Source organism: Enterobacter sp. SM3 (assembly GCF_009811935.2).
GTDB classification, from domain to species: domain Bacteria; phylum Pseudomonadota; class Gammaproteobacteria; order Enterobacterales; family Enterobacteriaceae; genus Enterobacter; species Enterobacter asburiae_D.
The window spans coordinates 3,611,527-3,669,197 of record NZ_CP099971.1 but is presented as its reverse complement, the minus strand read 5'-3'; the positions used below and the strand labels follow the sequence as shown (position 1 = coordinate 3,669,197).

50 protein-coding genes, 1 tRNA gene, 3 rRNA genes, 1 other RNA gene, 1 pseudogene and 1 other annotated feature (2 of these 57 only partly in view) are annotated in these 57,671 nt (G+C 50.9%); of the genes and pseudogenes, 31 read left to right on the top strand and 25 right to left on the bottom strand.

Annotated elements, in window-relative coordinates; all coding sequences use genetic code 11:
• From GVO84_RS17130 to GVO84_RS17120, 3 genes are all read left to right on the top strand, one after another.
• Positions 1-1,152, top strand: the 3' portion of a protein-coding gene (locus GVO84_RS17130) for an arsenic transporter (protein WP_159514725.1). It extends 138 nt beyond the left edge of the window; 1,152 of the gene's 1,290 nt are visible here — the last part of the coding sequence; its start codon lies off the left edge, out of view; it ends in the stop codon at positions 1,150-1,152.
• A 12-nt stretch (positions 1,153-1,164) separates the two neighbouring features.
• Positions 1,165-1,590: a glutaredoxin-dependent arsenate reductase gene (gene arsC / locus GVO84_RS17125; protein WP_023479704.1), complete on the top strand. Its 426-nt coding sequence runs from the start codon at positions 1,165-1,167 to the stop codon at positions 1,588-1,590.
• 107 nt (positions 1,591-1,697) lie between these two features.
• On the top strand, positions 1,698-2,300 hold the full coding sequence (locus tag GVO84_RS17120; protein ID WP_159514724.1) for a site-specific integrase: 603 nt from the start codon (positions 1,698-1,700) through the stop codon (positions 2,298-2,300).
• 326 nt (positions 2,301-2,626) lie between these two features.
• Here GVO84_RS17120 and GVO84_RS17115 read toward each other — a convergent pair whose 3' ends face one another.
• Entirely contained in the window at positions 2,627-2,815 is a 189-nt protein-coding gene (locus GVO84_RS17115; RefSeq protein WP_159514723.1) for a hypothetical protein, read from the bottom strand.
• Positions 2,816-3,024: 209 nt separating this feature from the next.
• Here GVO84_RS17115 and GVO84_RS17110 point away from each other — a divergent pair, with 209 nt between their 5' ends.
• Positions 3,025-3,219 carry a hypothetical protein gene (locus GVO84_RS17110; protein WP_023479757.1) on the top strand — a complete coding sequence of 65 codons (195 nt, stop codon included), beginning with the start codon at positions 3,025-3,027 and terminating at the stop codon, positions 3,217-3,219.
• Positions 3,220-3,857: 638 nt separating this feature from the next.
• Here the strand turns inward: GVO84_RS17110 and GVO84_RS17105 are convergent.
• Positions 3,858-4,085 (bottom strand): annotated as a pseudogene (locus tag GVO84_RS17105) (hypothetical protein).
• Positions 4,086-4,385: 300 nt separating this feature from the next.
• Positions 4,386-4,604 (bottom strand): cold shock domain-containing protein, encoded by a 219-nt coding sequence (locus tag GVO84_RS17100; protein ID WP_016239707.1) that lies wholly within the window; start codon positions 4,602-4,604, stop codon positions 4,386-4,388.
• 266 nt (positions 4,605-4,870) lie between these two features.
• Here GVO84_RS17100 and cspF point away from each other — a divergent pair, with 266 nt between their 5' ends.
• The 3 genes from cspF to GVO84_RS17085 all read left to right on the top strand — a co-directional run bounded on the left by cspF (position 4,871) and on the right by GVO84_RS17085 (position 14,067).
• Positions 4,871-5,083 (top strand): cold shock-like protein CspF, encoded by a 213-nt coding sequence (gene cspF, locus GVO84_RS17095; RefSeq protein WP_001446195.1) that lies wholly within the window; start codon positions 4,871-4,873, stop codon positions 5,081-5,083.
• Between the two features lie 75 nt (positions 5,084-5,158).
• Positions 5,159-5,329, top strand: coding sequence for a YnfU family zinc-binding protein (locus GVO84_RS17090; protein WP_305955329.1), 171 nt, complete (start codon positions 5,159-5,161; stop codon positions 5,327-5,329).
• A gap of 155 nt (positions 5,330-5,484) precedes the next feature.
• On the top strand, positions 5,485-14,067 hold the full coding sequence (locus GVO84_RS17085) for a GH36-type glycosyl hydrolase domain-containing protein (protein ID WP_023479820.1): 8,583 nt from the start codon (positions 5,485-5,487) through the stop codon (positions 14,065-14,067).
• 19 nt (positions 14,068-14,086) lie between these two features.
• Here the strand turns inward: GVO84_RS17085 and GVO84_RS17080 are convergent, their stop codons facing one another.
• Positions 14,087-14,320 (bottom strand): hypothetical protein, encoded by a 234-nt coding sequence (locus GVO84_RS17080; RefSeq protein WP_004132711.1) that lies wholly within the window; start codon positions 14,318-14,320, stop codon positions 14,087-14,089.
• Positions 14,321-14,413: 93 nt separating this feature from the next.
• Here GVO84_RS17080 and GVO84_RS17075 point away from each other — a divergent pair, with 93 nt between their 5' ends.
• The 3 genes from GVO84_RS17075 (at position 14,414) to lpxP (ending at position 16,113) form a co-directional block, all read left to right on the top strand.
• Complete coding sequence (locus GVO84_RS17075; protein ID WP_369122564.1) at positions 14,414-14,650, top strand: YnfU family zinc-binding protein; 237 nt, start codon at positions 14,414-14,416, stop codon at positions 14,648-14,650.
• A gap of 79 nt (positions 14,651-14,729) precedes the next feature.
• Entirely contained in the window at positions 14,730-15,002 is a 273-nt protein-coding gene (locus GVO84_RS17070) for a hypothetical protein (protein ID WP_176691153.1), read from the top strand.
• Positions 15,003-15,204: 202 nt separating this feature from the next.
• A complete protein-coding gene (gene lpxP, locus GVO84_RS17065; RefSeq protein WP_023479857.1) occupies positions 15,205-16,113 on the top strand; it encodes a kdo(2)-lipid IV(A) palmitoleoyltransferase in 909 nt (302 codons plus the stop codon).
• Positions 16,114-17,188: 1,075 nt separating this feature from the next.
• Here lpxP and GVO84_RS17060 read toward each other — a convergent pair.
• The 6 genes from GVO84_RS17060 to smpB form a co-directional block, all read right to left on the bottom strand.
• Positions 17,189-18,085 carry a ParB/RepB/Spo0J family partition protein gene (locus GVO84_RS17060; RefSeq protein ID WP_159514722.1) on the bottom strand — a complete coding sequence of 299 codons (897 nt, stop codon included), beginning with the start codon at positions 18,083-18,085 and terminating at the stop codon, positions 17,189-17,191.
• Positions 18,082-18,978, bottom strand: a complete 897-nt coding sequence (locus tag GVO84_RS17055) for a ParB/RepB/Spo0J family partition protein (RefSeq protein ID WP_159514721.1) — start codon at positions 18,976-18,978, stop codon at positions 18,082-18,084. Before GVO84_RS17055 ends, GVO84_RS17060 begins: the two co-directional genes overlap by 4 nt.
• Complete coding sequence (locus tag GVO84_RS17050) at positions 18,968-20,524, bottom strand: recombinase family protein (RefSeq protein WP_159514720.1); 1,557 nt, start codon at positions 20,522-20,524, stop codon at positions 18,968-18,970. Before GVO84_RS17050 ends, GVO84_RS17055 begins: the two co-directional genes overlap by 11 nt.
• A gap of 282 nt (positions 20,525-20,806) precedes the next feature.
• Entirely contained in the window at positions 20,807-22,036 is a 1,230-nt protein-coding gene (locus GVO84_RS17045) for an integrase domain-containing protein (protein WP_159514719.1), read from the bottom strand.
• 166 nt (positions 22,037-22,202) lie between these two features.
• Positions 22,203-22,566, bottom strand: a transfer-messenger RNA (tmRNA) gene (gene ssrA / locus GVO84_RS17040).
• 89 nt (positions 22,567-22,655) lie between these two features.
• The gene (gene smpB / locus GVO84_RS17035) at positions 22,656-23,138 is read right to left on the bottom strand and encodes an SsrA-binding protein SmpB (protein ID WP_008502505.1); all 483 of its coding nucleotides are present in this window, start codon (positions 23,136-23,138) and stop codon (positions 22,656-22,658) included.
• A gap of 156 nt (positions 23,139-23,294) precedes the next feature.
• Between smpB and GVO84_RS17030 the strand changes: the two genes are divergently transcribed.
• Complete coding sequence (locus GVO84_RS17030; RefSeq protein ID WP_024908332.1) at positions 23,295-23,732, top strand: type II toxin-antitoxin system RatA family toxin; 438 nt, start codon at positions 23,295-23,297, stop codon at positions 23,730-23,732.
• Positions 23,722-24,009: an RnfH family protein gene (locus GVO84_RS17025; RefSeq protein WP_023333124.1), complete on the top strand. Its 288-nt coding sequence runs from the start codon at positions 23,722-23,724 to the stop codon at positions 24,007-24,009. The genes GVO84_RS17030 and GVO84_RS17025 overlap by 11 nt, the downstream gene beginning before the upstream one ends.
• Before the next feature lie 109 nt (positions 24,010-24,118).
• On the opposite strand, the gene bamE is transcribed toward GVO84_RS17025, so the two are convergent.
• From bamE to nadK, 3 genes are all read right to left on the bottom strand, one after another.
• Entirely contained in the window at positions 24,119-24,457 is a 339-nt protein-coding gene (bamE, locus tag GVO84_RS17020; protein WP_008502502.1) for an outer membrane protein assembly factor BamE, read from the bottom strand.
• A gap of 138 nt (positions 24,458-24,595) precedes the next feature.
• Positions 24,596-26,257 carry a DNA repair protein RecN gene (gene recN, locus GVO84_RS17015; RefSeq protein ID WP_032660461.1) on the bottom strand — a complete coding sequence of 554 codons (1,662 nt, stop codon included), beginning with the start codon at positions 26,255-26,257 and terminating at the stop codon, positions 24,596-24,598.
• Between the two features lie 85 nt (positions 26,258-26,342).
• Positions 26,343-27,221: an NAD(+) kinase gene (gene nadK / locus GVO84_RS17010; RefSeq protein WP_008502500.1), complete on the bottom strand. Its 879-nt coding sequence runs from the start codon at positions 27,219-27,221 to the stop codon at positions 26,343-26,345.
• Positions 27,222-27,343: 122 nt separating this feature from the next.
• Here nadK and grpE point away from each other — a divergent pair, with 122 nt between their 5' ends.
• Complete coding sequence (gene grpE, locus GVO84_RS17005; RefSeq protein WP_023308880.1) at positions 27,344-27,937, top strand: nucleotide exchange factor GrpE; 594 nt, start codon at positions 27,344-27,346, stop codon at positions 27,935-27,937.
• Positions 27,938-27,988: 51 nt separating this feature from the next.
• Here grpE and GVO84_RS17000 read toward each other — a convergent pair whose 3' ends face one another.
• Both GVO84_RS17000 and GVO84_RS16995 read right to left on the bottom strand, forming a co-directional pair.
• Complete coding sequence (locus tag GVO84_RS17000; protein ID WP_032640969.1) at positions 27,989-29,275, bottom strand: HlyC/CorC family transporter; 1,287 nt, start codon at positions 29,273-29,275, stop codon at positions 27,989-27,991.
• 18 nt (positions 29,276-29,293) lie between these two features.
• Positions 29,294-30,085, bottom strand: a complete 792-nt coding sequence (locus GVO84_RS16995; RefSeq protein WP_014884879.1) for a cytochrome C assembly family protein — start codon at positions 30,083-30,085, stop codon at positions 29,294-29,296.
• A 166-nt stretch (positions 30,086-30,251) separates the two neighbouring features.
• On the opposite strand from GVO84_RS16995, the gene ffh reads away from it, so the two are divergent.
• The 7 genes from ffh to GVO84_RS16960 all read left to right on the top strand — a co-directional run bounded on the left by ffh (position 30,252) and on the right by GVO84_RS16960 (position 35,670).
• Complete coding sequence (gene ffh, locus GVO84_RS16990; protein WP_014884878.1) at positions 30,252-31,613, top strand: signal recognition particle protein; 1,362 nt, start codon at positions 30,252-30,254, stop codon at positions 31,611-31,613.
• Between the two features lie 116 nt (positions 31,614-31,729).
• Entirely contained in the window at positions 31,730-31,978 is a 249-nt protein-coding gene (gene rpsP / locus GVO84_RS16985) for a 30S ribosomal protein S16 (RefSeq protein ID WP_003863133.1), read from the top strand.
• A 15-nt stretch (positions 31,979-31,993) separates the two neighbouring features.
• Positions 31,994-32,533 carry a ribosome maturation factor RimM gene (gene rimM / locus GVO84_RS16980; RefSeq protein ID WP_029741020.1) on the top strand — a complete coding sequence of 180 codons (540 nt, stop codon included), beginning with the start codon at positions 31,994-31,996 and terminating at the stop codon, positions 32,531-32,533.
• Between the two features lie 31 nt (positions 32,534-32,564).
• Positions 32,565-33,332, top strand: a complete 768-nt coding sequence (trmD, locus tag GVO84_RS16975; RefSeq protein ID WP_014832949.1) for a tRNA (guanosine(37)-N1)-methyltransferase TrmD — start codon at positions 32,565-32,567, stop codon at positions 33,330-33,332.
• A gap of 43 nt (positions 33,333-33,375) precedes the next feature.
• Entirely contained in the window at positions 33,376-33,723 is a 348-nt protein-coding gene (gene rplS, locus GVO84_RS16970) for a 50S ribosomal protein L19 (RefSeq protein WP_002914145.1), read from the top strand.
• A gap of 132 nt (positions 33,724-33,855) precedes the next feature.
• On the top strand, positions 33,856-34,260 hold the full coding sequence (locus GVO84_RS16965) for a DUF2946 domain-containing protein (RefSeq protein ID WP_047646190.1): 405 nt from the start codon (positions 33,856-33,858) through the stop codon (positions 34,258-34,260).
• Between the two features lie 39 nt (positions 34,261-34,299).
• Positions 34,300-35,670: a PepSY-associated TM helix domain-containing protein gene (locus GVO84_RS16960; RefSeq protein WP_159514718.1), complete on the top strand. Its 1,371-nt coding sequence runs from the start codon at positions 34,300-34,302 to the stop codon at positions 35,668-35,670.
• Between the two features lie 2 nt (positions 35,671-35,672).
• Here the strand turns inward: GVO84_RS16960 and GVO84_RS16955 are convergent, their stop codons facing one another.
• The 4 genes from GVO84_RS16955 to GVO84_RS16940 all read right to left on the bottom strand — a co-directional run bounded on the left by GVO84_RS16955 (position 35,673) and on the right by GVO84_RS16940 (position 38,448).
• Complete coding sequence (locus GVO84_RS16955) at positions 35,673-36,158, bottom strand: OmpA family protein (protein ID WP_159514717.1); 486 nt, start codon at positions 36,156-36,158, stop codon at positions 35,673-35,675.
• 12 nt (positions 36,159-36,170) lie between these two features.
• Entirely contained in the window at positions 36,171-37,391 is a 1,221-nt protein-coding gene (dgcN, locus tag GVO84_RS16950) for a diguanylate cyclase DgcN (protein WP_159514716.1), read from the bottom strand.
• Positions 37,384-37,935 carry a YfiR family protein gene (locus tag GVO84_RS16945; RefSeq protein WP_228057921.1) on the bottom strand — a complete coding sequence of 184 codons (552 nt, stop codon included), beginning with the start codon at positions 37,933-37,935 and terminating at the stop codon, positions 37,384-37,386. The genes dgcN and GVO84_RS16945 overlap by 8 nt, the downstream gene beginning before the upstream one ends.
• 138 nt (positions 37,936-38,073) lie before the next feature.
• Entirely contained in the window at positions 38,074-38,448 is a 375-nt protein-coding gene (locus GVO84_RS16940) for a DUF2799 domain-containing protein (RefSeq protein WP_159514715.1), read from the bottom strand.
• A 214-nt stretch (positions 38,449-38,662) separates the two neighbouring features.
• On the opposite strand from GVO84_RS16940, the gene aroF reads away from it, so the two are divergent.
• From aroF to GVO84_RS16925, 3 genes are read left to right on the top strand one after another with little or no spacing between them, the layout of a single operon-like run.
• A complete protein-coding gene (aroF, locus tag GVO84_RS16935) occupies positions 38,663-39,733 on the top strand; it encodes a 3-deoxy-7-phosphoheptulonate synthase AroF (protein ID WP_063930426.1) in 1,071 nt (356 codons plus the stop codon).
• Between the two features lie 10 nt (positions 39,734-39,743).
• Positions 39,744-40,865, top strand: coding sequence for a bifunctional chorismate mutase/prephenate dehydrogenase (gene tyrA / locus GVO84_RS16930; protein WP_159514714.1), 1,122 nt, complete (start codon positions 39,744-39,746; stop codon positions 40,863-40,865).
• A 60-nt stretch (positions 40,866-40,925) separates the two neighbouring features.
• Positions 40,926-41,798: an SMP-30/gluconolactonase/LRE family protein gene (locus GVO84_RS16925; RefSeq protein WP_159514713.1), complete on the top strand. Its 873-nt coding sequence runs from the start codon at positions 40,926-40,928 to the stop codon at positions 41,796-41,798.
• On the opposite strand, the gene pheA is transcribed toward GVO84_RS16925, so the two are convergent.
• From pheA to bamD, 4 genes are all read right to left on the bottom strand, one after another.
• Entirely contained in the window at positions 41,795-42,955 is a 1,161-nt protein-coding gene (gene pheA, locus GVO84_RS16920) for a bifunctional chorismate mutase/prephenate dehydratase (RefSeq protein WP_063144128.1), read from the bottom strand. The genes GVO84_RS16925 and pheA overlap by 4 nt on opposite strands.
• A gap of 30 nt (positions 42,956-42,985) precedes the next feature.
• Positions 42,986-43,111, bottom strand: a sequence feature (Phe leader region).
• Positions 43,063-43,110: a pheA operon leader peptide PheL gene (gene pheL, locus GVO84_RS16915; protein WP_100249759.1), complete on the bottom strand. Its 48-nt coding sequence runs from the start codon at positions 43,108-43,110 to the stop codon at positions 43,063-43,065. It overlaps the preceding feature by 48 nt.
• Positions 43,112-43,221: 110 nt before the next feature.
• Positions 43,222-43,563, bottom strand: coding sequence for a ribosome-associated translation inhibitor RaiA (gene raiA / locus GVO84_RS16910; protein ID WP_003863162.1), 342 nt, complete (start codon positions 43,561-43,563; stop codon positions 43,222-43,224).
• A 268-nt stretch (positions 43,564-43,831) separates the two neighbouring features.
• Complete coding sequence (bamD, locus tag GVO84_RS16905) at positions 43,832-44,569, bottom strand: outer membrane protein assembly factor BamD (protein WP_063144127.1); 738 nt, start codon at positions 44,567-44,569, stop codon at positions 43,832-43,834.
• Between the two features lie 131 nt (positions 44,570-44,700).
• On the opposite strand from bamD, the gene rluD reads away from it, so the two are divergent.
• The 8 genes from rluD (at position 44,701) to GVO84_RS16865 (ending at position 56,038) form a co-directional block, all read left to right on the top strand.
• Complete coding sequence (gene rluD, locus GVO84_RS16900) at positions 44,701-45,681, top strand: 23S rRNA pseudouridine(1911/1915/1917) synthase RluD (RefSeq protein ID WP_023333072.1); 981 nt, start codon at positions 44,701-44,703, stop codon at positions 45,679-45,681.
• Entirely contained in the window at positions 45,678-46,409 is a 732-nt protein-coding gene (gene yfiH / locus GVO84_RS16895) for a purine nucleoside phosphorylase YfiH (RefSeq protein WP_121424404.1), read from the top strand. Before rluD ends, yfiH begins: the two co-directional genes overlap by 4 nt.
• Before the next feature lie 129 nt (positions 46,410-46,538).
• On the top strand, positions 46,539-49,112 hold the full coding sequence (gene clpB, locus GVO84_RS16890) for an ATP-dependent chaperone ClpB (protein WP_023308864.1): 2,574 nt from the start codon (positions 46,539-46,541) through the stop codon (positions 49,110-49,112).
• A 430-nt stretch (positions 49,113-49,542) separates the two neighbouring features.
• Positions 49,543-51,084 (top strand): 16S ribosomal RNA (locus tag GVO84_RS16885).
• Between the two features lie 85 nt (positions 51,085-51,169).
• Positions 51,170-51,245 (top strand) — tRNA-Glu (locus tag GVO84_RS16880).
• A gap of 193 nt (positions 51,246-51,438) precedes the next feature.
• Positions 51,439-54,343 (top strand): 23S ribosomal RNA (locus tag GVO84_RS16875).
• A gap of 74 nt (positions 54,344-54,417) precedes the next feature.
• Positions 54,418-54,533: ribosomal RNA gene (gene rrf, locus GVO84_RS16870) — 5S ribosomal RNA — on the top strand.
• The 16S, 23S and 5S rRNA genes sit together here with 1 tRNA gene alongside, the layout of an rRNA operon.
• Positions 54,534-54,742: 209 nt before the next feature.
• Entirely contained in the window at positions 54,743-56,038 is a 1,296-nt protein-coding gene (locus GVO84_RS16865; RefSeq protein ID WP_159514712.1) for an MFS transporter, read from the top strand.
• Here GVO84_RS16865 and GVO84_RS16860 read toward each other — a convergent pair.
• Positions 56,035-56,358, bottom strand: coding sequence for a YfiM family lipoprotein (locus GVO84_RS16860; protein WP_024908611.1), 324 nt, complete (start codon positions 56,356-56,358; stop codon positions 56,035-56,037). The two genes, GVO84_RS16865 and GVO84_RS16860, sit on opposite strands and share 4 nt — an antisense overlap.
• 45 nt (positions 56,359-56,403) lie before the next feature.
• Positions 56,404-57,671: the 3' portion of a CDP-diacylglycerol--serine O-phosphatidyltransferase gene (gene pssA, locus GVO84_RS16855; RefSeq protein ID WP_159515659.1), read on the bottom strand. 88 nt of this gene lie beyond the right edge of the window; only the last 1,268 of its 1,356 coding nucleotides appear in the window; its start codon lies off the right edge, out of view — the gene reads right to left on this strand; its stop codon occupies positions 56,404-56,406.

Below are 57,671 nucleotides of genomic sequence, written 5' to 3'. Positions count from 1 at the left end.
CCCGTTGTCTGGAATATCGTCTGGAACGCGACAGCGGCATTTATTGCGGTCATCATCATCAGCCTGCTGCTCGATGAGTCCGGCTTCTTTGAATGGGCCGCACTGCACGTCTCCCGCTGGGGTAACGGACGTGGCCGCCTGCTGTTCACCTGGATAGTCTTGCTCGGTGCCGCTGTTGCTGCGTTGTTTGCCAATGACGGCGCCGCGCTGATCCTGACGCCGATTGTGATTGCGATGCTGCTCGCACTGGGGTTCAGCCAGGGCACGACACTGGCCTTTGTCATGGCTGCAGGGTTTATTGCAGATACGGCCAGCCTGCCGCTCATTGTTTCTAACCTGGTTAATATCGTCTCGGCGGACTTCTTCGGTCTGGGCTTTACGCAGTATGCTTCCGTTATGATCCCCGTGGATGCGGCAGCGATTGCGGCCACGCTGACCATGCTGCATTTCTTCTTCCGCAGGGATATTCCGGCAACGTATGACGTTTCGCTGCTGAAGAAACCAGCCAGTGCGATCAAGGATCCGGCAACCTTCAGGGCGGGCTGGATTGTCCTGTTATTACTGCTTGTCGGTTTCTTTGTTCTGGAGCCGCTGGGGATCCCGGTCAGTGCGATAGCGGCGGCTGGCGCAGCAGTGCTGTTTGTGGTGGCGAAAAGAGGCCATGCCATCAACACCGGGAAAGTCCTGCGCGGTGCGCCATGGCAGATCGTTATTTTCTCGCTGGGCATGTACCTCGTGGTCTATGGCCTGCGCAATGCAGGGCTCACGGAGTACCTGTCTGGTGTGCTGAATCAGCTGGCAGACAAGGGGTTATGGGCAGCGACGTTCGGCACCGGCTTCCTGACGGCATTTCTCTCATCAGTGATGAACAATATGCCGACGGTGCTGATTGGTGCGCTGTCGATTGACGGGAGTGCGGCGACTGGCGTCGTCAAAGAGGCAATGATTTATGCCAATGTGATTGGCTGCGATTTAGGCCCGAAAATCACCCCGATAGGCAGTCTTGCAACCCTGCTGTGGCTGCATGTGCTTGCCCGGAAAAATATGACGATCACTTGGGGATATTACTTCCGGACCGGCATTGTCATGACTGTGCCGGTGCTGTTTGTCACTCTGGCCGCTCTGGCGTGGCGGCTCTCTGTCACTTTGTAATGAGATACTGATATGAGCAACATTACCATCTATCACAACCCGGCCTGTGGCACCTCACGCAACACGCTGGAGATGATCCGTAACAGCGGCAACGAACCGACGATAATTCATTATCTCGATACGCCACCCACCCGTGATGAGCTGATTAAACTTATTTCAGATATGGGAATTACGGTGCGTGCATTACTGCGTAAGAATGTTGAGCCTTATGAACACCTGGGTCTTGATGAAGAGAAATTTAGTGATGAGCAGTTGATTGATTTCATGCTTCAACATCCGATCCTGATTAATCGGCCGGTTGTCGTTACGCCGCTTGGCACTCGTCTTTGCCGCCCTTCAGAAATAGTGCTGGATATTCTACCGGAAGGCCAGAAAGGAGCGTTTACCAAAGAGGATGGCGAGAAGGTCATTGACGAAACGGGGAAGCGGATTAAGTAATCTGCCCACTTCAAAATATCGGACGCCTGTTTACGCTATGCGGGCATCCGATTTTCGCTCATATGGGACAACCATAATCACATCTCCTAACCCAAAGGAGAATGAGCATGACAACATCCCCCTGGAATAAAGGCCGTATTATTGGCCAGAAACGGCCTCTTCAGATCTCTCATATCTGGGGAATCCGTATCAGACTTGAGATGGAAGGAAAAGTACGCGATTTAGCTCTGTTTAACATGGCTCTGGACAGTAAACTTCGGGGCTGTGATCTGGTTAAGCTAAAAGTTTCTGATGTGGCCTATGGGCACTCTGTTTCGGGCAGAGCGACAGTGCTGCAGCAAAAAACGGGAAGCCCCGTTCAGTTTGAACTGACTAAGGGAACCAGAGAGGCTGTAGCAGCATGGATCAAAATGGCTCATCTACGTAGTAGCGACTATCTGTTCCAGTCCCGCGTCGGTTCTTCACGACATATCTCAACCAGGCAATATAACCGTATTTTTCATGGATGGATTGATAAGCTAGGTCTCGACGAGACTCTGTACAGTACGCATTCTATGCGAAGAACCAAGCCATATCTGATCTATAAAAAAACGAAGAATCTTCGAGTGATCCAGCTATTGTTAGGTCACAAAAAACTTGAAAGTACAGTCCTTTATCTCGGTATTGAAGTGGATGATACCCTGGAGATATCTGAGTCTATTGAAGTTTAATTTGTGAGGGCTGCAACAGCAGCCCTTTGCCAGAAGCGGAATTTTATTACATCTCTATTGAATTTGTTAATGCTGAGCAGGTCAATACATGCAGGAAGTTCCGGCTGTTTCTTTGAAGTTAACGAACCAAGTAGAGTAAGCGTCGACGCGGAAATCGTCTTTGGAAAAAGCTAAGGCATTGACCAGAATTTTTTGATCAATACATAAAGTTAGGGCGGTTTCGAATGTGTGGTTGTATTCTTTACGAATTGCTCCTGCGGCAAGGTTTCTGGGCGGCGATGAACCAAATACGAACATTAGAAAAGAAAAGACGATATTTACCGTTGCTATTTCCCTTCATTTTCAAAGCACAGTAAATCAAAAATTAATTCCATATTGTTACTTTTTAGAATGTCAACATCGTTATATATTTTTTCAGACGCCCCTCCTTCATCTTCCCATTCGTTAATGGAATACTGCCATTCTTCTTGCATCAACCTGACATCTGCAGTTGGGATCTCTAAATAAGTTAGCATAGTCTACTCCGGCATCCTATCTTTATGAGGTTTTAATAGTATAGGGTACCCTACACTGTAACGCCGATTAGGTTTGCATATACTCATTAAATATATAAAAAAGCACTGTAAGAAAATAATAATCTAAGTCGTGTTATTTAGCTGCAACTTTTTATTTTCCTAAGGGTGTTGACTATACTTAAATAAATAATTTCAAACCGGAGAGTGCCATGTTTAACCATTCACCTGAAAAGTCTGAAAATGAATTTAAGGAAACAGTAAAAGAATACGCTACTAAAACCGATGATGCGTTACGTAGTGGGGCTAACAGCATGAAGAATAAAGTTGAGTCATATCCTGCGACAAGTATTCTCATAGCAGTCGGTATAGGCTTCGCTTTAGGTTTTATCTCAGGAAGAAGATGATTATCTTCGAGATGAAATTTAACTGTATCTCCTTACTTCATGAGTGCATTATTTAACAAAAATAAGATAAGTATTGAAAATATTATAGTCATTAAAGAAATCACCAATTTGTAAAAAGTGAAATCCTCCTTAAAAGAAGCACCGAACTCGGAAAGGAAGTAACTAACCATTATAGTTGCCAGACATATTGCTGGACTAAATATATAACAATCTTTCAATAATTCTTACAAAACAAGAAGCATAAAACATCCAGAGAAAAATCCTCTGCTGCATCGCTTGATGCTTATGAATATGATGCCGATGCCTCCCGGTAAGCCTTTGGGTATCCCTATGACCCGCTGCTTCGTTCGTGCATGATGAACATTCCATTAGAAAATTCATCAGGTTAATTTGCCCTGCCGCTCAGAAGGATTCATCATAAAAGGCAAAATAGCATGAAGGGAGGTAGAGGGCCATCTGTATTTTGTCAATGCACATAGTGTGACTTCCTGATTTGACAGCGATTTTTAAAAGAATGTGTTGAAAAAAAAGCCTGCGGTTAGCAGGCTATAAAGTTTTTTTACTTATTTTTTTTGTTTGTATCTTATAAATAGGGTAGGTACGCAATTAAACATGAAGCAGAGAAGGTAATGAAACTGCTATAAATATTTCCTGGCCGCATCAAATATCTCCTGTGACGTTAACTCCCTGTCAGTAGCCACGTAAACAATGCCATGATCGCCAGTTAAGGAAGGAAAACCTGCAGACATAATCCGAAGATGTGTTTATTCACCGTTTGGATATTCCTGCCTGATAGAGGATATACCTTCCAGAACGGTCATGACTTTACAGGATTCAGCATTAAAGAAAACAAGGACTTTAATCATATTCTATTATCCTGTTCTCTCGTGGGTGTTAGCTGGCAGATGCCATTAAGGTCAAAGCCATTACGTGGTTCTTTCGGAGATAGCCTCGCTCATTACGCACTTCTTATTTAACAAGCAGTTAGTTTGTGCTTTTAAAATTTTTATGCAGTAGTCCTGCACTTCATTACATCGGTCAGCACACTCATAATTGTGAAGAATATGCTGATCAGATATTAAGAATAAACGATTTTTCACTGATTTAAGTTATGGGGCTGTCTACTCAGGGATAATCCTTCATCGTTATCGCAGACCCACATTGATTTATTTATCGCAAAGTATTACGTTTGCAGCAGCAGGACCTTTGTCTCCGATCTGAATGGCGAATTCAACTTTCTGTCCTTCAAATAAAGTTTTAAAGTTGTCGCCATTAAGCGCAGAAAAATGGACAACGATATCTTTGCTGCCATCAAGAGGAGAGATGAAGCCAAAACCTTTGTCTTCGTTAAACCATTTTACCAGGCCTGTAATTCTAGAGGTCATACTGACTCCTGTTATACATCATTGTATTGATAGTAAATGTATGGACTCAAAAAGAGGGGATATCAACGATAGCGCCTGGTAATGAGAACTGCCCGGAAAATTTCTAACTTTCATTAGTACATCGAACTGATGGGATTCATTAAGGCACAGGGAATCAATATAAGCAAATTATCTTTTAGCCGTCCAGAGGTCCTGTAGGGAAAATAAAAGTGGCTGAATGCCATTTTCAATGTATAGTCTTTACGTGTTTTCAATAAGGAATTGACTTGTCCCATAAAATGACAGGAATTGTCAAAAGCTTTGATATTCTTAGTGGTAAAGGCCTCATCATCCCATCTGATGGACGAAAAGACGTTCTGCTTCACATTTCAGCCGTTAACTCCCGCGAATCAGAATTACTCATCCCTGGAAGCCGCATAGAGTTTTGCCGGATAAACGGTCTCAGGGGGCCTGTGGCTGCGAACATTTATCTTTCCTGATTTTCAGTGTGTCAAAATAGATAGATTAAAACTTAACCACATATGGTACGGTGAAGCTCATTCATTGAAAGGTTAATGGTTATGTCTGTTATCAATTACGCAATGAAATTCTTCAGCAGTGCGTCTACTGCCACAGCTGCCTGTCCTGTTTGTGGCTTAAAATCAGTACAACCGTTGTCAAAAATCCGGCTCAACCAGACCATGCTTTGCCCCGGATGTAAGGCTCTGTTTATCTCCCGACGCTAGCTCGACCAAAACCGCAGAACAGAGCTCATGTCCTATACTTATGTTAGATTCCGGCAGCTGTTAAATCCCTGATGCCTGACGCCCATCCTGAGAGAACGTTTCTGAACTGATTTCGCAACTGCTCCTGCGCGCTAACGTCGCATCAGAGCAATGCTATGAAAATGATCCCCAGAGCGTGGTTTAACCGCTCCCGTATACTGATGAATGCTGCCGAAAACATAACGTTTTCGGCGAACGATCCTGCCGGTGAAAGCTCGCCGCGGTCAGAACTCTTTTCGACCGTCCAGATGGAACGCTACGGCCAGAAGCTGGCGCGGACTCATAAAGTATCACCGGATAAGCATCCTTATTATCTTCTGAAACGGCTTGGCGACAATGAGGCCGTCATTACCCAAAACTGCTATGAGCTTAACGCGGGTAAAAAGACCAGTATCATGCCCGCCGGTGAATGGCTGCTGGACAATTATTATCTGATTGAGGAACAAATCCGCACTGTCCGCCAGCATCTGCCGAAAAGCTTTGGCAAAGGTCTTCCGTCGCTGGTATCGCCGCTGAATTGCCCACGAATTTATCATATTGCATCAGAGGCTATTGCTCACGGCGATGGCCGCTGGGATACCGCCAGCCTGACCAGCTATCTCACTGCCTATCAACAGGTGACGCCGCTGACGCTGGGTGAAGTCTGGGCGTTACCGGGAATGCTGCGCCTGGCGCTGATTGAAAATCTTCGTCGTATCAGTATGGAAGTGATAAAAGCGCAGCAAGACAGAAACCTTGCCGATACGTGGATAACAAGGATTGTCGAATGCGCAGAGAGTGCGCCTGGTGATTTAATCATGGTGGTTGCCGATATGGCGCGCTCCCGGCCTCCGTTAACCAGTGCGTTTGTCGCAGAGCTGGTGCGGCGCCTGCAGGGGCATGGCAACGCGCTGTCGTTACCTCTGACCTGGGTTGATCAGTGCCTTCGGGAACAGGGGATCACCACTGACGTTCTCATACATAGTTTCAATCAGCAGCTTGCCGCCAGCCAGCTGTCCGTAAGTAACAGCATTGCGGGCCTGCGATTATTGAGTGAAACGGACTGGGCTGATTTCGCCGAAACGATAAGCGTTGTCGAACAGACATTACGCAATGATCCTGCCGGCATCTATCCCCGGATGCACTTCAATACCCGGGATCATTACCGGCACGTAGTTGAGGTTCTGGCCAGAGACAGCGGTCTCAGCGAGCCTGAGGTTGCAGAGAAAGTGCTGGCGTTTTCAGAGGAAAAAGCGCCCGATACACCGGAACATCATGTTGGTTATTATCTTGCGGGCGAAGGTCGACAGGCGCTGGATATTCATCTCCTGGCAGACGCCTCAAGGCTCCTACGCTTGCGTCACAGTTTCAACAGAATAACCCTGCTGTCATGGATTGGAAGCCTGACGCTGCTGACAACCGCAGCGACCGCAGCAATATTGCACGAAACCGCCATGCAGGGCACAGACTGGCTGTTGATCGCGGTGATATTGCCTCTGATTATCGCTTTGACTCAGTTAATGAGCGATTTACTCAGTGATGCAACCACCCGTTTTCGCGTTCCTCGACCCTTGCCGGGGATGGATTTTTCAGCCGGGATTCCCGCTGACAGTGCCACCATGTTAGTCATTCCCTGCATGTTGACCAGCCACGAAAGTTTCAGCCAGCTCCTCACCAGTCTTGAAGTCTGCTGGTTAGGGAATGAAAACGAAAATCTCAGGTTCGCGCTGCTCACTGATTTTGCTGATTCTGAAAATGAACCCTCGCCGGAAAGTCACGCGCTGCTCAGACAGGCTATCGCCGATACGCAGGCGCTTAATCGCCGCTACCCCTCCGGCCGACCACGTTTTTATCTGTTACATCGCCAGCCTGAATGGAACCCATTGGAAGGAGCGTGGATGGGCTATGAACGCAAGCGGGGAAAACTGGCGTTACTGAACAGCTGGTTGCGCCATCCCGGAACGCAATTCGTCAGCGTTGCAGAGATGCCTGCCCACCTTTTACCGGGTCACATAAAATACGTCATTACACTGGACAGCGATACGGTGCTCCCGCGCGATACGGCACACAAACTCGTCGCGACGATGGCGCATCCGCTGAATACGCCTGAGTATGATCCGGTACGCCAGAGGGTTGTCAAAGGATTCGGTATTTTACAGCCCGGTCTTGCGGAGGAGATACCACGCAACGGTCAGGGGCGTTACGCAGCCCTGCGCAGCAGCGTACCGGGCAATAACCCTTATTCGATGATGTCTTCGGATATTTATCAGGATCTCTTTGGGGAAGGCTCGTTTGTGGGCAAAGGGATTTACGATGTTGATATTTTTATGCAGGCCACTACCAACATCTGCCCGGAAAATCTGGTACTCAGCCATGACCTACTCGAAGGATGCTATGCCCGTTCGGGTCTGCTGAGTGAAGTGTTACTCTACGAACAATATCCCAATAATTATCTGTCGGATGTTGCACGACGTTCACGCTGGATCCGGGGTGACTGGCAACTGCTTAACTGGCTAAAACCACGCGTCAGAAAAGCCGATGGAACCCGGGTCAGGAATCCGCTGACCGCACTTTCTTACTGGAAATTACTCGATAATCTGCGTCGCAGTCTGGTCGCCCCCTCCTTACTGGTATTGCTGTTCTTCACCCTGCTTGGGGTACCCAATCCGGTTTACTGGCTGGGCGTACTTTCGCTGATATGGCTTTTGCCAGCCATCCTCTGCATCGCCCATGACCTTCTGCATAAACCTCTGCGTCGCCGCCTGAAGCCGCATCTGTTACTGGTGGGGGCGGGCGCGCTGAAGCGTCTGTCAGGTATCAGCCTTAATTTTGCGATACTGCCGCACGAAGCCGGATATTCGCTGAAAGCGATCGCCGTGACGCTATGGCGACTGGGGATAAGCAGGCGTCACCTCAGCCAGTGGGTCAGCCACAGCCAGGACAGCAGTCAGGCCAGACCCACTGTTGCACGTTTTTATCAGGCGATGTGGCTTAACGTTGCCGGTGGCGTGGCGCTGACAATACTGACCGGACAATTTGCCCCACAGCTGCTGGGGATTGCGTTACCGATCGGTTTGGTATGGTGTGTGGCACCGCTGCTGATGAGCTGGCTGAGTCGCCAGCCCGTGCGTAAGGTTTTTTCGCCTAATCAGGAACAAAAACAGCTGTTACGCCAGACAAGCCGTGAAATCTGGGCTTTTTTTGAAACATTTGCCACAGCAAAAGAGAACTGGCTTCCACCTGATAATTATCAGGAAATACCACAACCGACGGTGGCACACCGAACTTCTCCTACCAATATTGGTCTTTCACTTATGGCTAACCTGACGGCATGGGACTTTGGCTACCTGCCTGGCGGAGAGGTGCTCCGGCGCGTGTCGCTCACGCTCGACACGATGGATAAAATGGAGCACTACCGGGGCCATCTCTACAACTGGTATGACACCCGTACGCTGGTTCCCCTAAGTCCACGCTATATCTCCAGCGTCGACAGCGGCAATATGGCCGGGCATTTATTGACCCTGCGTGCAGGCCTGTCCGCCATGCGTCATCAGCCTGTTTTAAGCAACCAACAGATACTGGCAGGACTGAACGATACGCTGGATATTCTGGAAAAACAGTGGGGTAAGAACCCACCTGACAGCCTGAGACTGCTGCGCAAGCATTGCCTGAACGCGGTGTCGCTCTCTCCGCAGGCGCTTTTCAGCGAACTGAAAAGCATTCGCACCCAGTGCAACCATCTGACCAGCGCATGTCATCAGGGATCTCCTCTTCAGATGCGCTGGGCTGGACATCTGGAGCATCAACTGGTTCAGCTTTGCCATGAGTGGTCTCTGTTGCTTGGCTGGTTGCCTGCATCCTGGAATGAACAGAAGCTGCCGACGCTGAGCGAGCTTGCCCGTCCGACATTAACCGGTACAGGAACGCCTCCGGCGTCAGTGGCGGAGCAGGCCCGAATGCGACTCAATATTATCACCGAGCTGGAACAGCGGCTGGATGAGCATGCCCGGATGGATTTCGCCTTTCTGTACAGTGAAGCAACCAGTCTGCTCAGCGTCGGTTATAACTGTGACACCAATATGCCTGACAAGAGCCACTACGATCTCCTGCCGTCTGAAATCCGCCTGACCAGTTTTCTTGCCATTGCGACTAATCAGCTGCCTCTTAAAAGCTGGTACGCGCTGGGTCGATTGTTTACCACGATTGATAATGAAACTGCCCTGATGTCATGGAGCGGATCCATGTTTGAATATCTGATGCCGAATCTGGTGATGCCCACCTGGCCCGGCAGCCTGCTCGATGAAATGAGTCAGTCGGCGGTTATGCGCCAGATTCACTGGGGGAAAGAACGCGGGGTGCCATGGGGTGTTTCAGAGTCTGGTTATCATGCTTTTGATGTTCAGCATAATTATCAGTATCAGGCATTTGGCGTACCGGGGCTCGGTCTGCGCAGGGGACTTGCCGATGACATGGTTGTCGCTCCTTACGCCACGCTGCTGGCGCTGATGGTTTCCCCACAGAGAGCCTGTGAGAACCTGTTCAGGCTGCAAAAAAATGGTGCACGCGGAGAATACGGTTTTTATGAAGCGCTGGACTATACCCCCTCACGTCTTGCAACCGGTCAGCTCTATGCGGTGGTACAGTCCTGGATGGCGCATCACCAGGGTATGGCATTTCAGGCGCTGGCTCATGTGCTGCTTGATGCCCCCATGACTGAACGCTTTATGTCCAGTACGGTATTCCGGTCAGCGAGTCTGCTGTTACAGGAGCGCGTGCCGGATGCGGTCGATCTGTACAGTCCGCGCCGTCATTTTGAATCTCATGAGGGCATGGTCAAACCCGTTCGCTATGAACCCCGTATTTTCTATAGCGTGGATACCCCCGCCCCGGATATTCAACTCCTGTCCAACGGCCATTATCATCTGATGTTGACCGCGGGCGGCGGCGGTTACAGTCGCTGGAATGATATTGCACTAACGCGCTGGCGCAGTGATACCACCCGTGATAACTGGGGAGCATTCTGCTACATCCGCGATACCCAGACGGGAGATGTGTGGAGCAATACCTGGCAACCAACAGGCTACACCAGCGGACAAGACGAGGAAGTGTTGTTCACCGATGCGGGGGCAGAATTCAGACGCAGCTTAGGGGGACTCAGCGTCAAAACTCAGGTGGTGATCTCTCCGGAGGATGATGTTGAATTGCGACGGCTCACACTGATTCATCGTGGTCGCAAGCCTCGCTCTCTGGAGCTGACAACCTATGCTGAAGTGGTACTGGCACCTGATGCCAGCGATCTGGCACACCCGGCATTCAGCAATTTGTTTATTCAGACTGAGCTGGCTCCTGAGCGTGACGCTATTCTTTGCCACCGGCGCCCGCGTTCACCGAATGAACCGGGCCCTTGCCTGTTTCACATGATGGTGGTGCACGGCGATAACCGACATAACGTGTCGTTTGAAACGGACAGGGCAAGGTTTATTGGACGTGGCAGAAACCCTGCGAATGCACAGGCAATAGAGACGGGAGGGATGCTAGGCAACACGTCGGGCTCGGTGCTGGATCCGATACTGGCAATTCGCAACGCCATTATTCTGCAGCCGGGGCAGCCGGTTACGATTGATATCATTTATGGCATCAGTGAGACCCGTCAGCAGAGCCTGGCGTTGCTGGAGAAATATCGCGATTACCCTATCGCCGATCGCGTCTTTGAACTGGCCTGGTCTCACAGTCTGGTGGTATTGCGCCAGATGAACGCCAGTGAAGATGATGCCACGTTGTTCAATAGTCTCGCCAGCGCTGTGCTTTACCCTGTCCAGGAGCTGCGCGCCGAAGGCCAGGCGATCGGCCGCAACCGGCGTGGCCAGTCCGGACTGTGGGGCTGGGCAATTTCAGGGGATCTGCCGATAGTGCTGCTGAGTATAACCAGCGAGGAAAGTATCACCTCAGTGACCACACTGATTCAGGCACACCGTTACTGGAGACAGAAAGGGCTGGATGTTGATTTAGTTATCCTGAATAACAGCCCCGGCGGCTACCAGCAGGGATTACAAAATCAGATTATGGAGTTAATTTATGCCGGGTCTGAAGCCAGTCTGCTGGATAAAAAAGGCGGGCTTTTTGTCCGCAACGGTGAGCATCTCTCCGCTGAGGATAAGTTGCTTTTGATGAGCGTGGCCTGTCTTTATCTTGATGACCGCGCAGGGGGTATTAATGAGCAGCTTAACCAGCGTATTCATACCCTGAAATCGCCGGCAAGGGCATTCATTCCGCGTGCTGTGCGCGAGCGTAATCAACATACGGACTGGAGCCCTGATACCAGTCAGTTATGCCATTTCAACGGATACGGTGGATTTTCTCAGGATGGGCGGGAGTATCAGATCGTCCTTCGGGAAAATGCGCTTACACCGGCTCCCTGGTCGAACATACTGGCAAATTCTCGTTTTGGCAGTGTGATCTCAGAGGCAGGGCAGGCCTATACCTGGTATGAGAATGCCCATGAATACCGGTTGACGCCGTGGGAGAACGATCCGGTGAGCGATCGCAGCGGCGAGGCATTTTACCTGCGCGATGAAGAGAGCGGGGAGTGCTGGTCGCCGACGGCTTTACCTGTTCGCGGACACGGTGATTACCTGACCCGCCATGGTTTTGGCTACAGCGTTTTTGCCCATCGTGAGAGTGGTATAGACAGCGAGTTGACGGTCCTGGTTGCTGAAGAAGATCCGGTTAAACTGGTGCTCCTGACGCTCAGTAACTCTTCGGGACGGACACGTCAACTTTCCGTCACAGGCTATGTAGAGTGGACGCTCGGAGAAACACGAACGCGCTCAGCCCCTCACATTGTGACACATGTGGCCAGAACGCCCGGCGGCTGCGGGATACTTGCGAATAACTTTTATGGTGATAATGGTGGCGGCCGAACTGCATTTTTTGCCGTCAGCGGTAATGACTGTTCTCTGACAGGGGACCGCCGGGAGTTTATTGGCCGTAATGGTTCCCTTCACGCCCCTTCGGCTATGAAACTGCAAAAGCTTTCTGGTAAGACGGGGGCCGGTCTGGATCCCTGCGGAGCGGTGCAATCGGCGGTTACATTAATTGACGGGGACCAGAGGACGTTTATTTTTATCCTCGGTGCAGAGGAGAATGATGTTTGTGCTCAGGAGACGCTGGCCCGCTACATGAACGAGGATACGGTCCGCCAGGAGCTGAACCGGATTCATAATCACTGGCACAATGTTCTCGATAAAATCGTAGTTAACACCCCCGACACGTCCGTAAATTTACTGGTTAATGGCTGGCTGTTGTATCAGACGGTCGCCTGCCGTCTTATGGCCCGGAGTGGCTACTATCAGTCTGGCGGTGCATTTGGTTTTCGCGATCAGCTGCAGGATACGCTGGCTCTGAGCCACGCTGCTCCGGACCGGATGCGTGAACAGATAATACTCTGTGCATCACGGCAGTTTATCGAGGGGGATGTGCAGCACTGGTGGCACCCGCCTCACGGCAACGGTGTGCGTACCCGCTGTTCCGATGACTATCTTTGGCTGCCGCTTGCTGTTTGCCACTATGTTGAAACGACGGGGGATATGGATGCACTGGAAATACGCATTCCTTATCTGGAGGGACGCTCGCTTCAGCCTGGTGAAGAGTCTGTCTATGACACGCCGGTCATCAGCGGCACCGAAGAGACACTCTGGTTACACTGCGTCAAAGCTATTCACTATGGACTTCGCTTCGGGGAGCATGGCCTGCCGCTGATGGGGGCTGGTGACTGGAATGACGGGATGAACCGGGTGGGTATCGAAGGCAAAGGTGAAAGCGTCTGGCTGGGCTTCTTCCTGTACGACATTTTGCAGCGGTTTGCAGCGCTGGCGGAGCGCAGGCTGGATGAAAGCGTCGCCGCGATGTGCCGTTCACAGGCTCTGCGCCTGCAAAGTAATCTCGAAGCCCACGCCTGGGATGGGGAATGGTACCGGCGCGGGTATTTTGACGATGGTACTCCCCTGGGATCGAAAACCTCACAGGACTGCCGGATTGATGCGATTGCGCAGAGCTGGTCTGTATTGTCCGGCGCCGCGAGCCCGGGACGGTGCGCAAAGGCCATGCAGGCGCTGGATAAGCACCTTGTGGATAACGAAGGAGGGCTGATCAAACTGTTAACGCCTCCTTTCGACGGACACGGTCCAAATCCGGGCTACATACAGGGGTACCTGCCCGGCGTGCGGGAAAACGGAGGGCAGTATACGCATGGCGCCATCTGGGCAGTGATGGCCTTTGCCCGAATGGGGAATGCCGGACGAGCCTGGCAACTCTGGTCAATGCTCAACCCTATAAATCATACCCTGAATGCGGACTCTGTCGGGATTTATAAAGCTGAGCCTTATGTCATGAGTGCTGATGTCTACAGCGTCGCTCCCCATACCGGACGTGCAGGGTGGAGCTGGTATACCGGTTCCGCAGGCTGGGCCTGGCGTTTACTTACCGAGGAATTACTGGGGATAAAACGTTCCGGCACTGACTTTAGTGTTCATGCCAGGTTACCGGATGAGTGGTCGTCTTTTTCTATGGCATATCAATATGGTGAAAGCCATTATCAGATTAGTGTTTCACGCGGCGATGCAGAATATTGCGTGACGCTGGATGGTGTTCTCCTCCCTGATGACAGAATACCGCTGAAGGATGATGGACAAAACCATACGGTTGAGATCATTCAGAACTGACACTGATCCCGGAGGTGCATTAACGTCTGCCGTTAATGCGCTGATTATCCCTGAGAACATCAATCGCAGTCTGCATGGCGATTTTGTCATCCCGCCTTTTTTGTTTGTCCTGCATGACCTGAAGGTATTCCAGCAAGGTGCGGGTATTAATCGGTCGGCCCTGTTTACCCACAGCCAGCACGGCTTCGCCAAGAATAATTTTCACAGGCGGTAGTTGTGCCGGATACCAGTCAAGGGTGTCTTCTGATTTCATCTTAAATTTCTCACGGAAGGGTAGTGTATCATAAATAAGACGTTCAATTTTCAATATCTGATATCCTGATTCAGACACAACTTAACATAACTTATGCCAGTTATTTTTATATTAAAGCGTATAATAATTACTGTATTCCTCAGAGAATTATTTATGTCTTATACAAATGGGCTCAGGTATTTTAAAGAAAGACCGGTTCATGTTGCCTGCCCGGTATGTGCACACAGAGCCGATCAGAAAGCAGGTAAACTAAGAAAAGATGCGGTTCTTGAGTGCCCTGCCTGCGGACTGTTGTTCAGACATTCAGAATGCCGGTGTATCGGCGGCTGATCAGCTTCTGCCACTTAACGTCAGTGATGTCGGAAAATGACAACATTCCTCCTGTACTGCTGTTGTAGAGGGTATGATAATGAAATCTAAAAAATCTGTTTTTATTGAAGGGCATATCATGTCGAACAGCTGTCACGGACAGCCTGGCCAACCTTTCTGTATTCACCGGGTCAGGTTTAGTAATGGTAAATATGCGATTATTCGGGTGGCATCAGGGATATGTTTCAAACCAGGCGAAATTATTCAACGAAACGATTGTGAGTGGTTTTATAAACTTACCAAAATTCGGCTTCTTTCTTTTGAGTACCTTGATGATGATGAATCAGGAAGACAATTCCTTGAGTATCAATGATAAAACCATGGATTTATAACAGAATAAATTTGCTGGCTTACAATTCACCCTTGGCTCTTTAAATTATTCACCAGTCATTGAAAAATATTTTTTCCTGAATTTAGATGAATTTAAATTATCTAAAACAAAATGTATCGCTAAAGACGAATTGCCTCATTGTTTTCCTTTTGCGTTATAACCTTCATTAGCATTAAGGAAATTTATGGCACAGACTTTTACTCATAATTTACTTCATCCTCGCCACTGGCTTACCTGGTCTGGTTTGGGTCTGCTGTGGCTTCTCGTTCAACTTCCTTACCCGGTTTTACATACTCTGGGCTCTGGCCTTGGAACAATATCCAGACCCTTTCTGAAACGCCGGGAAGGGATTGCGATTAGAAATATCGAACTGTGCTTTCCCGAGATGACACCGTTTGCCCGGAGCCAGATGGTCAATAAAAACTTTGCTTCTCTCGGGCTGGGACTGATGGAAACAGGAATGGCCTGGTTCTGGAGCGATGCGAGAGTCAAAAAATGGTTTGATGTCGAAGGGCTTGAAAACCTGACCGGTGCGACAAGAGGAGTAATGGTTGTCGGGATTCATTTTATGTCCCTTGAGTTGTGTGGAAGAGTAATGGGGTTATGCCATCCTATGATGGCAACGTATCGCCCACACAATGATCCATTAATGGAATGGGTACAGACAAAAGGGCGTATGCGTTCAAATAAGGCTATGATTAATCGACGTAATTTATCAGGTTTTGTTCATGCGCTAAAAGCAGGTGAAGCCGTTTGGTTTGCACCAGACCAGGATTATGGGTCTAAAGGAAGCGTTTTTGCACCTTTTTTCTCGGTAAAAAAAGCAGCCACGACGAACGGAACGTATGCTCTGTCAAAACTCGCTGGTGCACACTTGATCACACTTAGCATGATTCGACGTAGCGATAAAAAAGGTTATCACATGTATATCAGCAATCCGTTGTCAGGCTATCCAGGGGAAGACAAGGTCGCCGCAGCGGCTTATATGAACAAGATCATCGAGCGTGAAATTCTCCGTGCTCCTGAGCAATACCTGTGGATGCATCGCAGGTTCAAAACGCGTCCTGAAGGCGAAGTCTCTTTATACAAATGAACAACTCTACTTGTCATGAGCCAGAATCTATCTTTCTTGCCACTGCGTATTTGTAAAAATGCGATAAGGAATTTTCGATCGGATTCATGTTAACGATGGCTTGACTGACAGCCAAAGTTAATCAATTGAACCGGTTTGGATTTGAAGGTCCGTTTTTCGCTCACAGCAGACCTTCAGCTCAGTTAGCTTGAACGCTCCGTGCCAAAGTCGACCTTTCTATAGTAATCTGTCACAAAACATTGGGCGCAGTTCAATGGATATGTGCTTACTGGGTCTGGCTGTTCTTTTCTAACCGAAGGGCTGAAAAGCAAGAGGAACTCGGAGAAGCAAGCGCAGCGGCTTCGTAGAGTTAGCCCTTGCTTCTCTTATAATTGGCATTATTCATTCAAGAACAAGAGGATCTTCGCTTGTACAAGCGAAGCTATAATAAAAACAATCAATTAATTATTTTAAAAGTATTAAACAAGAACCTATTGACATTCATAAAATACAAGTTATTTATAATGTATGCCATAAATAAAAAGTTTTATGTCATATGTATCCTGCACTATGTGCAGTTAATGTACTACTTGTCCCATATATGGGGATATTGGAAAGGTTACTTTGTTTTGAAGTAGCCTTTCGTCCTTCAATATTAACGATTACTTATTGCTATTACCAAGTCCAGTCGAATCGAAGAACATCTTTTATCTGAAACGACTCCTAATACCCGGTTAAAGCCACAATATCTCTCGCATACGTAGACCAAAGAAAAATTATGATATTAACTATGTGATTTTTTTAGTGTTAAGTTGAATAATTAAATACTGGAGAGTTTTCTGTGCACTACCAATTGCTGGTTCATCTGTTCTGCCGCTGATGTTTCTGACTAATCTCCTGGTGACACAGAACTGTCCCTCTCTACCAGCCTTTATTCGACTCAATGTCCGGCTGCTGATACGCAGTTATCCCTTCGTATCAATGACTGACACTTAAACGTAATGCTTTAGTTGCTGGCGTATCTGACAGCTTCTTCGGCGTGAAGGTCGTTGTGTAAGTATACTTCTTGGTTTATTTAGGCTATATAAAACCATGACTATGACTTGCTGTTTTCAATAAGAGTCTTATCGTCCAAAGAATTTATTCTAGAAATTCTTTTTAACTCATTAAGATAATCAACCTCGTTTTCTAAGAACCAATGAAGAACTTTAGAGTTGCCAAGTAATTTATTAATATATGACTGGATTATAACGAATTTCAACATATCTGAACCATACTCGGTTTGAAGCTTTTTCGTTTCTTCCGAAGTTGTTGCCATTTCTTGTTCCAGACGAAGTATGGTTTTTTTTATGTCCTTTTTATAGGGAGTGTTTTTCCCTTTATTTACTATCATCGATGCCGGTGTTGCATCCAAGATGCTCATTGCAAATTTTTTACTATAATTATCAAAATTAATCATTGTACCGACTGCTTCAATTTGGCGAATTGGCTTCATTTTCCTCAAAACGTCAAATGTAGCCTTAGGTATAGGTTTATCAGAAAGTTTCGCAATTACACTTGGATCTATGCCGTTCATCACATTAGCTTTATCTTTTATGGCATCAACAGATATGCCCAAAGCAGCACTAAGTTTTTCAATTGATACTTTTGCCAGAGACTTAATTATCATTCTATGTTCTTCTACTACATTTATATGATTCACTTGTTTGTTAGGAGTGAAAGCATCATCTATGCTCGAAAGTATACATGGAGCTTTTTCTATACCTAAGTCTTTTAAAGCCTCAACCCTCAAATGGCCATCAAGTATCTTAGTGACATCTTTATCTTTGTCATAGAACACTATTATTGGTTCAATAATACCTAAGCTTTCGATAGAGGTAACTATTTGATAATATTTATGGCTTCGCTTTACGTTTTCTAATAATTCCTTAGATGGAATTAACTTATTAGTTTCCAGGTAAATAAAATTATCGCCAAAACGTATCTGAATCATTTTGATACCTCTTTGTTTACTGGGTTTAATATCTGAGATGGTAGTTCTGAAAGATTCTCTTGTTCAAGTATATGTTGAAAGCTTTTATTCATCATTATGATGTTAAAAATCTCATTTACTATTAGTAGATTGGTTTTTATGAATTTTGAGTTTTTATAAACAGATTTATGTTCAGCGATACTATTTTCATAAAGCTCAATCAACTCCTCTGCAGTCATCCTTTTTGATGGTTTGTGATAATAAAATCCGGCTGCTTTTGCACCTTTATTCCCAACTGTTCTTTGATTTAGAATGTGTTTTATCTTTATAATGTCCCGACTTTTTATTAATTTTTTATCATATGCTTCGGTAAGAATATCTTGTGCTTCCTCAGTTTCACATCTTGCAAATTGCACTGCGAGATATAGAGGCAAATTACCCCGTTCGACTGCTGAGAGAAGTTTATGCTCTCCCTTATCAAGTAGCATATTAATACTGCTCACCCAGTTCGATGAATATCCAGTAATCTCACTTATTTCGGAGTCTAAAAGTCCTCTGATTTTCATGTCTTTAATCACCTGTAATAACTCATTAGAACGTGGTCTTCTCCTTGCAATGTTTTCAACTAAACTCATAACGTAAGCATCTTCTTCTGATACATCTCTTACAATTGCTGGAATAATAGTTTCACCTAATGCAACGAGAGCCTCTATTCTCCCTTGACCACAAATTAAAGCATATTTGAAATCGTCTTCATCAATAGCTCTTACGCTTATAGGTTTGCTTAATCCTCTTTTTTTTATGCTTTCCTTTATTTCTTCATGCACTACTTTATTTCTTGTTCGTGGGTTAAGAAATTTTATTTTTGCAATCTCAATTTGAATTATTGGGAATTCATTTTTTTCAGGCAGCATATAGTTCCCTCACTTTCATGCGAGTAATAATTTGTAGAAGTTTATCAAGATTATCAAATCTATAGAGATCTAATCGAATGTTGTTTGTTTCCGTCATGCACATTTTACTATATTCGTTTTCAATCTTTGGTATGATATAAAAATCAAGAGGTGAAATATTTTGTGAATTCATTCGTATAACAATTGTTATGTCTGCTTTCTGTGAGTTATCAAACCGGACTTTCCATCTAAGTTTACCTGATTTCATATGTATGCATTTAGTAACAAGGACGGAAATTAAAAACTCATCATTGATGTAAAGCATTGGGGCATATTTATACTCGTCTATATGACAGTTACTTTTTAAAATTTCACCTTTAAAATCCTCAATTATCTCTGAGTAAAATGATCTTAGTGCTTCATTTATTTTGAGATAGCTGTAATCATGTTCTGGCTTATAACCAATCAAAGTATATGCTCTTAAAAGACCACCAAATCGCGTTCTATAAACAGAAGATGAAGGGCCTGTATCATCTTCATCAATGATAAAGCCTGATAGTTTTCCATTAGATTCTAATTTTTGTTTTAGTTTTTCTAATAGATCTTCATTAGTCAAATGAATGGATCGGAGCTGAATTATTTCTTGAGCTTTATTATATTTTTTCTTTGAAATAATAGGTTTATATGCCTTGTCACATCTAACCCATTCATGTTTGGGGTTTTTTACAAGCCTACTTTTTAGTTTGGATGAGGTTTTGTTATATATGTTGTTTCCAATATATTTTTCATTTGTCAAAATTTGATGTATTTTTGCACGAGTCCATAATGTTCCATTTTCTGCAGGAATGTTCTGTTCATTTAATCTCTCAGCAATAATAAATTCTGGAACGTTATTATCTATAAAGAGATCATAGATTCTATTTACAATTTTTATTTCATTTTTTGGTCCCGGAATTAATATTACCCTATCTGTTTGAATGCTCTTTCTTTTGCGGAAACTCAATATTTCTTTAGCTATGCCATTTTCGTCTACTAAAAGACGTCTCAGTCCATAACCAGCCATACCGCCTTGATGATAACCAAGCTTTATTAAATTTACTTGCCCTATAAATACCTTTTCAGATAAATTTCTGCTGTGATATGCAGCACTAGATCTTTTTATATTGAGTATAACAGAGGACTCTAAAGGGAAATCTTTAGTGGGTATAGGTTCGGAACAATATATAAGATCTACACCATTTCTCTCAAATAGAAAGGAATAATATGCAGCTTCATCACTATTTTGAAAACGACCAAAACGGCTCACATCATAAAATAATACAGCCTGTATATCTATTTTCTTTTGTTCTACATCGTTAAGTAACTGCTGCAAAGAATGCCTGCCTACGATACTGACTCCGCTCTTACCTGCATCATCGTAGGTATAAGCGATTTCCATATTGTTCTTTTCAGCATAATCTTTGATATATTCGGACTGATTATGTAAAGAATATTGCTGATGGTCGGTAGACATCCTCAAGTACTGTGCGACCCTAACTCTATGATTTTTGTCATTTTCGCTAGCCATGCACGAAACCTCATGGATGATTCAATACAATGTAGAGGATAAAATTGATCAAATTTTAACCGAATTCAACTGTTTTATCATTGATTAGAGCGAATTTGGTAGATCTTCGAGGTGTATGATAATCGAGAAGAGATGTGAATTATTTAGCTGATATGACCGACAGCTTTCGTTATTTGGCCTCAAGGTACCCATTTGTAAATGGCTATGCTTAGTCCACATAGGTTAATGGTGTGATCATTAATTCTTCAAATAAATCAAGATAGTTAACCCATCATGGAAGAGTTATGCGGCAATAACTTTGTATTTTTGAGACGAAACATAGTCACTCCACCATTGCATGAGAACCACACGTTCTGTGAGATACTCTGCACGATTGTAGGCTGCAATTATTTCATCTTTTTTCGAGTGGGCAAGGGCGGCTTCTAAGACATCAGTTCTAAACTTGCCACACTCCTCAGCAGCCGTTCTGGCGATTGATCGCATACCATGAGCTACAAGCTCACCTCCGAAGCCCATACGGATTATAGCCGCATTAGCTGTTTGTTCATGCATGTGATTGAGTGGAGCTTTGATACTGGGAAAAACCCACTCTCTATGCCCGCTGATGGCTTTCATTGAATCCAAGACTCGCAAAGCTTCTTTGCTCAGTGGAACTTTGTGAGGTTTCTTCATTTTCATAAACTCCGCCGGGATGTTCCACATGCCGGTTTCTATATCAATATCTGACCATCTTGTGCGAACAGCTTCACCAGGGCGAACCCATGTGAGAAGTTGCCACTCAATCAGTAGCCTTGTTTCTAAACGGACAGAAGCATTGTTTAGAGCAACCAGGAAGCGGGGGAGTTCGGAAGGGGGTAATGCTGGCATATTCTGTTTTTTTGGCTTGCTGAACCGTTGCCCCAGGTTGTCAGCCGGATTGAATTCTATGAGTTCTTCTGTTGCTGCATAGCGGAAAATTTCATTCAGGCGGGATATGATGCGGCGAAGTGTTTCAAGGACACCTCGTTTTTCTATGGGTTCTAAATGCTGTTTAAGCATTTTAGGGCGAATCTCCTTAATGGGGGTATCACCCAACGTTGGAAAGATATTTCTCTCTAGGCTTCGCCAGATGTCGTTAGCATGATCTTGGGAGATGCCTGACGTTTTGACTTTCTCATCAAGCCACTTCCTGGCTACTGCTTGAAATGTATGTTCCGTGGCATCCTTAAGGGCATTGGCTTTGTGGGTGTTATGAACTTGTGGGTCTATACCATTTGCAAGCAACGACAAGTACTCATCACGTAAAGCTCGTGCCTTCGCAAGTGTAAGGTGAGGATAGGTTCCTAAGCTCACCTTAGTTCGCTTTTTGGTCACAGGCACTGCATATCTGAAATACCAATTTTTCTTTCCTCCCTTCGCCAAGGGGGCGATTCGCAGGAGCAAACCATCGCCGTCAAAAAGGTTAACCTCTTTCTCGGCAGGTTTGGTGCTTTTGATTTCAGTGTCAGTGAGCTTCTTAGCGATTTTTGCCATGTTTGGGACCCTCATGTTTTGGACCCTTCGTGTTGGGTCCCAAAAAGGGTGCCATAACGAGTAGATTCTAGCAATTCTCGGTAGACTATTATAGACGTAAAAAAGCCCGCAAGGCTGGTTCCATGCGGGCTTGATAGACTTCACTGAACTTCAATATATCAAAAATTGGTGGAGCTGGCGGGAGTTGAACCCGCGTCCGAAATTTCTACATCCTCGGTACTACATGCTTAGTTTGTCTTTACATTCGCACGCCAGCTGCGGACAGACACGCCACTAACGAACTAGCCTGATTAGTTTTAACGCTTCAACCCCAGGCAGGGCTTCCACGCGATCTCTTTTGGGTTTGACCTCTCTTTGATCCCCGTCTTAAGAGCGGAAGCTAGGGAGAGAGGGCTCAGAGCAGGTTATTAAGCTGCTAAAGCGTAGTTTTCGTCGTTTGCGACTATTTTTTTGCGGCTTTTAACGAGGCAAACCGCCCCTCGGCATGCACCTTGGGTTTCGCAAATCCCGTCGAATCCAGAATCAGCCCCAATAGTGTTGAACTAAGTATACCAGATTTCACTTCCTGGATACCAGCCCGGAACACTAACTTATTGAATAGTACAATAAGTGTGCAGAATCAACGTCCTGCGTTTTTCATGATGCGCGCTTTATCCAACTGCCACTCGCGCTCTTTCAGGTCAGTACGTTTGTCGTGCTGTTTTTTACCCTTCGCGACGCCAACTTTCACTTTGCACCAGGCGTTTTTCCAGTAGAGCGACAGGGCGACCACGGTGAAACCTTCACGGTTGATGCGTCCGTAAAGGGATTCCAGCTCACGCTTGTTCAGCAGCAGCTTGCGGGTGCGCGTTGGGTCACACACGTAGTGTGAGGAGGCGACGGTCAGCGGCGTAAAGTTCGCGCCGAACAGGAAGGCTTCGCCATCTTTCAGGATCACGTAGCTATCGCCGATGTTGGCTTTCCCGGCGCGCAGCGATTTTACTTCCCAGCCCTGCAACGCAAGGCCAGCTTCGAATTCTTCTTCAATGAAATACTCGTGGCGAGCACGCTTGTTGAGCGCAATGGTCGCCGAGCCTGGTTTATGTGCTTTTTTCTTCGTCATAAGTGTCGTAAAGCCGTCGGTAATCTGATTTCAAAAAGTCACCTCATTGCGTCCTGTGAGGTCTAACGCGCTATCTTAGCACGAGATGAGGCTTAGCGTTTTTTTAACAGGTGATAAATGTTATTATTTGTCCGTTGTGTGACCATGGGAAATGCTATGCCTCAGATTAGCCGTACTGCGCTCGTGCCTTACAGCGCGGAACAAATGTATCAGTTAGTGAACGATGTCCAGTCTTATCCAGAATTTATTCCGGGATGCACCGGGAGCCGCGTTCTGGAGTCCGGCCCGACGCAGATGACCGCGGCGGTGGATGTCTCCAAAGCGGGGATCAGCAAGACGTTCACCACCCGCAATACGCTGACCAGCAATCAGAGTATTTTGATGCATCTGGTGGATGGTCCGTTTAAAACCCTGATGGGGGGCTGGAAGTTTACGCCGCTGAGCGCTGACGCCTGTCGCATCGAGTTCCAGCTGGACTTTGAATTTACCAATAAGCTGATTGAGCTGGCGTTTGGGCGCATCTTTAAAGAGCTGGCATCCAATATGGTTCAGGCGTTCACCACCCGCGCCAAAGAGGTTTACAGTGTCGCATAAGATTGCTGTAGAAGTGGTGTATGCGCTGCCGGAGAAGCAGTATCTGCAGCGTGTGACGCTGGAAGAGGGGGCAACCGTTGAGGCGGCTATCCGCGCGTCCGGCATCCTTGAGCTTCGCAGCGATATCGACCTGGCGAAGAATAAGGTGGGGATTTACAGCCGTCCGGTGAAGCTGGGTGATGTGCTGAAAGAGGGCGATCGGGTGGAGATTTATCGTCCGCTGATTGCCGACCCGAAAGAGCTGCGTCGTCAGCGTGCTGAGAAATCGGCTAAGTAGCGCTTTCTTTCCCCGGTGGCGCTGCGCTTACCGGGGCTACGATTCTGCGTAAGAATTCAGATACAAAAAAGGTGCTCAATGAGCACCTTTTTGCATTTCCGACTTCTGATTATTTGGTCAGGGCAGGCTTGTTGTCGATGTTGGTCAACACACCGGCGCTGCTGAAGGTCAGCGTCAGGGTCTGCTGGGTCGCATCTTCGTGGCCCGGCTTCTGACGGAATACATAGAACCAGGTGTTAGTGCCGAACGGATCGGACATCATTGGGGTTCCCAGTGCATAAGCGACCTGCTGTTGTGTCATCCCCACACGGATTTTGGACACATCGTTAGGGGTAAGGTAGTTCCCCTGGTTGATGTCAGGACGGTAAACCACTTTCTCCAGAGTGGAACAGCCTGCGGTCAACATCAGAAGAACCGCTGCGGCAGCGGTCAGCATTTTACAACGCATAGTGATTTGATTCCTTTTCGGGCCCGAGCAGAACGCGGCTCATATGTAATATGCCGATGATAATAGACCTTGCCCCACTTTGAAACCGGTCTGGCGGCGTTTTTGTTGTTCTGTATGACCCTGAGATCCCGAAAAAGTTTATGCCGCCAGCAGTTCTTTCGCGTTCGCGAGCGTATTACGGGTGACTTCGCTGCCGCCGAGCAGGCGTGCCAGCTCCTGCAGGCGCGCACGTTTATCCAGCGGCTTCATGTGCGTTTCGGTCATTTCACCGTCGGTTTCTTTGCTGACGATAAAGTGATGATGACCACAGCCCGCGACCTGCGGCAGGTGGGTGACACACATCACCTGCGTTGATTCGCCTAGCTGGCGCAGCAGTTTACCTACTACCGCCGCCGTTGGGCCGCTGATGCCGACATCCACTTCATCGAAAATCAGCGCCGGGGTTTCCATTTTACGCGCGGTAATCACCTGAATCGCCAGCGCAATACGCGACAGTTCACCACCGGAGGCCACTTTGGAAATAGCCTGCAGCGGCTGCCCCGGGTTGGTGGTGACGCGGAACTCGATGCGGTCCGCCCCTTCCGCCGTCAGGTGGTTCTCTTCAAAGCGGACATCAATGGTGAAGACGCCGTGCGGCATCGCCAGCGTGTGCATGCTGTCGGTGATGTGCTGGCTTAACTCCTGGGCGTAATGCTGACGGATTTCATGCAGCTTTTGCGCTGTCGCCAGCGCCTGTTCATGGTGCAGGTTCACCGCCAGAGAGAGGGTTTCCTGTGAGTCAGCCTGATCGTCAAGCTGCTGCTGTTCTTCCAGCAGAGACTGATAGTAGCCCGGCAGCTCTTCCGGCGTGACGTGGTGCTTGCGCGCCAGTGAAATCTGACGGGAGATACGCTGCTCAAGCTCGAACAGACGGTTCGGGTCGAGATCCAGACGTTCACAGTAGTGGCGCAGTTCGTCGCTGGCTTCGGAGATCTGAATCGCCGCTTCTTCCAGCATATCCAGGACGCCTGAAAGCTTGCTGTCCATGCCGACCAGTTCGGTAATCAGCTGGCGGACGTTATACAGCTGGCTCTGCAGGTTCACGTCTTCGCCATCCGCCAGCAGGTTGAGCGCATTCTGACTGGTTGAGAGCAGGTGACCGCTGTTCGCCAGGCGTTTGTACTCTTCGTCGATTTGCTCAAACTCACCCGGCTGCGGGTTGAATTCGTTCAACTCTTTAAGCTGGTACGCCAGCAGCTCCGCACGTGCGGCGCGCTCCTGGCTTTGCTGCTGGTGCTGGGCGAGCTCGCGGCAGCTCTGATGCCACTGGCGATAGTGCTCCGCCATAAGCTGAGTAAGCGCGTACTCACCCGCATAGCCATCCAGCAGCGCTTTCTGCTGTTCAGGTTTGACGAGTTGCTGGTGCGCGTGCTGACCGTGAATCTGGATAAGCAGTTGGCCGAGTTCGCGAAGCTGGGAGAGCGGAACCGCCGTGCCGTTGATAAAGCCACGTGAACGACCGTCGCTGCTGATTACGCGGCGAAGTAAACACTCACGTCCATCTTCAAGCTGGTTCTGCTCCAGCCAGCGCTGGGCGGCAGGGGTGTCTTTCAGGGAGAAACGGGCGCACAGGTCGGCACGGTTTGCGCCCATGCGCACCATGTCGCCCTCTGCGCGGCCGCCAAGGCACAAGCCGAGGGCATCAATGGCAATGGATTTACCTGCACCGGTTTCCCCGGTGATCGCCGTCATGCCGCTGTGGAAATCGATCTCAAGCTCACGAACAATGGCAAAGTTGCTGATGGTCAGTTGTGCCAGCATAATTGTTTTCCTGTATGAAAAACCATAACTGTGTTTTCATACAGTATAAACTGGTTTTATATACAGTAAAGTACTGGATGCAAAATCAGAACAATTTTTTTGACCAGCCAAGCTTCGAGCTTAATGTGTTGAAATAGCTGTAATCTTTCGGATGAATCAAATTCAGGTGGTAATCACACCGACGAATGAGGACATCTTCACCTTCCTGGATCGGCAGCGCTATCTGGCTGTCGCAGCTGATCTCCAGGTCGTTACGGCGATGCGAGAAGCGCAGACGTATCGTGCTGTCGCCGTTGATGACCAGCGGGCGGGCGGAGAGCGTGTGCGGGAACATTGGCACCAGGGTAATGGCATCCAGCGAAGGCGTCAGGATCGGGCCGCCGGCAGAAAGCGAGTAGGCGGTTGAGCCGGTCGGGGTGGAGATAATCAGCCCGTCAGAACGCTGGGAGAAGGCAAAAATTTCGTCAATATAGACTTCGAACTCGATCATGTGCGCCACTTTACCGGGGTGCAGCACCACCTCGTTAATCGCGGTGCTGATGCGCTTCTGGCAGTCCTGCTGGCATACCTGCGCTTCCAGTAAAAAGCGTTTTTCACTGATATAGTGGCCTTCCAGCACGTCGGCCAGCTGCTGTTGCGCATTGTCCGGATCGAGGTCGGTTAAAAAGCCGAGATTGCCACGGTTGATGCCGATGACCTTGATGTCATAGCGCGCCAGCGTGCGGGCCGCACCGAGCATGTTGCCGTCGCCACCCACCACCACGGCGAGATCGGCCTGTTGGCCAATTTCCGCCAGCGTGCCGGTTTTGACGCTCTTCAGCTGCAGCTCCTGGGCAATCTGCTGCTCGACCATCACTTCATAGCCTTTGCTACACAACCAGCGATACAACATTTCATGTGTCGTTAGTGCGGTAGGGTGACGCGGATGCCCGACTATCCCAATACACCTGAAATGATTATTCATTTTCTGGAGGTCCTTGTGCCTGATGAATGATGACAATCTGTCTTGTTCCCTTGAATCCCGGAAACTGATCCCCATAATAAGCGAAGTTAGCGAGATGAATGCAGAAAAACGCGGAGAAATTCATGAGTAGTAAAGAACAGAAAACGCCTGAGGGGCAAGCCCCTGAAGAAATTATCACGGAACAGCACGATGAAGTTGAGGCTGTAGAGCCAGACGCATCTGCTGAGCAGGTGGACCCGCGCGATGAAAAAATTGCGAATCTGGAAGCCCAGCTGGTAGAAGCACAGAATCGCGAACGCGATGGTGTTCTGCGCATCAAGGCGGAAATGGAAAACCTGCGTCGTCGTACCGAGCAGGACGTTGAGAAGGCGCATAAATTTGCGCTGGAGAAATTCGTCAACGAACTGCTGCCGGTAATTGATAGCCTCGATCGCGCGCTGGAAGTGGCTGACAAAGCGAATCCGGACAACGCGGCGATGATCGAAGGTATTGAACTGACGCTGAAATCCATGCTCGACGTGGTGCGTAAGTTTGGCGTGGAAGTGATTGCCGATACCGACGTACCGCTGGATCCAAACGTTCACCAGGCGATTGCCATGGTCGAGTCCGAAGAGGTGGAAGCCGGTAAAGTGCTGGGCGTGATGCAGAAAGGTTACACCCTGAACGGCCGTACCATTCGCGCTGCGATGGTGACCGTGGCGAAAGCGAAAGCGTAATTTGCCATCCGTAGTGCCGGGTGGCGGCGTTCGCCTCACCCGGCCTAAACCTTACTCAGCGATACTTTCGCGCAGGGGTTTAACGGGCAGAACTTTCACCTGCTTAATCATGTTGTCCTGCACGTCCAGGATATCAATATCGTACTGCTCAATGCGCACCCGCGTGCCCGCCGCCGGGATCTCTTCCAGCGCTTCCAGAATCATCCCGTTAATGGTTCGAGCCTCATCTTCCGGCAAATGCCAGTTAAAGGCTTTGTTGAGTTCACGAATGTTCGCACTACCGTCAATCAGCACCGAGCCGTCGTTTTGCGGGGTGACCTCTTCCGCGAGGGAAGGCGACATCGACGTGGTAAAGTCCCCGACAATTTCTTCCAGAATATCTTCGACCGTCACCAGCCCTTGAATATCGCCGTACTCATTGACCACCAGGCCGACCTTCTTCTTGTTGCGCTGGAATTTCACCAGCTGCGTGCTGAGCGGGGTTCCTTCCGGCACGTAGTAAATCTCGTCGGCGGCGCGCAGCATCACCTCTTTGGTGAACTCTTTTTTCTCGGTCATCAGACGGTAGGCTTCGCGCACGCGCAGCATGCTGATGGCGTCATCCAGCGAGTCGCGATACAGCACAATGCGCCCGTGCGGGGAGTGCGTCAGCTGGCGAACGATGGCTTTCCAGTCGTCATTGATGTCGATACCGACGATTTCGTTACGCGGCACCATGATGTCATTTACGCTCACCTTTTCCAGATCCAGCACCGACAGGAGCATGTCCTGATTGCGTCGGGAGATCTGCGAGCGGGATTCATGCACAATGGTGCGAAGCTCTTCTTTGCTGAGCGCGCTGCTGATGGTGACATCGGCTTTGATCCCCACCATCCGCATCAGTACGCGCGTCACCATGTTCAGCAGCCAGACCAGCGGCATCATCAGGATCAGCAGCGGTGCCAGCAGGAAGCTGCTCGGGTAGGCGACTTTCTCAGGGTAAAGCGCGGCGATGGTTTTCGGCAGCACTTCGGCAAACACCAGCACCACGAACGTCAGCACGCCGGTGGCAATCGCCACCCCGGCGTTGCCGTAAAGGCGCATCCCGACAATAGTGCCGAGGGCGGAGGCCAGAATGTTGACAAGGTTGTTGCCGATGAGCACCAGGCTTATCAGGCGATCCGGCTTGCGGAGCAGTTTTTCAACGCGACGTGCGGCACGGTTACCCTGCTTAGCGCGATGACGTAACCGGTAGCGGTTTAAGGTCATCATGCCGGTTTCCGAGCCGGAGAAATAGGCGGAGATGACCACCATGACGATCAGCGTAACGATCAGCGTGGTGGTAGAGATGTGTTCCAGGGGGAACTCCTTTGTTTCTTAGCCAGCAAATTGCTGTATGAAGCGGCTGCCAAAATAGGCAAGAGTGAGAATGCCCGCGCCAGCGACGTTGAACCAGACCACGCGACGACCGCGCCAGCCTTCATGATAATGGCCCCATAACAGGACAATATAGACAAACCACGCGATGATGGAGAGCACTGCTTTATCGATGTTCTCCACGCTGAACAGGTTCTTCATGTAAAACAGGCCCGTGCAGAGCGTCAGCGTCAGCAGCACCACGCCCACCTGGGTGATGTGGAACATCTTACGCTCAATGACCATCAGCGGCGGCATTTCATGGTTAAACGCCAGCTTTTTGTTTTTCAGCTGGTAGTCAATCCAGGCGAGCTGCATGGCGTAAAGCGCGGCGATGATCAGCGTCGCGTAGGCAAAGAGCGACAGGCCGATATGCACCAGCATCCCCGGGGTAGCCTCCAGATGCGTAATGAATTCATTAGGCATAAAGGTGGCGAGAGCCAGATTGATCAGCGCGAAGGTATAGACAATCGGCAACAGCAGCCAGCCGCGATTTTTAGACGCGACGATGGTCATTACCGTACAGATCATCAGGCTGACCAGCGAGCCGACGTTGAGGACGCTCAGGTTTTGCACGCTGCCGTCGCCGGGAATGATGCGTGATTCCAGCGCAAACGCGTGGCTAATCAGTGCGATCACCGCGGAAAGAATAGCCATGCGCCGCCAGCCGCTGTTTTTTTGCAGCAGTCCGGGAACGATCAGCGCGAGGCTGACAGAGTAGGCAACAAGGGCGATCAGTGCGAAAACAGGCATATAGGCATCGACAGTTGTCTTAATAAGAAAGAGAAGCAGTATAACGTTACGTGACGCCTGCTCCAACCGTTGCATAACAACAAAGGCGCCTTCATGTTATACTCCGGCAAAATTCTGTGTATGTGTCGCCCATGGCGGCCCAACGTTTCTACTCAGGCGAGAGACAATGTTTGATAATTTAACCGATCGTTTGTCGCGCACGCTGCGCAACATCAGCGGCCGCGGACGCCTTACTGAAGAGAACATCAAGGAAACGCTGCGCGAAGTGCGCATGGCGCTGCTGGAAGCAGACGTCGCGTTGCCGGTTGTTCGTGATTTTATCAACCGCGTAAAAGAGAAGGCGGTTGGTCATGAAGTTAACAAGAGCCTGACCCCGGGTCAGGAGTTCGTCAAAATCGTTCGTAATGAACTGGTTTCGGCGATGGGCGAAGAGAACCAGGTGCTTAACCTGGCGGCTCAGCCGCCGGCCGTGGTGCTGATGGCGGGCCTGCAGGGTGCGGGTAAAACGACCAGCGTCGGTAAGCTGGGTAAGTTCCTGCGTGAAAAGCACAAGAAGAAAGTGCTGGTGGTCTCTGCGGACGTCTATCGCCCGGCGGCGATCAAACAGCTGGAAACCCTGGCCGAGCAGGTCGGCGTAGATTTCTTCCCGTCCGACGTGGCGCAGAAGCCTGTCGACATCGTTAACGCGGCGCTGAAAGAAGCGAAGCTGAAATTCTACGACGTGTTGCTGGTGGATACCGCCGGTCGTCTGCACGTTGACGAAGCGATGATGGACGAGATCAAGCAGGTGCATGCCTCTATCAACCCGGTAGAGACCCTGTTCGTTGTCGACGCCATGACCGGTCAGGATGCGGCGAATACCGCGAAAGCGTTTAACGAAGCGCTGCCGTTAACCGGCGTGGTGCTGACCAAAGTGGACGGTGACGCCCGCGGCGGTGCGGCGCTCTCCATTCGTCACATCACCGGTAAGCCGATTAAATTCCTCGGCGTAGGCGAGAAAACTGAAGCGCTGGAGCCGTTCCACCCGGATCGTATTGCCTCCCGTATCCTCGGCATGGGCGACGTGCTGTCGCTGATCGAAGATATCGAGAGCAAGGTTGACCGCGCGCAGGCCGAGAAGCTGGCCAGCAAGCTGAAAAAAGGCGACGGTTTCGATCTCACCGACTTCCTTGAGCAGCTGCGTCAGATGAAAAACATGGGTGGCATGGCCAGCCTGATGGGCAAACTGCCGGGCATGGGCCAGATCCCTGACAACGTGAAAGCGCAGATGGATGACAAGGTGCTGGTGCGTATGGAGGCGATCATCAACTCGATGACCCTCAAAGAGCGCGCTAACCCGGATATCATCAAAGGTTCCCGTAAACGCCGTATCGCAGCCGGTTGCGGCATGCAGGTGCAGGACGTTAACCGCCTTCTGAAACAGTTCGACGACATGCAGCGCATGATGAAGAAAATGAAGAAAGGCGGCATGGCGAAGATGATGCGCGGTATGAAAGGCATGATGCCACCCGGTTTTCCAGGGCGTTAATCGCTTTTGAGATTGCTTTTTGCCCGAAAATGAGTAAAATTTTCGGGCTTTTAATATGACACCCGGGCTCCGTTCCTCGATGGGGCCCGGTTGTTTTATTCACACAAGAGGATGTTATGGTTACTATTCGTTTAGCTCGTCACGGCGCTAAAAAGCGTCCGTTCTACCAGGTTGTTGTGACTGACAGCCGTAATGCACGCAACGGTCGCTTCATCGAGCGCGTTGGTTTCTTCAACCCACTGGCCGCTGGCGCAGAAGAAGAAACTCGTCTGGATCTGGATCGTATCGCTCACTGGGTTGGCCAGGGCGCTACTGTTTCCGATCGCGTTGCTACGCTGATCAAAGCAGCAAACAAAGCAGCTTAATCTGTCACGGTGGTCATGATGAGCAATAAAGCACCTGTTGAACCGATCGTATTGGGAAAAATGGGTTCTTGCTACGGTATCCGTGGTTGGCTCAGAGTGTTTTCCTCCACTGAAGACGCTGATAGCATTTTTGATTACCAGCCCTGGTTTATCCAGAAAGGCGGTAAGTGGGAAGAGGTCGAGCTGGAAAGCTGGCGTCACCACAATCAGGACATCATCATCAAGCTGAAAGGCGTTGACGATCGTGATGCCGCGAATGCGCTGACTAATTGTGAAATTGTCGTGGATTCGTCGCAGTTGCCACAGCTGGAAGAGGGCGACTACTACTGGAAAGACCTTATGGGTTGCCAGGTAGTCACTACCGAAGGCTACAGCCTGGGAAAAGTCATCGATATGATGGAAACCGGGTCAAATGACGTTCTCGTCATTAAGGCAAACCTGAAAGATGCATTTGGCATCAAGGAGCGGTTGGTTCCGTTCCTCGATGGACAGGTTATCAAGAAAGTCGATCTCACTACTCAAACCATTGAAGTAGATTGGGATCCTGGTTTTTAAATTCTCCGGATAAACGGTAAAAGACGGCGCTATGTGGATTGGCATAATTAGCCTGTTTCCTGAAATGTTCCGCGCGATTACCGATTACGGGGTAACTGGCCGGGCAGTAAAGAATGGCCTGCTGAGCATCCAGAGCTGGAGTCCTCGTGACTTTACTCATGACCGGCACCGTACCGTGGACGATCGTCCTTACGGCGGCGGACCGGGGATGCTAATGATGGTGCAACCCTTACGGGATGCCATTCACACAGCAAAAGCCGCGGCAGGTGAAGGCGCAAAGGTGATTTATCTGTCACCTCAGGGACGCAAGCTTGATCAAGCGGGCGTGAGCGAACTGGCGACGAATCAAAAGCTGATTCTGGTCTGTGGGCGCTACGAAGGGATAGATGAGCGCGTAATTCAAACCGAGATTGACGAAGAATGGTCTATCGGCGATTACGTTCTCAGCGGTGGTGAGTTACCCGCAATGACGCTGATTGACTCCGTCGCCCGGTTCATTCCGGGGGTTCTGGGCCATGAAGCTTCGGCAACGGAAGATTCCTTTGCCGATGGGTTGCTTGACTGTCCACACTATACTCGTCCTGAAGTGTTAGAAGGGATGGAAGTACCGGCAGTGTTACTGTCTGGAAACCATGCCGAGATACGTCGCTGGCGTTTGAAGCAGTCGCTGGGCCGAACCTGGCTTAGAAGACCTGAACTTCTGGAAAACCTGGCTCTGACTGAAGAGCAAGCAAAGTTGCTGGCCGAGTTCAAAACTGAACACGCGCACCAGCAGCATGAACATGATGGGAATGCGTAATACGCTCCCGAATATCAGTTTACCCAGGATAAGAGATTAAATTATGAGCAACATTATTAAGCAACTTGAACAAGAGCAGATGAAGCAGGACGTACCTTCCTTCCGTCCAGGTGACACCGTGGAAGTGAAAGTATGGGTTGTTGAAGGTTCCAAAAAACGTCTGCAGGCATTCGAGGGCGTGGTTATCGCTATTCGTAACCGCGGTCTGCACTCTGCATTCACTGTTCGTAAAATTTCCAACGGCGAAGGCGTTGAGCGTGTCTTCCAGACTCACTCTCCGGTAGTTGACAGCATTGCTGTTAAACGTCGTGGTGCTGTACGTAAAGCTAAACTGTACTACCTGCGTGAGCGTACTGGTAAGTCTGCTCGTATTAAAGAGCGTCTGAACTAAGATTCGCTTAAGCGACATCCTGTTAGAAAGGGCTGGCCGAAAGGCCGGCCCTTTTTTTATCCCTGCGCATTTCTCACGTTAACCCTTTTGTCATAAATCATTTACAATGCTTGCCTCTTGAGTGGAGGGGACGTGGATAACGTACTGCATCAGCCTAACCGGAAACGCGCTGCGGCATTGACCGCGCTGTTTGCGATCCTGCTGATCGTGGTGGCGCCGCTTATCTCCGTCTCGCTGCAGAAAGATCCCATGAGCGCGATGCCTGGCATGCATCATGACATGAGCATGATGTCGATGGATGAGCATCATGGCGATATGCCGCACACGATGCCTGTCGACCATGCGGAAGCGTGCGGCTACTGCGTGCTGTTAGCGCACGTCCCTGGCGTGATGCTGGCGCTGATCGTCCTGCTCAGCGTGGTGCTGCAGAGGCTTCGCGTTAAGCCGCCGCGCCAGGCGGTCAGCCACTGGCACTTTTTCCCCTGGCTTTATCCTGATACCCGCGCGCCGCCGCGGCAGTCTGCTTTTTCCCTTTAAAAAATAAATCAATAACTTACTGCCTTAAAAAGGAAAAGTATGACTACCTGCACTCCGCGCGCGGCATGGGGAAACCTGCTGCGTCGCCTCCATTTCTACGTTGGGCTGTTTGTCGGCCCGTTTATCTTCTTTGCCGCGCTGACCGGTACGCTGTATGTGGCGACCCCGCAGCTGGAGAATGCGCTCTACCGGCACGCGCTCCACGCGGATTCCGTGGGCAAGCCGCAGCCGCTGGCGGAACAAATTGCCGTGGCGGAAAAAACCGTTGGATCGGATGTGCGTTTGCACGCCGTGCGTCCGGGGCTGGCTGAAGGGGAAACCACCCGCGTGATGTTTACTGACCCGGCGCTTGGGCCCTCTGAGAACCGGGCTATTTTTATTGATCCGGTAAGCCTGGCGGTGCTGGGGGATATGACGGTATACGGCACCAGCGGGATTTTACCGCTGCGTCAGACCATTGATTACCTGCATACCTCTCTGATGCTGGGCGACGTGGGGCGACTTTACAGCGAGCTTGCGGCCTCGTGGATGTGGGTTGCCGCGCTGGGCGGTGTTGGCCTGTGGTTTTATACCCGCCCCAAACGGCGGATCAATAATCGCTTCCAGAATCGACGTCGCCTGCACGTGACGCTGGGCTGGAGTCTGCTGGGCGGAATGCTGCTGTTCTCAGCAACCGGCCTGACCTGGTCCCAGTGGGCTGGCGGGAACGTTGACAGGCTGCGGGCTGAGATGAACTGGCTCACCCCGCAGGTGAACACGACGCTTTCCGGTCAACATGAGACCGTGGATGAACATGCCGAACACCGTGGTCATCACGGCGGAATGATGATGCCGGAAATGGCGATGGATTTGACGCAGTTTGACGGGGTGTTAAACGCGGCGCGTAAAGCGGGGATTGATGCCAACAGGCTGGAGATCCGCCCGGCGAAAACGGTGGATAGCGCCTGGACAGTGACGGAAATCGATCGCAGCTGGCCGACCCAGGTCGATGCCGTTGCGGTTGATCCTTCTACGATGCAGGTCCTGGACAGAACCCGATTCGAGGATTTCCCCCTAATGGCAAAACTGACCCGCTGGGGCGTGGATTTCCATATGGGGATCCTATTCGGGCTGGTGAATCAGCTGCTGCTCGTGGCGTTCGGCCTCGCCCTGTGCGTGCTCATCATCTGGGGGTACCGGATGTGGTGGATGCGCCGTCCGGCGCAATCGGCCGTGGATCCGGTGCAGACGCTTTGTCAGAGCTGGCTGGCGCTGTCAGGTTGGGGAAGAGGGGTTACGCTGATAATCAGCGTACTGCTGGGGCTGGCCTTGCCGGTCATGGGCGTGAGTCTGGCGCTGTTTGTTCTGGTGGACTGGCTGCGCTGGCGAGCGGCAACCAGGGTGACGCTCGCCGAAACATCCGCTAAATAACCCTATGGCGTGCTGATAACCACTGCGACGCGGCGGTTTTCAGCGCGCCCTTGCGGAGTACTGTTGCTCGCAACCGGGTATTTTTGACCTAATCCCTGCGTGGTGAGATTGCTGCGCGGGATATTTGCCCCCTTCGCCCAGGCATCGGCCACGGCGTTGGCGCGTTTTAACGACAGCGCTTCGTTGTAGCTTTCTTCCCCGTAATTATCCGTGTGACCGTCCATTCGCGCGTGGTTCAGGCCGGTTTCCGCCAGGCGGGAGGCCATGGATTGGATCTGCGTTTCACTTTCCGGACGCAGTCTGGCGTCATTTTTATCAAACAGGATGGTGTCCGACATGCCGAGTGACCAGTCACCGTTCAGTTCGTTAAAACCGTAAGACTTCATCGCCGCAATTTGCTCAGGAGTGAATTTGCCTTCCGGCGGCGACTGACAGCCTGCCAGAACCAGTGAGGCCAGTACTATCGGCGCGAAGTAACGTTTTAACATAGTGTATCCTTTCTAACTTATTGTTTTCGTACGCTGGTTTTTCACCTGGTACATATTGCGGTCAGCCCTCTCCAGTAACGCTTCCACGGAAGCATTTTCCCACGCCAGAGCAAAGCCAATGCTGAGTGACATCGATGCTTTTTGTCCGTTATGCAGATCAAACGGACGGATAAACTGCTGCGAAAGCGCAGCGCAAATGTGTTGAACCTCAAGCTCAGAGTGCACGCCGTACAGCACCATGGCGAATTCGTCACCGCCAAGGCGGTATGCCTGATGACGTTTGTCGCCAAACTCCATCATCCTGCTGGCGACTTCAATCAGCACGCAGTCTCCTGCCGCATGTCCCCAGGTGTCGTTAATAAACTTAAAATTATCACCGTCGAGGAAGAGCAGGGCCGAGTTCATTTTGGCAGAAGGGTCGTTCATTAAGGCCGCAATGCTGTTACGAAACGCAGCGCGGTTGGCAAGACCGGTGAGCGGGTCGTGCATGGCGGTACGCAACAGCTGGGCGTTTTTCGCCTGGAGCTTCAGCTGCCACTCTTCCATCTCATCCAGAAGGCTGTTGAAGTCTTCACCAAACTGGTGAAATTCTTCGATACGCCCGTCTTTCACCCGGCGGGAGAAGTTGCGGTTAGTACGAACGTCATGCACGACGTCGGTAATGTTTTGCAGGGCCGTGACCATGCCGTGATGCAAAGACTGGGTAATAGCAAGCGCGACGGCGGTAGCAAAAAGAATGCAGCCGGTCAGGACGGCAAACGACATCCAGATGAAATGGCTGATCAGGCTGTCACGCGCGGTAAGGCGGATTTCGCCGATCGTTAAGCCGTTATGCATGATGGGCTGCGCAACCGGTACGGGGAAAAGCCAGCGGCTGACCAGCGCGCCCAGCGTATCGTTGTTATCTTCCGGGTTCCAGGACCAGTAGGCAAACTGCTTTTTATGCGCGTTGATAACCTCGGCCTGGGCAAACTGGCCCTGTTTGCCGAGGGCTGCGAGCGTTTCGTTGGCCGCCAGGGAATCGTTGAACACCAGAGAGGCTTCCAGGCTGTGGCTCATTGTGGCGCCGGTTAGTTCAAGATTCTTTTGCGCGTATTGTTTTAAGGTTACGACGGAAGCAAAACAGAGCAACAGCCATATTAACGTCATCGTGATGATGACGCTTATCATGCTGTTTCGCCTCAACGTTCTTTTAAACGTCGGACGCGGCGTTGAAGTGAAATCTTTATCCATGCTGCTTATTCCGGGCAAGCATTAATACATCCGGATTGACTCTTACGCCACTGCGCGTCAATGCGTCCAGGTTGACGGAGAACCGTACCTGGCCGCGATCGATTATCAGGCAAAAGGCACTGCCAATTACGCATTCCGGATTTTGCTCTGAGATTAATAGCAATGCTCTGCCCTGATATTGACTTATTAATTCAAGTTGTTTTGCTGGTGATTCAGACCCGAAATAAATCGCATCGCACGTTGCGGCCAGGGCTTCCCGATCGTTACGTACAATAACGGGAGTATAAGGTAACTCGCTATGCCCCTCATCGCCGCTGAGGGCGTGCGTATAGTGAGAAGTGGCGTAGACGCAGAGTTTAGGCTGACCGGAAAGTGACGGCCATCGCGTATAGCTCACAATGCCTGAGACAATCGAGCGTACCGATTTATCCGTTTCCGTAAGCGTGCCTGCCGCCGCAGGGCCCACCATAAGGAACAGCATTAACACCAGAGTGAGTCGGAAAAAAGAGATCAAGAATAAATTTCTCACCAGAATCCGCCACATCGCTCCGGAAATAGATGTCCTTAAGAGTTGCGGGCAGAATACCATTGTTTATCAGAGCCGTCATTATGTCAGAAATAGCCTAATGCCGACCTAAGCTAAATCCTACTGTTGGTTATTCTCCGGTGGATAAAAATAGCCTTAATTCAGTCTGCTGGAACGCATACTTTCATCCATCCCTTTCTGCCATGACGCACGCAGTTTTGTCGTGTTTTCGGCAGTATCGCAGCTGGCAGGGAAAGATTTCCCGGCTAATCCCCAGGCATGAATAAATCCTTCTTCGCAGACTTTCTTCTGACCGTCAGCATAGCCGCGAAGATATTCGCTACGATCAACGTGTGTGTCGTTAAAACTATCGGCCAGGGCCTGGTTATCTTTAACCGGCAGGCCATTCATGGCGTCTTCTTTACCGGCATCAAACCAGGATGGGCTGGTCCAGTCGGGCTGGAAGGTGTAAGGATTGATCTGACAGCCCGTTAAAAACAGCGACAACAGCGCGAGAGCAATTGAACGCATAGCCATTCTCCTTTTTTCTTCAGCATAGCCTGGCTAAAGAAAATCTGTCTGTAATTTAAAGTTTACGTTTTTATCGGCTGTTTTTTGCAATAAATTGGCTTGTGTAAACTAATGTGTACGTATTTTGGATTGAAATGTTTACTTTTTATGGTATCGTGGTTCCACCTCATTGAGGAAAACAACTATCGCAAACGAGCTTTACAGGATCGCCATCATGCAAAAAGACGCGCTGAACAACGTACATATCACTGACGAACAGGTTTTAATCACTCCGGATCAGCTGAAAGCGGAATTTCCGCTGAGCGTCGCGCAGGAGGCTCAGATCGAGCACTCCCGCCAGACCATTTCTGACATTATCGCCGGCCGCGATCCGCGCCTGCTGGTGGTATGCGGTCCTTGCTCCATTCACGATCCTGAAACCGCCATTGAGTACGCTCGTCGATTTAAAGCATTAGCGGAGGAGGTCAGCGATAGCCTCTATCTGGTGATGCGCGTCTATTTTGAGAAGCCACGTACTACCGTCGGCTGGAAAGGGTTGATTAACGATCCGCACATGGATGGCTCGTTTGATGTGGAAGCAGGCCTGAAAATTGCGCGTCGCCTGCTGGTGGAGCTGGTTAGCATGGGGCTGCCGCTGGCAACCGAAGCGCTGGATCCAAACAGCCCGCAGTACCTGGGCGATCTGTTCAGCTGGTCCGCGATTGGTGCGCGTACCACGGAATCGCAAACCCACCGCGAAATGGCGTCGGGCCTGTCGATGCCGGTTGGCTTTAAAAACGGTACCGATGGCAGCCTGGCGACGGCGATCAACGCCATGCGCGCTGCCGCCATGCCGCACCGTTTCGTCGGTATTAACCAGGCGGGCCAGGTCTGCCTCCTGCAAACGCAGGGCAACCCGGATGGCCATGTGATCCTGCGCGGCGGGAAAGCACCTAACTACAGCCCGGCGGACGTGGCGCAGTGTGAAAAAGAGATGGAGCAGGCGGGACTGCGCCCGGCACTGATGGTAGATTGCAGTCATGGTAATTCGAATAAAGATTACCGTCGCCAGCCTGCGGTTGCGGAATCCGTGATCGCACAGATCAAAGATGGCAACCGTTCGATTATCGGTCTGATGATTGAGAGCAACATTCATGAAGGCAATCAGTCATCTGAACAACCGCGCAGTGCAATGAAGCACGGCGTCTCCGTGACGGATGCCTGCATCAGCTGGGAGACGACCGATGCGCTGCTGCGTGAGATCCACCAAGATTTGAACGGCCAGCTGGCGACGCGTCTGGCTTAAGAGGTTTGTTATGGTTGCTGAATTGACCGCACTGCGCGATCAAATTGATGAAGTGGATAAGGCGCTGCTGGGCCTGCTGGCGCGCCGCATGGCGCTGGTTGCCGAAGTCGGTGAGGTGAAAAGCAAATACGGCCTGCCGATTTACGTCCCGGAGCGCGAAGCCTCAATGCTGGCCTCCCGTCGTAAAGAGGCCCAGGCGCTGGGCGTTTCGCCGGATTTGATTGAAGATGTTCTGCGTCGAGTGATGCGGGAATCCTATTCCAGCGAAAACGACAAGGGCTTTAAAACCCTCTGTCCGTCCCTGCGGCCGGTAGTGATTGTCGGCGGTGCAGGGCAGATGGGGCGTCTGTTCGAAAAAATGCTGACGCTTTCTGGCTATCAGGTGCGCATTCTGGAAAAAGAGGACTGGGCGCATGCTCCGGAGCTCATGAAAGATGCCGGGATGGTTATCGTCAGCGTGCCGATCCACGTGACGGAGCAGATCATCGAAAAGCTGCCTCCTTTACCGAATGACTGCATCCTGGTGGATCTGGCCTCCGTCAAAAATGGTCCGCTGCAGTCCATGCTGGCTGCGCATACGGGCCCGGTGCTGGGTCTGCACCCGATGTTTGGCCCGGACAGCGGCAGCCTGGCAAAGCAGGTGGTGGTTTACTGCGACGGTCGTCAGCCGGAAGCCTATCAGTGGTTCCTGGAACAGATTCAGGTATGGGGGGCGCGACTGCACCGCATCAGCGCGGTCGAGCACGATCAGAACATGGCGTTCATTCAGGCGCTGCGCCACTTTGCGACGTTTGCCTACGGTCTGCATCTGGCGGAAGAGAACGTGCAGCTTGAACAGCTGCTGGCACTCTCTTCACCTATCTATCGTCTGGAGCTGGCGATGGTCGGGCGCCTGTTTGCTCAGGATCCGCAGCTTTACGCGGACATTATTATGTCCTCCGAGAACAACCTGGCGCTCATCAAGCGCTACTATCAGCGCTTTGGTGAAGCCATTACGCTGCTGGAGCACGGAGACAAGCAGGCGTTTATCGACAGCTTCCGCAAGGTCGAGCACTGGTTTGGCGATTACGCGCAGCGTTTTCAGAGTGAGAGCCGAACGCTGTTGCGCCAGGCAAATGACAGTCGCCAGTAATGCGATGATGTATATACTGAAAGCCAGCATTGCTGGCTTTTTTTATTTTGGGGAACTGTCATGGCCGAACCGCAGCTGCTGTTGAATTACACCGGGCATCTGCCTGAATGCCCGACGTGGAGCGCAGAAGAGCACGCGCTCTACTGGGCCGATATTCTGGAAGGAGAGATCCACCGCTACCATCTGCCGACGGCAGAACACACCGTGCTTTCTTTCCATGAGGAGGTGGGCTGTTTTGCTCTGCGCGAGCAGGGTGGTTTTATCGTTGCGATGCGAACGGGTATCTGGCTGACCGATAAACACGGCCTGCTGCGCCGCAAGGTGTGTGATAACCCCTCTAACCCGCAGCTCGCACGTTTTAACGACGGCGGCACCGATCATCAGGGACGGTTCTATGCGGGCACCTTTTGGGGGCCGGGAGATTACAACGGCGCGTTGCTGATGCGCATCGACAACGACCTGACGCCGAAAGTGATCCAGTGCGATATTCACGGGCACAACGGCTTAGCGTTTAGCCCGGACAAGCGGTGGATGTTTACCTCAGACACGCCAAACGGCGTAATTTACCGCACGCCGCTTGACGAGCAGGGCGAACCCGGCAGGCGTGAGGTGTTTCGTCAGTTTAAAGAGGGCGAAGGGATACCGGACGGCGCGGCCATGGATGTGGAAGGCTGTTACTGGAGCGCGCTGTTTGACGGCTGGCGTATTGCGCGTTTTTCTCCGCAAGGGGAACAACTGGAAGAATACCGCATGCCGGTACGTTGCCCGACGATGGTCTGTTTTGGCGGCGATGACATGAAAACGCTGTTTATTACCACCACGCGGGAAAATATGGACGCGGAGGAGGTGGCGAAGTATCCGCTCTCCGGCGCCATCTTCACCCTGCCGGTGAGCGTGGCAGGGATGAAGAAAAGCCGGTTTATCGAACGTTAAGCCGGGTCAACCGGGACCACGTTCTCGCTCGGATAGCAGCCCAGCACCTTCATGGAGCGCGTGATCTCGCCCAGTTCGCGCAGGGCTTTCTGCATGGATGCAGATTCCAGGTTGGCCTGGATATCAAGGTAGAACATCTCTTCCCACGGATTGCCGTGGATCGGACGTGATTCCAGCTTCGTCATGATCAGATTGTGATTACGCAGTACCAGCAGGGCTTCAACCAGCGCACCGGCCTGTTGGCCGGTTGCCATCAGCAGGGTGGTTTTAGCCGGAACCTGATCCGAGACATCAATAGCTTTACGCGCCAGCACCACGAAACGGGTGATATTTTGCGTCTGGTTTGCCAGATTGCGTTCCAGTACCTGTAAACCATACAGCGCGCCGCCCGCTTCGCTGCCGAGCGCGGCGACGGTTGGGGAGTTAGCCTGCGCCACTTTTTCCATCGCCGCCGAGGTGCTTTCGGTGTACTCAATTTTCCAGTTCGGATAGCGGTTCAGGAACTGGCTGCACTGCTGGAACGGCTGTGGATGACTGTAGACCGTTTCGATCTTGCTCAGGTCGGTTGAACCCGAGACCAGAACGCAGTGATCGATAGGGATCGTCAGTTCGCCGACCAGCGACAGGCTAGTGTGCTGCAGCAAATCGTAGACATCATTAATGGCGCCGGAGCTGGTGTTCTCAATAGGCACGACGGCGTAATCCGCCTGGCCGGTCTCAACCTGATTAAAAATGTCGGCAAACTTCGCACAGCCGCTCTCGATAAACTCTTCGAAATGGCGTGCGGCATACTGACGTGCGGCCAGGTGAGAATAAGAGCCCTTCGGCCCGAGGAAGGCGATACGCGCAGAGTGCGGATTGGTTTTATTCAGATGCTGCTGGAGTAACGCTTGCTGGGTGAGAACGGAGTCTTCGATGATGAGCTGGAACAGCCGGGTGATGTAGTGGGCATCGAGGTGATGCGCTTTACCGAGCTGGATCAGACGCTCCAGCAGATCGCGCTCGCGGTCGATATCACGTACCGGGCGATGGGAGTCCAGCTTGGCTTTGCCCACTTCGACGGCGAGCGCGCGGCGTTCGGCCAGCAGCGCCAGTAATTTCTCGTCCAGCGCGCTGATTTTTACGCGCAGATCCAGTAACGGGTTTTCCGGTGTCATAGTGTTGCCTGTCTCATTTTATCGTTATCAATAAAAAAGGCCTCCCGCTGTGGGAGGCCTTGTTGTTCGTCTTCGCATTCTTTATCACACGACGAAACGCCTCCCAGTCAGGGGAAGGTAAAAAAGAATGCGAAGAAGAACGGCGTAAGTTTCATGAAGTCATCCTGTGATTGATACCGTTAAAGTACCCGTACTGTTTTCACCCTGTCAATAAAAAACAAAAAACGCGCCCGAAGGCGCGTTGGCGGTACACTCAATTTAAAGGATTACTCTTCTTCAACTTCTTCCGCGAAGCTGGCGTCTTTCACCGATGTTGCGGCGCGACGGGCTTCACCTTTGTGTTGCACTTTATTGAGCTGCCGTTCCAGCTTGTTGATCAAATCGTTAATAGCGGTGTACATATCCTCGTGTTTTGCGCTGGCGACCAGATGGCCGTTTGGAGTATTGATAGTTGCGTCAGCGATGAAACCCTGCGGCTCCTTGGACAGGATGATATGTGGATTAATCAAATGAGTTTGCCATTTATCCAGTTTGGCGAGACGGTCTGCGACGTGCTGGCGGATTGCCGGAGTAATTTCCATTTGTTTACTGGTAATGTTCATTGTCATAAATTTTACCTCTTGTCTTTCCGTCTTGGTGATTCCAGCATACCCGACCTAATGTCAAAATGTGTGATTTAGATCACGTTATTTTGTCGGTTTTTGTCAGGGAATCTTTTTTGTGAGGCAGGGCAGGAAGAGGTGAGATTTACCTTGTCGAAGGCAAAAATTGGGGCCATAGTTGACTGGATGTGTTGAGGCTAACGCGCTTCAGCGACGCTCTAAAATGAATAAAAAAACGGCAGCCTTCGGGCTGCCGTTTTGCATTGAGGCAAGATCAGGTGTTGCTGCTGTTCGCTGCGATGATTTTCGCCACTTTTTCAGCCTGAGCGGTCATCTGCATCTGACGGTAAGCGTTCTCCATCAGCTTCAGGCCGTCGCGCGTTGCCTGAGTATCCGGATAATCACGCAGCATACCTTCTACGCGGTTAACCACGGCAACCCATGCGCCACGGCGGGTATAGTATTCCGCCACGGAGTATTCATATTTCGCCAGACGATCTTTCAGGAACACCAGACGCTTGGTGGCATCGGTCACGTACTGACTGTTCGGATAGCCGCGCACCAGCTTGGAGAAGTCATTGAAGGCATCACGCGCATGCTGCGGGTCACGGTCTGAACGATCCACGCCGAAGAAGCCCTGCAGCGCACTGTCGTCCAGCGCCATGTTGGTGAGGCCGCGCATGTACATCACATAGTCGATGTTAGGATGAGTCGGGTTCAGACGTATGAAACGATCGATGGTTGCCTGAGCCAGCGGCAGATCGGCATTTTTATAGTATGCATAGATGAGATCTAACTGTACCTGCTGCGAATACGGGCCAAATGGATAGCGATTATCCAACGCTTCCAGTTGCGTTATCGCCTGTTTCCAGTTACCGTCCTGCAACTTTTGTTGTGCAGTCGCATAGATTTCATTCGGCGGATTGTCAGGGACCTGTTCATTTGAACCGGAGCAGCCCACCAAAGCCAGGCTCAACGTGGCCGCTGCCACCAGATATTTCATGCGCGTCATGACGTTTTGACTTTCCTCAAATGTTTGTCCGGGAGAAACTCTGTTCCTGCTCCCGATTAAGACCAGCTACAATAGCACACTATATTAAACGGCAAAGCCGTAAAACCCAACGTTAAACGAAGAAGCAGTTTATGGCACAACGAGTAGAACTCACCGCAACAGTCTCCGAAAATCAGCTCGGTCAACGCTTAGATCAGGCTTTGGCCGAATTGTTCCCTGATTATTCGCGTTCACGCATAAAAGAATGGATCCTTGACCAGCGCGTGCTGGTAAACGGCAAGATCTGGGACAAACCAAAAGAGAAAGTGTTAGGTGGGGAAGCTGTCGCCATCAATGCTGAAATCGAAGAGGAAATCCGCTTCGAGCCGCAGGATATCCCACTGGACATCGTCTATGAAGATGATGACATTCTGGTGATCAACAAGCCGCGCGACCTGGTTGTTCATCCGGGCGCGGGGAATCCTGACGGTACGGTACTTAACGCACTTCTCCATTACTATCCGCCGATCGTGGATGTCCCGCGCGCGGGCATCGTGCACCGTCTGGATAAAGACACCACCGGTTTGATGGTGGTGGCGAAGACCGTTCCTGCTCAGACCCGTCTGGTGGAATCGCTGCAGCTGCGTGAAATCACCCGCGAGTATGAAGCGGTAGCCATTGGGCATATGACCTCTGGCGGAACGGTGGAAGAGCCAATCAGCCGTCACCCAACCAAACGTACCCATATGTCGGTGCATCCGATGGGTAAACCGGCGGTGACACACTATCGCATTATGGAACACTTCCGTATTCATACGCGCCTGCGTCTGCGTCTGGAAACCGGGCGTACTCACCAGATCCGCGTGCATATGGCCCACATTACCCATCCGCTGGTGGGGGATCAGGTCTACGGCGGTCGTCCGCGTCCGCCTAAAGGCGCGTCGGATGAGTTCATCAGCGTATTGCGTAAATTCGATCGTCAGGCGCTGCACGCGACCATGCTGCGTCTTTATCACCCTATCACCGGTATTCAGATGGAGTGGCACGCGCCTATCCCGCAGGATATGGTGGACCTTATTGACGCCATGCGTGCTGATTTCGAAGAACATAAGGATCAAGTGGACTGGTTATGACCAAACTGATTGTCCCGGAGTGGCCATTGCCTGCAGGCGTGGCTGCCTGTAGTTCAACCCGTATTGGCGGTGTTAGCCAGGGCGCGTGGGAGTCTTTGAACCTCGGTGCGCACTGTGGCGACAACCTGGAACACGTTGAAGAGAACCGCAGGCGTCTGTTTGCTGCGGGGAACTTGCCGTCGAAACCGATCTGGCTGGAACAGGTTCATGGTAACGCGGTGCTGAAGTTGACGGGGGAACCCTATGCTTCTAAACGCGCTGATGCCTCTTACAGTAATACTCCGGGAACCGTTTGTGCCGTGATGACCGCCGATTGTCTGCCGGTTTTGTTCTGTAACCGTGCAGGTACCGAGGTGGCAGCAGCACACGCGGGCTGGCGTGGTCTGTGTGAAGGCGTGCTCGAAGAAACAGTCGCCTGCTTTAACGATGAGCCTGCCAATATTATGGCCTGGCTTGGCCCGGCCATTGGTCCTCGCGCTTTTGAAGTGGGGCCAGAGGTTCGCGAAGCCTTTATGGAAAAAGATCCGCAAGCGGTGGAAGCCTTCCTGCCTTCGGGGGATAAATATCTGGCCGATATCTACCAGCTCGCCCGCCAGCGCCTGAACAACGTTGGCGTGTCGCAGATCTTCGGCGGCGATCGCTGCACATTCACCGAAAAGGGTGATTTTTTCTCCTATCGCCGCGACAAGACCACGGGACGTATGGCAAGTTTCATTTGGCTGATATAACCTAAAGAATCAAGACGATCCGGTACGTGCCGTTTTCTTTTCACATAATTCAGGTCATTAACCTTGAATAATTGAGGGATGACCTCATTTAATCTCCAGTAGCAAATTTGACCTGTTATGGGAGGAGTTATGCGTCTGGATCGTCTTACTAATAAATTCCAGCTTGCTCTCGCCGATGCCCAGTCCCTCGCACTGGGGCACGACAACCAATTTATCGAACCTCTTCATTTAATGAGCGCCTTGCTGAATCAGGAAGGGGGATCGGTACGTCCTTTATTAACGTCCGCTGGCATTAATGCTGGCCAGTTACGCACTGCCATCGATCAGGCGCTGAGCCGTTTGCCGCAGGTAGAAGGTACCGGCGGAGACGTTCAGCCGTCGCAGGATCTGGTACGCGTGCTGAATCTTTGCGACAAGCTGGCGCAAAAACGTGGGGACAACTTTATTTCGTCAGAGCTGTTTGTTCTGGCGGCGCTTGAATCACGCGGCACCTTGACCGACCTGCTGAAATCTGCCGGCGCGACCACCGCCAATGTGACTCAGGCGATTGAGAAAATGCGCGGAGGTGAAAGCGTGAACGATCAGGGAGCCGAAGACCAACGTCAGGCTTTGAAGAAATTTACGGTCGATCTGACCGAGCGTGCTGAGCAGGGCAAACTTGACCCGGTGATCGGCCGTGACGAAGAAATTCGCCGTACGATTCAGGTACTGCAGCGTCGTACCAAGAACAACCCGGTGCTGATTGGTGAGCCGGGTGTCGGTAAAACTGCCATTGTTGAAGGGCTGGCGCAGCGTATCGTCAACGGTGAAGTGCCGGAAGGCCTGAAAGGCCGTCGCGTACTGGCGCTGGACATGGGCGCGCTGGTGGCCGGTGCGAAATACCGCGGCGAGTTCGAAGAGCGTCTCAAAGGCGTGCTTAACGACCTGGCGAAGCAGGAAGGTAACGTTATCCTGTTTATCGACGAACTGCACACCATGGTCGGTGCGGGTAAAGCGGACGGTGCGATGGATGCCGGGAACATGCTGAAACCTGCGCTGGCGCGCGGTGAACTTCACTGCGTCGGCGCCACTACGCTTGATGAGTATCGTCAGTACATTGAGAAAGATGCTGCGCTGGAACGTCGCTTCCAGAAAGTGTTTGTTGCTGAGCCAAGCGTTGAAGATACCATCGCGATCCTGCGTGGTCTGAAAGAGCGCTATGAACTGCACCACCACGTGCAGATCACTGACCCGGCCATCGTTGCGGCGGCGACGCTTTCTCATCGTTATATCGCTGACCGTCAGCTGCCGGATAAAGCGATCGACCTGATTGATGAAGCGGCTTCAAGCATTCGTATGCAGATTGACTCGAAACCGGAAGAGCTGGACCGACTCGACCGACGCATCATTCAGCTCAAGCTGGAACAGCAGGCGCTGAAGAAAGAGTCTGATGAAGCCAGTAAGAAACGCCTGGATATGCTCAATGAAGAACTGGACGATAAAGAGCGCCAGTATTCTGAGCTGGAAGAAGAGTGGAAAGCCGAGAAAGCATCCCTTTCCGGCACTCAGACCATCAAAGCTGAGCTCGAACAGGCAAAAATTGCCATTGAGCAGGCGCGTCGCGTCGGCGATTTGGCGCGGATGTCTGAACTGCAGTACGGCAAAATTCCTGAGCTGGAAAAACAGCTTGAGATAGCGACGCAGTCAGAAGGGAAAACGATGCGTCTGTTACGTAATAAGGTGACGGATGCAGAAATCGCGGAAGTGCTTGCTCGCTGGACCGGTATTCCGGTGGCGCGCATGCTGGAAGGCGAGCGTGAAAAACTGCTGCGCATGGAGCAAGATCTTCACAATCGGGTGATTGGTCAGAACGAAGCGGTTGAGGCGGTATCGAACGCTATTCGCCGTAGCCGAGCGGGGCTGTCCGATCCAAACCGCCCGATTGGTTCGTTCCTGTTCCTGGGGCCGACGGGGGTCGGTAAAACCGAGCTGTGTAAAGCGCTGGCTAACTTTATGTTCGACAGCGACGATGCGATGGTGCGTATCGATATGTCCGAGTTTATGGAGAAACACTCCGTCTCACGTCTGGTAGGTGCGCCTCCGGGATACGTGGGTTATGAAGAAGGTGGCTATCTAACAGAAGCGGTTCGCCGTCGCCCTTATTCCGTCATCCTGCTGGATGAGGTGGAAAAAGCGCACCCGGATGTGTTCAACATCCTGCTTCAGGTGCTGGACGATGGTCGTCTGACCGACGGGCAGGGGAGAACGGTCGACTTCCGTAATACGGTTGTCATTATGACCTCGAACCTGGGTTCTGATTTGATTCAGGAACGTTTCGGTGAACTGGACTACAGCCATATGAAGGATTTGGTGCTCGGTGTCGTGAGCCATAACTTCCGTCCTGAGTTCATCAACCGTATTGATGAAGTAGTGGTATTCCATCCTCTGGGTGAGAAACACATTGCGTCGATTGCGCAGATCCAGCTGCAGCGTCTGTACAAACGTCTGGAAGAGCGTGGGTATGAAATTCACATCTCCGACGAGGCGTTGAAGCTGCTTAGCGAGAATGGTTACGATCCGGTGTACGGTGCGCGTCCATTAAAACGTGCTATCCAGCAGCAGATCGAAAACCCGCTGGCGCAGCAGATTCTCTCCGGAGAGTTGATTCCAGGCAAAGTTATTCGTCTGGAAGCCAACGACGATCGCATTGTGGCAGTGCAGTAAGTCACAAAACGCAAAAACGAGCCGCTTGCGGCTCGTTTTTGTTTAAAAACCAGGCGAAAATTGAGGTCTGGTCTTGGTTTTGCCTGGAAAGTGAGCGGTCAGTAAATAAATTTCACTTTATCCTTGCAGGTTCGGAATTACTCCCTATAATGCGCCTCCACTGACACGGAACAACGGCACACACGCCGCCGGGTCAACAGAGAAAAGCGAAAATAAACGCTTGACTCTGAAAGAGGAAAGCGTAATATACGCCACCTCGCAACGGTGAGCGAAAGCCGCGTTGCACTGCTCTTTAACAATTTATCAGACAATCTGTGTGGGCACTCAAAGTGACATGGATTCTTAATGTCTTCGGACAATAAATGAATACCAAGTCTCTGAGTGAACATACGTAATTCATTACGAAGTTTAATTCACGAGCATCAAACTTAAATTGAAGAGTTTGATCATGGCTCAGATTGAACGCTGGCGGCAGGCCTAACACATGCAAGTCGAGCGGTAGCACAGGGGAGCTTGCTCTCCGGGTGACGAGCGGCGGACGGGTGAGTAATGTCTGGGAAACTGCCTGATGGAGGGGGATAACTACTGGAAACGGTAGCTAATACCGCATAACGTCGCAAGACCAAAGAGGGGGACCTTCGGGCCTCTTGCCATCAGATGTGCCCAGATGGGATTAGCTAGTAGGTGGGGTAACGGCTCACCTAGGCGACGATCCCTAGCTGGTCTGAGAGGATGACCAGCCACACTGGAACTGAGACACGGTCCAGACTCCTACGGGAGGCAGCAGTGGGGAATATTGCACAATGGGCGCAAGCCTGATGCAGCCATGCCGCGTGTATGAAGAAGGCCTTCGGGTTGTAAAGTACTTTCAGCGGGGAGGAAGGTGTTGAGGTTAATAACCTCAGCAATTGACGTTACCCGCAGAAGAAGCACCGGCTAACTCCGTGCCAGCAGCCGCGGTAATACGGAGGGTGCAAGCGTTAATCGGAATTACTGGGCGTAAAGCGCACGCAGGCGGTCTGTCAAGTCGGATGTGAAATCCCCGGGCTCAACCTGGGAACTGCATTCGAAACTGGCAGGCTAGAGTCTTGTAGAGGGGGGTAGAATTCCAGGTGTAGCGGTGAAATGCGTAGAGATCTGGAGGAATACCGGTGGCGAAGGCGGCCCCCTGGACAAAGACTGACGCTCAGGTGCGAAAGCGTGGGGAGCAAACAGGATTAGATACCCTGGTAGTCCACGCCGTAAACGATGTCGACTTGGAGGTTGTGCCCTTGAGGCGTGGCTTCCGGAGCTAACGCGTTAAGTCGACCGCCTGGGGAGTACGGCCGCAAGGTTAAAACTCAAATGAATTGACGGGGGCCCGCACAAGCGGTGGAGCATGTGGTTTAATTCGATGCAACGCGAAGAACCTTACCTACTCTTGACATCCAGAGAACTTTCCAGAGATGGATTGGTGCCTTCGGGAACTCTGAGACAGGTGCTGCATGGCTGTCGTCAGCTCGTGTTGTGAAATGTTGGGTTAAGTCCCGCAACGAGCGCAACCCTTATCCTTTGTTGCCAGCGGTTCGGCCGGGAACTCAAAGGAGACTGCCAGTGATAAACTGGAGGAAGGTGGGGATGACGTCAAGTCATCATGGCCCTTACGAGTAGGGCTACACACGTGCTACAATGGCGCATACAAAGAGAAGCGACCTCGCGAGAGCAAGCGGACCTCATAAAGTGCGTCGTAGTCCGGATTGGAGTCTGCAACTCGACTCCATGAAGTCGGAATCGCTAGTAATCGTAGATCAGAATGCTACGGTGAATACGTTCCCGGGCCTTGTACACACCGCCCGTCACACCATGGGAGTGGGTTGCAAAAGAAGTAGGTAGCTTAACCTTCGGGAGGGCGCTTACCACTTTGTGATTCATGACTGGGGTGAAGTCGTAACAAGGTAACCGTAGGGGAACCTGCGGTTGGATCACCTCCTTACCTTAAAGAACCTGCCTTTGTAGTGCTCACACAGATTGTCTGATGAAAAGTAAATAGCAAGGCGTCTTGCGATTGAGACTTCAGTGTCCCCTTCGTCTAGAGGCCCAGGACACCGCCCTTTCACGGCGGTAACAGGGGTTCGAATCCCCTAGGGGACGCCACTTGCTGGTTCGTGAGTGAAAGTCACCTGCCTTAATATCTCAAAACTCATCTTCGGGTGACGTTTGAGATATTTGCTCTTTAAAAATCTGGATCAAGCTGAAAATTGAAACGACACATCTTTAATGGTGTGTTCGAGTCTCTCAAATTTTCGCAATTTGATGATGAATCGAAAGAAACATCTTCGGGTTGTGAGGTTAAGCGACTAAGCGTACACGGTGGATGCCCTGGCAGTCAGAGGCGATGAAGGACGTGCTAATCTGCGAAAAGCGCCGGCGAGGTGATATGAACCTTTGACCCGGCGATGTCCGAATGGGGAAACCCAGTGTGTTCCGACACACTATCGTTAACTGAATACATAGGTTAACGAGGCGAACCGGGGGAACTGAAACATCTAAGTACCCCGAGGAAAAGAAATCAACCGAGATTCCCCCAGTAGCGGCGAGCGAACGGGGAGCAGCCCAGAGTCTGAATCAGCTTGTGTGTTAGTGGAACGGTCTGGAAAGTCCGGCGATACAGGGTGACAGCCCCGTACACGAAAGCACACAGGCTGTGAACTCGAAGAGTAGGGCGGGACACGTGGTATCCTGTCTGAATATGGGGGGACCATCCTCCAAGGCTAAATACTCCTGACTGACCGATAGTGAACCAGTACCGTGAGGGAAAGGCGAAAAGAACCCCGGCGAGGGGAGTGAAAAAGAACCTGAAACCGTGTACGTACAAGCAGTGGGAGCACCTTCGTGGTGTGACTGCGTACCTTTTGTATAATGGGTCAGCGACTTATATTCTGTAGCAAGGTTAACCGTATAGGGGAGCCGAAGGGAAACCGAGTCTTAACTGGGCGTTAAGTTGCAGGGTATAGACCCGAAACCCGGTGATCTAGCCATGGGCAGGTTGAAGGTTGGGTAACACTAACTGGAGGACCGAACCGACTAATGTTGAAAAATTAGCGGATGACTTGTGGCTGGGGGTGAAAGGCCAATCAAACCGGGAGATAGCTGGTTCTCCCCGAAAGCTATTTAGGTAGCGCCTCGTGAACTCATCTTCGGGGGTAGAGCACTGTTTCGGCTAGGGGGCCATCCCGGCTTACCAACCCGATGCAAACTACGAATACCGAAGAATGTTATCACGGGAGACACACGGCGGGTGCTAACGTCCGTCGTGAAGAGGGAAACAACCCAGACCGCCAGCTAAGGTCCCAAAGTCATGGTTAAGTGGGAAACGATGTGGGAAGGCACAGACAGCCAGGATGTTGGCTTAGAAGCAGCCATCATTTAAAGAAAGCGTAATAGCTCACTGGTCGAGTCGGCCTGCGCGGAAGATGTAACGGGGCTAAACCATGCACCGAAGCTGCGGCAGCGACACTATGTGTTGTTGGGTAGGGGAGCGTTCTGTAAGCCGTTGAAGGTGTGCTGTGAGGCATGCTGGAGGTATCAGAAGTGCGAATGCTGACATAAGTAACGATAATGCGGGTGAAAAGCCCGCACGCCGGAAGACCAAGGGTTCCTGTCCAACGTTAATCGGGGCAGGGTGAGTCGACCCCTAAGGCGAGGCCGAAAGGCGTAGTCGATGGGAAACAGGTTAATATTCCTGTACTTGGTGTTACTGCGAAGGGGGGACGGAGAAGGCTATGTTAGCCGGGCGACGGTTGTCCCGGTTTAAGCATGTAGGCGGAACGATTAGGTAAATCCGGTCGTTTATTAACGCTGAGGTGTGATGACGAGGCACTACGGTGCTGAAGTAACAAATGCCCTGCTTCCAGGAAAAGCCTCTAAGCATCAGGTAACATCAAATCGTACCCCAAACCGACACAGGTGGTCAGGTAGAGAATACCAAGGCGCTTGAGAGAACTCGGGTGAAGGAACTAGGCAAAATGGTGCCGTAACTTCGGGAGAAGGCACGCTGATATGTAGGTGAAGCCCCTGCGGGTGGAGCTGAAATCAGTCGAAGATACCAGCTGGCTGCAACTGTTTATTAAAAACACAGCACTGTGCAAACACGAAAGTGGACGTATACGGTGTGACGCCTGCCCGGTGCCGGAAGGTTAATTGATGGGGTTAGCGGTAACGCGAAGCTCTTGATCGAAGCCCCGGTAAACGGCGGCCGTAACTATAACGGTCCTAAGGTAGCGAAATTCCTTGTCGGGTAAGTTCCGACCTGCACGAATGGCGTAATGATGGCCAGGCTGTCTCCACCCGAGACTCAGTGAAATTGAACTCGCTGTGAAGATGCAGTGTACCCGCGGCAAGACGGAAAGACCCCGTGAACCTTTACTATAGCTTGACACTGAACACTGGTCCTTGATGTGTAGGATAGGTGGGAGGCTTTGAAGCGTGGACGCCAGTCTGCGTGGAGCCGCCCTTGAAATACCACCCTTTAATGGCTGGTGTTCTAACGTAGACCCGTAATCCGGGTTGCGGACAGTGTCTGGTGGGTAGTTTGACTGGGGCGGTCTCCTCCCAAAGAGTAACGGAGGAGCACGAAGGTTAGCTAATCCTGGTCGGACATCAGGAGGTTAGTGCAATGGCATAAGCTAGCTTGACTGCGAGAGTGACGGCTCGAGCAGGTGCGAAAGCAGGTCATAGTGATCCGGTGGTTCTGAATGGAAGGGCCATCGCTCAACGGATAAAAGGTACTCCGGGGATAACAGGCTGATACCGCCCAAGAGTTCATATCGACGGCGGTGTTTGGCACCTCGATGTCGGCTCATCACATCCTGGGGCTGAAGTAGGTCCCAAGGGTATGGCTGTTCGCCATTTAAAGTGGTACGCGAGCTGGGTTTAGAACGTCGTGAGACAGTTCGGTCCCTATCTGCCGTGGGCGCTGGAGAATTGAGGGGGGCTGCTCCTAGTACGAGAGGACCGGAGTGGACGCATCACTGGTGTTCGGGTTGTCATGCCAATGGCATTGCCCGGTAGCTAAATGCGGAAAAGATAAGTGCTGAAAGCATCTAAGCACGAAACTTGCCCCGAGATGAGTTCTCCCTGACTCCTTGAGAGTCCTGAAGGAACGTTGAAGACTACGACGTTGATAGGTCGGGTGTGTAAGCGCAGCGATGCGTTGAGCTAACCGATACTAATGAACCGTGAGGCTTAACCTTACAACGCCGAAGCTGTTTCGGCGAAGAGAGACAGACAGTCAAATTTCAGCTTTGATACAGATTAACAGAATTTGCCTGGCGGCTTTAGCGCGGTGGTCCCACCTGACCCCATGCCGAACTCAGAAGTGAAACGCCGTAGCGCCGATGGTAGTGTGGGGTCTCCCCATGTGAGAGTAGGGAACTGCCAGGCATCAATTAGAAGAACCCCGTACCGGAAGGTGCGGGGTTTTTTGCTTTGTGCTTTCCCTCTCTGGCCTTTCTCTTAATCCCTTATCCTGCTAATGGAATGTGTGATCTCTGTCTCAATGTTGTTTATAACAAAATTATAACATTTCATTTACGAGGTAATTGAGTCTCCTGACTCAATACGCCGCTGTTTATGGCAGGAGCATAATCACAATGACCGAAAGCATTACATCAAACGGGACGCTGGACAACAGTGATACCCGAAGAAGGGTATGGGCAATCGTCAGCGCCTCTTCAGGGAATCTGGTTGAATGGTTCGACTTTTACGTCTACTCATTCTGTTCACTCTACTTCGCACATATCTTCTTCCCCTCCGGCAACACCACAACGCAGCTGCTTCAAACGGCAGGGGTATTTGCCGCAGGATTCTTGATGCGACCCATCGGGGGCTGGCTGTTTGGCCGCATTGCGGATCGTCGCGGGCGTAAGGCTTCTATGCTGATCTCGGTGTGTATGATGTGCTTTGGCTCTCTGGTGATCGCCTGTTTACCGGGATATGAATCGATTGGTACATGGGCACCGGCGCTACTTTTACTGGCTCGCTTATTCCAGGGATTATCGGTGGGCGGTGAATATGGTACCAGTGCGACCTACATGAGTGAGATTGCACTGGAAGGCCGTAAAGGTTTTTACGCCTCATTCCAGTACGTCACGCTGATTGGTGGTCAACTGCTGGCCATCCTTGTGGTGGTGATCCTGCAGCAGATTCTGACGGACGCACAACTTCACGCCTGGGGTTGGCGAATCCCCTTCGCGATGGGCGCTGTACTGGCAGTTGTCGCACTTTGGCTGCGCCGTCAGTTAGATGAAACCTCTCAGAAGGAAGTCAGAACGCTGAAAGAGGCGGGAACATTCAAAGGATTATGGCGTAACCGCAAAGCTTTCCTTATGGTGCTGGGCTTTACTGCGGGCGGTTCTCTTAGTTTCTACACGTTCACCACCTATATGCAGAAGTACCTGGTGAACACTACCGGCATGCACGCTAACGTCGCCAGCGTAGTCATGACCGTGGCGCTGTTTGTCTTTATGCTCATACAGCCCATTATCGGTGCACTCTCGGATAAAATCGGTCGACGTACGTCGATGCTGATTTTTGGCGGGCTGTCGGCGTTATGTACCGTACCTATTCTGTCTGCCCTTCAGCATGTGACTTCTCCGTATGCCGCCTTTGCGCTGGTGATGCTGGCGATGGTGATTGTCAGTTTCTATACCTCTATCAGCGGGATACTGAAAGCTGAAATGTTCCCGGCGCAGGTCCGTGCTTTAGGGGTAGGGCTCTCTTATGCGGTTGCTAATGCGCTATTTGGCGGATCGGCGGAGTACGTTGCGTTGTCGCTTAAATCATGGGGAAGTGAAACGACATTCTTCTGGTACGTAACGATAATGGGCGCACTGGCCTTTATTGTTTCCCTGATGCTGCATCGCAAAGGGAAAGGCATTCGACTTTAATAGCGCGCCATCTGCCACACGGCATAGCCGGTCGTTGCGCCGGCGACATCCCAGGCGAAATCTTTCCAGCTCCAGCCGCTCCCTGCGGGGCGGCTATCCCACAGTTCTTTTGATGCCCCAAGACCCACTGAGAACATCAACCCTATCGCCGCGCTACGATCACGACTGTATCCCTGATGCTGCGCATATTCATTACCGGCTGCGGACAACATCGCAGAAGCGAGGAAATGCTGTGCTTTATCCTGTCCGGACCAGTTATCGTTGGCCATATGGCTACAGCCGCTCAGAAAGAAGACGCTTAGTAACAGAGGAATACGCATCAACGGGCCCTATAAAAAAGCCCTGCGGATGGCAGGGCCTGAACATTACAGAATACGGCTGATAAGTCGGTCGATACGGATACGACGTAAGCGGCGGATAAGCTTGCGGACTTTCACCGGATAATCGGCAATGCTCTGCAGTTCGCGGTAATGATTAACCACAGTGGTATGTGTGCGAATCAGCTCCAGCTCACGCTCACGTTTTGCGGCTAACTCATGCTGCGGGTCATGGATCAGGATAGCGTTTTCCAGATCCAGTCGCCACGCGCGTGGGTTCAGGTTGTTACCGGTCAGCAGCATCCACTCATCGTCGACCCACATTCCTTTCAGATGGTAGGTGTTGTCTTCGTCTTTCCAGAGACGCACAACCAGCTGGTCAGTGTTTACGTAATACTGTAAACGGCTCAGGAAACGGCGCAGGTTAATCTCATAGAGATAAGGCAGCGCACCGATGATTTTGAACGGCTGATCTTCAGGAATGAAGAAGTCGTTTGCGGTTTTATCACCAACGATAATTTCCACTTTTTTACCGTCGCGCAGCAGCTGAATGATATTACGCACCAGCACGGCAGGAAGGTTGAAGTACGGCGTACAGATGGTGAGTTTCTGCTCCGCGCACGGCATCAGATGGAAGATCGTTTTGTTCAGCAGGCTTGATTTGCCGAGCCCTACCAGCGGGGTAACGGACAACTCTTCGTTGTTCGCATCGCCCTGGAAATGATAGACCGCATCACGCAGCTCCTGGCGGAAGGCGCGAACATCGTTTTTGATTTCCGGGCTTTTAGGACGCTCGGGATCGTCAAGGCGATTAACACCACGGCCATGGACTAGATTTTTATCAACCCAGTTGAACATGATATCGGCCATCTGCGGATTACGGATCAGATGGTAGCGGTCGTAGCGATATTTATCGAGCTGATGAAGGTAAACATCATTCAGACTTGCGCCGCTGTAAAGCACCCTGTCATCAATGATGAAGCCCTTGAAATGGAGAACGCCGAGCGCTTCACGGGTATTAACCGGGACGCCATAAACAGGCACATCGACGCCAGGATTTTCCTGCGCCGTGCGGCAATACCAGTCGGCATTGGTGTTTGACGCAGCAGCGCCAATACGGCCACGCTGAGCGCGATGCCAGTCGACCAGCACGCGAACATCAAGTTCCGGTCGCTGACGTTTGGCTTCATAGAGCGCGTTCAGGATCGCGCGCCCGCCTTCATCCTGTTCAAGATACAGCGCCACAATGCAAATGCGTCGCGTGGCGCTGGCAATCTTTTCCAGAAGCGTCTCCCGAAAATGAGCGGGAGCGTAAA

What these genes read in the sequence shown, in the direction of transcription:
- GVO84_RS16995 (WP_014884879.1), bottom strand. Translation starts at nt 30,085, where the DNA reads ATGCCTGTTTTCGCACTGATCGCCCTTGTTGCCTACTCTGTCAGCCTC.
- rimM (WP_029741020.1), top strand. Translation starts at nt 31,994, where the DNA reads ATGATGAGCAATAAAGCACCTGTTGAACCGATCGTATTGGGAAAAATG.
- GVO84_RS16955 (WP_159514717.1), bottom strand. Translation starts at nt 36,158, where the DNA reads ATGTTAAAACGTTACTTCGCGCCGATAGTACTGGCCTCACTGGTTCTG.
- rpsP (WP_003863133.1), top strand. Translation starts at nt 31,730, where the DNA reads ATGGTTACTATTCGTTTAGCTCGTCACGGCGCTAAAAAGCGTCCGTTC.
- lpxP (WP_023479857.1), top strand. Translation starts at nt 15,205, where the DNA reads ATGGCACAGACTTTTACTCATAATTTACTTCATCCTCGCCACTGGCTT.
- GVO84_RS16945 (WP_228057921.1), bottom strand. Translation starts at nt 37,935, where the DNA reads ATGTGGCGGATTCTGGTGAGAAATTTATTCTTGATCTCTTTTTTCCGA.
- GVO84_RS17085 (WP_023479820.1), top strand. Translation starts at nt 5,485, where the DNA reads ATGAAAATGATCCCCAGAGCGTGGTTTAACCGCTCCCGTATACTGATG.
- GVO84_RS17050 (WP_159514720.1), bottom strand. Translation starts at nt 20,524, where the DNA reads ATGGCTAGCGAAAATGACAAAAATCATAGAGTTAGGGTCGCACAGTAC.
- GVO84_RS16940 (WP_159514715.1), bottom strand. Translation starts at nt 38,448, where the DNA reads ATGCGTTCAATTGCTCTCGCGCTGTTGTCGCTGTTTTTAACGGGCTGT.
- GVO84_RS17030 (WP_024908332.1), top strand. Translation starts at nt 23,295, where the DNA reads ATGCCTCAGATTAGCCGTACTGCGCTCGTGCCTTACAGCGCGGAACAA.
- GVO84_RS16960 (WP_159514718.1), top strand. Translation starts at nt 34,300, where the DNA reads ATGACTACCTGCACTCCGCGCGCGGCATGGGGAAACCTGCTGCGTCGC.
- clpB (WP_023308864.1), top strand. Translation starts at nt 46,539, where the DNA reads ATGCGTCTGGATCGTCTTACTAATAAATTCCAGCTTGCTCTCGCCGAT.
- GVO84_RS17080 (WP_004132711.1), bottom strand. Translation starts at nt 14,320, where the DNA reads ATGAAATCAGAAGACACCCTTGACTGGTATCCGGCACAACTACCGCCT.
- GVO84_RS17055 (WP_159514721.1), bottom strand. Translation starts at nt 18,978, where the DNA reads ATGCTGCCTGAAAAAAATGAATTCCCAATAATTCAAATTGAGATTGCA.
- nadK (WP_008502500.1), bottom strand. Translation starts at nt 27,221, where the DNA reads ATGAATAATCATTTCAGGTGTATTGGGATAGTCGGGCATCCGCGTCAC.
- raiA (WP_003863162.1), bottom strand. Translation starts at nt 43,563, where the DNA reads ATGACAATGAACATTACCAGTAAACAAATGGAAATTACTCCGGCAATC.
- bamE (WP_008502502.1), bottom strand. Translation starts at nt 24,457, where the DNA reads ATGCGTTGTAAAATGCTGACCGCTGCCGCAGCGGTTCTTCTGATGTTG.
- GVO84_RS17060 (WP_159514722.1), bottom strand. Translation starts at nt 18,085, where the DNA reads ATGATTCAGATACGTTTTGGCGATAATTTTATTTACCTGGAAACTAAT.
- GVO84_RS17070 (WP_176691153.1), top strand. Translation starts at nt 14,730, where the DNA reads ATGAAATCTAAAAAATCTGTTTTTATTGAAGGGCATATCATGTCGAAC.
- GVO84_RS17075 (WP_369122564.1), top strand. Translation starts at nt 14,414, where the DNA reads ATGCCAGTTATTTTTATATTAAAGCGTATAATAATTACTGTATTCCTC.
- rluD (WP_023333072.1), top strand. Translation starts at nt 44,701, where the DNA reads ATGGCACAACGAGTAGAACTCACCGCAACAGTCTCCGAAAATCAGCTC.
- dgcN (WP_159514716.1), bottom strand. Translation starts at nt 37,391, where the DNA reads ATGGATAAAGATTTCACTTCAACGCCGCGTCCGACGTTTAAAAGAACG.
- grpE (WP_023308880.1), top strand. Translation starts at nt 27,344, where the DNA reads ATGAGTAGTAAAGAACAGAAAACGCCTGAGGGGCAAGCCCCTGAAGAA.
- yfiH (WP_121424404.1), top strand. Translation starts at nt 45,678, where the DNA reads ATGACCAAACTGATTGTCCCGGAGTGGCCATTGCCTGCAGGCGTGGCT.
- pheA (WP_063144128.1), bottom strand. Translation starts at nt 42,955, where the DNA reads ATGACACCGGAAAACCCGTTACTGGATCTGCGCGTAAAAATCAGCGCG.
- GVO84_RS17110 (WP_023479757.1), top strand. Translation starts at nt 3,025, where the DNA reads ATGTTTAACCATTCACCTGAAAAGTCTGAAAATGAATTTAAGGAAACA.
- GVO84_RS16925 (WP_159514713.1), top strand. Translation starts at nt 40,926, where the DNA reads ATGGCCGAACCGCAGCTGCTGTTGAATTACACCGGGCATCTGCCTGAA.
- rplS (WP_002914145.1), top strand. Translation starts at nt 33,376, where the DNA reads ATGAGCAACATTATTAAGCAACTTGAACAAGAGCAGATGAAGCAGGAC.
- GVO84_RS17100 (WP_016239707.1), bottom strand. Translation starts at nt 4,604, where the DNA reads ATGACCTCTAGAATTACAGGCCTGGTAAAATGGTTTAACGAAGACAAA.
- GVO84_RS17090 (WP_305955329.1), top strand. Translation starts at nt 5,159, where the DNA reads ATGGTTATGTCTGTTATCAATTACGCAATGAAATTCTTCAGCAGTGCG.
- GVO84_RS17045 (WP_159514719.1), bottom strand. Translation starts at nt 22,036, where the DNA reads ATGGCAAAAATCGCTAAGAAGCTCACTGACACTGAAATCAAAAGCACC.
- GVO84_RS17115 (WP_159514723.1), bottom strand. Translation starts at nt 2,815, where the DNA reads ATGCTAACTTATTTAGAGATCCCAACTGCAGATGTCAGGTTGATGCAA.
- GVO84_RS16860 (WP_024908611.1), bottom strand. Translation starts at nt 56,358, where the DNA reads ATGCGTATTCCTCTGTTACTAAGCGTCTTCTTTCTGAGCGGCTGTAGC.
- arsC (WP_023479704.1), top strand. Translation starts at nt 1,165, where the DNA reads ATGAGCAACATTACCATCTATCACAACCCGGCCTGTGGCACCTCACGC.
- smpB (WP_008502505.1), bottom strand. Translation starts at nt 23,138, where the DNA reads ATGACGAAGAAAAAAGCACATAAACCAGGCTCGGCGACCATTGCGCTC.
- GVO84_RS16865 (WP_159514712.1), top strand. Translation starts at nt 54,743, where the DNA reads ATGACCGAAAGCATTACATCAAACGGGACGCTGGACAACAGTGATACC.
- bamD (WP_063144127.1), bottom strand. Translation starts at nt 44,569, where the DNA reads ATGACGCGCATGAAATATCTGGTGGCAGCGGCCACGTTGAGCCTGGCT.
- GVO84_RS17120 (WP_159514724.1), top strand. Translation starts at nt 1,698, where the DNA reads ATGACAACATCCCCCTGGAATAAAGGCCGTATTATTGGCCAGAAACGG.
- tyrA (WP_159514714.1), top strand. Translation starts at nt 39,744, where the DNA reads ATGGTTGCTGAATTGACCGCACTGCGCGATCAAATTGATGAAGTGGAT.
- aroF (WP_063930426.1), top strand. Translation starts at nt 38,663, where the DNA reads ATGCAAAAAGACGCGCTGAACAACGTACATATCACTGACGAACAGGTT.
- recN (WP_032660461.1), bottom strand. Translation starts at nt 26,257, where the DNA reads ATGCTGGCACAACTGACCATCAGCAACTTTGCCATTGTTCGTGAGCTT.
- trmD (WP_014832949.1), top strand. Translation starts at nt 32,565, where the DNA reads ATGTGGATTGGCATAATTAGCCTGTTTCCTGAAATGTTCCGCGCGATT.
- ffh (WP_014884878.1), top strand. Translation starts at nt 30,252, where the DNA reads ATGTTTGATAATTTAACCGATCGTTTGTCGCGCACGCTGCGCAACATC.